Consider the following 57,671-nt stretch of genomic DNA (forward strand, 5'->3'; position numbering starts at 1 on the left):
CCCCACAAAAATCCCGTCACTCCCAGCCATCATCCACGGGGAACGCATCAGCTCGAGTATGTCCTGTTCCTGGCGTTGGGCAAAATGGCGGATGACACATCCGGCGGCCAAATCGGTGGCGATGAGCAGATCGCAGGTGAAATCGACGAGTTGCCGCAGGGTGGGAGGGGCCGTGAGGCGATAGGCTTCGCAGCAGGCATCCACCAGCAGGTACCCTTCGTAGTGTTGCCAGTCCGGGTGAGGTACGCTGCTCAGGCGGATCGTCTCGATAGGAAAACGGGGGTGAGCAAAGGCAATTTCCAATTGGCGGCGGGTTTCCGGCTGACGTAAACGCTCACACGTGGCATCGATTCCTCCCGCGAGGACTTCCGGAGGAAGCGTGAGCATCGCCACAATCGTACTGCCGTAGAGATAGCAATACAGGTCAAAGGTAATATCGATCTGGTGTTGGCGGGCGGTCTCCAACAGAGGCAGTGTCTGTCGAGCCAGACAGTTGAAATGGGAAACGTGAACGGGGCAACCCGTTCGGCGGGCAATTGTAAACACTTCTTCCAACGCTCTCGGTGCTTTTTCGGGAGTATAACCTCGCATGTGCGTAACATAGACACCGCCATAGGCGGTGAGCACCTCGCAAAGCGCCGATAATTCGTCAACATCCGCATAAAGACTGGGGACATAATCCAGGCCGCTGGACAAGCCGACGGCTCCCTGTTCCAGAGCCATGCGGAGGTGGGACCGCATCTGTTCCAGCTCTGCCGGTGTCGCCGGACGAGGATCGAGTCCCAGCACTTCCATCCGCAGGTTGCCATTCGGGACGAGGGTGCAAACATTGAGGGCGCAGCGGCGGTGGAACTGCTCCAGGAACTCAGCGACGGAATGCCACTGGTGATCAGGTGTAGGAAAATTGCCGTTGAATCCAGCGGTGTAGCGCCGCATGTACTGCAAAGTCGCCTCCGAGGCAGGGGCGAAGGCGACGCCGTCCTGACCGAGGACATAGGTGGTGACTCCCTGGCGGATTGCCGGCTCATGATCGGGATCCACCAAGAGGGCCAAGTCACCGTGGACATGCGTGTCCACAAACCCCGGCGCGACGACCAGCCCTGTGACATCCAGAACAGTCAGTGCTGCTGCATCGGGAAAGTGGCCAATCGCCGCGATGCGATCCCCTTTGATAGCGAGGTCCGCTCGAAACCAGGGCAACCCTGTGCCATCGACAATGCGCCCGCCACGCAACAGGTAGTCGAACATCGGAGGATTACCAAAAAAGGTGCAAGGGCCATTGCCATTAGGTTATGGTTCGTCAGGGTTTAGGAAAACGTCCGCAGAAACCGAGGTGTTACTACTACCCACCGGTACAAACCCTAGGGAGGATAGGCCATGAGGGTGGAGTTGTCAGTGCCGCAGAGGGGAATCGTGATGGGATTGATCGTTGGCATCCTCTTGGGGGCAGCCGCTAACGTCTGGGGAATGGAAAGCGCTGCTCCACCGCAAGCCAAACCCTGGTTGAATGCCGTGATCCGTTATGTTGCAGAACCGGTGGGGCGGATATTCCTGAACCTTTTGCTGATGACTGTGGTTCCCCTCGTGTTCACGTCGCTGGCGGCGGGGGTGTGTCGCCTGGGTGGTCTGGAACGCCTGGGGAAATTGGGTGTGCGGGCGATGGGATATTTTCTGTTCACCTCCTCCGTGGCTGCGGCCATCGGCCTGATGCTCGTGCAACTGTTCCAGCCCGGCCGGACAGTAGAAGAATCGGTGGTCATCCAGATGCAAGCGATCTACGGCCAGCAGGTCCAGAAACGCAGCGAAGTGAACGATTGGGGGATCCAATCTTTGGTGCAGATGGTGCCACGCAATCCTTTGCAGGCCGCCGTGGAGATGAACATGTTAGCCATCATTGTGTTCGCCTTGCTCTTCGGCCTCGGTTTGCAACGGATCGACTCACGTCTGAGAGAGACCTTGACTACGACGTTCGAGGCCATCAGCGAAGTGATGGTGGCCATCATTGGTTTTGCGCTACGAGCGGCGCCTTTGGGCGTTTGTGCTCTCATTTTCAGCGTTGTGGCTCAGTTCGGCTTTGGCCTGCTAGTTGCGCTAGGCATGTACGTATTGGTGGTGCTTCTCGGATTAGGGTTGCAACTGTTCGTAGTGTTTCCCTTGTTGATCTCTTTTTTAGGGCGGCGCTCCCCGGTGGAGTTTTTCCGCCGTGTGCGGGTCGTGTTTCTAACAGCCTTCAGTACCAGTTCATCCAATGCAACTTTGCCTACTTCCCTTCGTACCGCACAAACGGAATTGGGCGTCTCTTCTGCCGTCGCCGGTTTTGTGCTTCCCTTGGGAGCCACGATGAATATGAATGGTACGGCTCTGTTCGAGGGAGTCACAGTTCTATTTCTGGCGCAGGTTGCTGGTGTGGACCTGTCGCTTTCCCAACAACTCCTTGTTTTGGTACTGAGTGTGATGACAGCGGTCGGAGCTGCGGGGGTGCCTGGAGGCTCTATCCCTTTACTGGCTACAGTCTTGGCAACGGTCCAGGTACCACCGGAGTATCTCTTCCTCATCCTCGGTGTGGATCGATTATTGGATATGTGCCGTACTACAGTCAATGTGTTGGGAGACCTCGTGGCCGCGATCTACATCCAACGCCTGACGACTTCAGACTCGCCGGTGTCCCCTCGCAATACACCGTCCTTGGGCGATGATAATCGTCCGGGCCAGTCGAGTGCTTCGGAGGTGATAGGGGAATGAGGTGTAGACAGACGTGTCAACGGTGAGGAGAACGATATTCCCCAATGGTGACTTCCGTGGTGGATAGGCGCCGTTCGCGCCAGTAGGTGAGACGGACACGCTGACCCGGAGGAAGTTCGGAAATAAGGTTGATGAGGTGGTTTTGATCACGAAGGGTGACGTCTTCGAGTTTGAGAATCACGTCGCCGGGCCGCAAACCAGCCTGAGCGGCTGGGGTATTCGGATGGACGATTTCGACCAAGGCGCCATTCACACGTTGAAGTCCCAAGCGCAGAGCGTGAGCAGGTTCGATCGTGGCTGCCAATTGGACGCCCAAATAACCACGGGTGACTTTGCCATGCTCGAACAACTGGCGGGCGATGCGTTTGACCAAGTTCGCCGGGATACTGAAAGAAACACCGCTGCTGTCTCCACTTTTTGAGGCGATGGCGGTATTGATGCCAATCACTTTGCCATCCAAATCGAGCAGGGGTCCGCCGCTTGAACCGGGATTGATGGCAGCATCCGTTTGCAAAAACTCCTTAATCCGAATGGTGGAGCCGAGATGAATCTGGCCGCGATTGGTCGCAGAGATGATACCGTGAGTGACTGTCTGATTGAGACCAAACGGACTACCGATGGCTAAAACCCATTGGCCGCGTTGGACTTTGTCACTGTCTGCCAGTTCCGCCGTGGGCAAATCGGTCGCGTCGAGCAACAGGAAAGCAAGATCCGATTCCGGATCGGTCCACAGCCGCCTGGGCTGAAAGATGCGTCCGTCCGCGAGAGTGATGTAAATCCGCTGAAGAGGTGCAGTACCGATGACATGGTAGTTGGTGACAACAAGGGTTCCCGCTTGATTGGGCCAGCGGAGTAGGACACCTGATCCCGATTCTTCCACCGGTTTGGAAGGGGTACCTGTGTCCGCGGGCGGAGGCTTGACAGCATCGACGGCCACCACTGCAGGACTCACCAGCCGGACCACCTGTTGGAAACGTTCCGATAGAGCCGCGGCAGCATCGGGAGCTGGACCGGAATGGGAAGTGGCAGCATAGGATCCTGGCGGAGGAGGCAACGGGGGAGAGACCGCAGTCAGTTCCGGTAAAGCAGAGCCTGGCCCGTGCCCTGCCAGCAGCCCCACACTGGCTCCGACACCCATCAATAGCCAAATACGATAGGAGGACATGGAATATACCCTCGATTCTAATGCTTGATGACTTACCTCTCAATTCACTCTAAGGCGAAAGGCCACACAGCAGGGAGGGAGAAAGAGAGGTTCAATCCTGCTCAGCGAGTAAAGCGAGTCGTTATAAAACGCACAAGGCCCGCAGTCTGTCAAGACATGCGGGCCTTGTTTTTGGCTGGGTTGAGGAGGGGAGTCCTCTTTCGGGGTGCATTCCTATCATCGGGAAACGCCCTGTGATTTTACACCCCAAATTGAGACTCTATCCTTATGTTTCAGAGCGTATGTTTCACGAATCCAATTCCGAGAGGTTGACGTGTATATCCTCTGTGGTATTGGAATCACGGACGCGGGACCAATCGTAACGTTGTGGCCCGGCATCCTCTCCTTCTTCTTCCAATTGCCGTTGGCACTTGATGCAATGGGTGCAATAAGGCAGAGCATTGAGGCGGGCGATGGGGATTTTGCAGCCACAGCCTTCGCAGCGCCCATAGGTGCCGTTTTTGAGCTTCGCTAAGGCTCGTTCCACTTGGAGCAATTCGCGGGCCTCTAATTCCGCGAGGGAGGAGGCGAGCGCTTCGCTGGCCGCGTCAAACGCAGCATCGGCTGTATCGCCTCCGGTCGAGTGATGTTGAGCCAAGTCGTCCAAGGCCATGCCTAGACGACGGCACAATTCCGCTCGCCGATCGAGCAGTTTTTTATGGATCCGAAGCAAAGCATCGTTGCGCGCCATGTTGGAGGGTCCTCGGAACGGTCAAAATGAGTTTGGGTGACAATGGACCCGGTCGCAGGGCATTGGGAACGGAACCCGATGTCTGCTAATACCTTGGAATCCGCTCTCCTCTGGGACGATTTTGGTTCTGTTTCAAGTATAGGCTGTCTAATTGTCCGAAAGTCAAGGGGTGGGCTAAGGGGACGGCGCACCCTCCAAATCGCTGCTGATTTCGTCGTCCAGATGTCTTACTGTGACAACAATCTAATACGGATGTTCGTTGGATTCCGGACAGTCTCATGTGTCGGTTCGGTTCGTACTCCGCAGTAATTGCCAGCAATTCCAATGCCAATCGAAAGCCCAGAGAAGTTGATTCCGCTTTCCGTACTCATCACGGGTTAAGGTGTCAGGTGATAATGGGGTTTTGGAGAGAATTGCCTCCTATATTATAAGAAAAGTGATATTAGTCTGTGATCTGTTTAGAATCTGGCCAAGCCGGTCAATCTGTGAACACAAGCACCGGCATCATTGCCCCCAAGGGTAACCTAAGGGGGGCCGTTGCCCAAATCGCTTGTCGAAGGTATCATGACGTTCACTTCCCTGAGAGAAGAGCTGGCAAATGGTAAATATGACCCTAAATAAGTCGGGATTAAGATCATCCTCACGAGGTCTGAGTCGGAGACAAAATTAGTGGGTGTGGGCATACCTTACGTTCTGATCATTTGCGTGGCAGCGGTTATCTGTCTGGTGCCGTTGTCGGTTTATTTGCGTTTTGTGGCGGCTTTAGGGCAGCGACAACGGGCGACAGTGATTAGTGGAGTGTGGGATTTTGCAGGATTGGCGGCGGGCTTATCCGGATTTTTACTTTTTGGTGGAGTGTTACTGCTGGCTCTGCTGCAATCCCATTTTCGAGCGGGGATGCAAGGTGGATTTGCGGCTTTGCGAGCGGGGTGGGAGCAACAGGCAACTACCTGGTCTGTCTTGGCGGGATTGTACATTTTGGCGGTGGTAGTCTGGTTCAGTTTGGTATCCCTGGCACGGCGGCAGTCATGGGTTATTTACAACGTCGTGCCGGGAGCCGTCGAGGAGTGCATTTCTCAAGCGTTGTCCCAATTGGGTATTGCCGCTCAGCGCCGGGGAAATGTCTGGTATCGCGACCGGGAAGCTCTCTGTGAGATCGAAGGGTTTGATAGCGGTTGCACCGTGACCCTCCGCTGGCTGCATCCGGACCGGACGCTCTACGAAGAAATGGATCGGATTTTACGAAATCGTGCTTCCAAATTGGACATACCCGCCGAGAATGGTGCCTCGCTTTGGCTACGGATGGCATCTAGCGGCTTGGGGGTATTCGCCATGACGTGTCTGGGGTTGCTAACCTACGCTTTGTTCTGGACCTAACTGGTTGCCACGGGAGTCGTTGGCTGCGACGGGAGGCAGCGCGCGGTGGATGGTCTAGCAAATCTCACAGAGCTGTCGCAATCACTTTTTTGGGGGATGCTCCCACTGTTCCAGCCAGTGGAGAATGGCCGCGGCGTAATAGGTGCCGCTCATGGAAGGAGGCTCGGCGGGGGCGACGGCATAAGCGCCATCGGGGGAACGTTGGGCAGCGAGGAAACGCTGTAAAGCTGGCAGATCGCGGGGTTTGTTCCGCAGGTGGACAAAGGCTCGCATGACCCGGTAGGTCGTTTCGAGGTCGGAGTGTTTGGAGCCGGCCTTTCCCCATCCGCCATCGGCCCGTTGCCCTCGGCGCAGGGCTTGGAGGTATCGTTGGCTTTGCTCCGCTGTCAACTCGCCCCCCAGTCGCAGGATCAGTGCGACAGCGGAGCCGAGATCACGAGCGCCTCCGTCAGCGGCGTCGCGTTTCAGGGCTTCTTCCGCCACTTCACGGGCCTGAGCGATCCAAGGCTGGACATCAAACGGGCAGTTCTTAAGGCCAGCGGCTTCCACGGCAGCAGCAGCAATCCGAACCTCCTCGAAACTTTTCGCTTGGCGGTGCAAATACTCCCACGCTTTGGCATATTCTTTGGGAGGAATCTGCAAGGCTGTGGCGGCCAATATCCCCACACTGGTCAAAGGAACATCCGGCTGTCCTCCCGGTTCGGCAAAACCGCCTGTGCGAGGATCGTAGCAGCGAAGGACGAACTGCCGATGACGGTCGATGTGGGGGATGGGTGCTCCCAAGTAGAGCAAGGCACGCACGGCGCCGCTAGTCGCCCGCAAGGACGGCTGCGGGAGCACATCCAGGTTTGCAGGGGGCGGCCGGAGGAGAAAGCCTCCCTGTTCCACCTCCTGTTGCAAAATCCAGCGGATGGTAGTTTCGCGATCTTGCCGGGCGTCTGGCGCCGGTTGCACCGAAAGAGACAGCCCCAGCCACCCGCCTACCACCACGGATAAGGCCAGCACCAGACGCATGGTCGGACTCCTCGCAGGTTTTCTGTTGTGAGATCAGCTTCCCGGCCGGAAAGCACGCACCACCTCTTCCCGGGTCGTCATGTAAGGCCCGCCGATCAGATCGAGACAGTAAGGAACCGCAGGCATCACTGCCAGGAGGCACTCGCGAATGGCGGCGGGTTTGCCGGGCAGGTTGATGATCAAGCTCCGCCCGCGGATGCCAGCTACTTGTCGGGACAGAATCGCGGTGGGCACCGAGCGGAGAGAAACCTGACGCATCAACTCGCCGAAGCCGGGAAGCAGCTTATCGCAAACCTTCTCTGTAGCTTCGGGAGTGACATCACGAGGAGCAGGTCCTGTACCTCCGGTCGTCACCACCAAGGCGCAGCCTTCCTCATCGCAAAGCTGCTTGAGCGTCTGTTCGATCAGTTCCTGCTCATCGGGAATCAGGCGGAAGACCGGTTCCCAGGTACAGCTCAACGCCTCTCGGAAGAATTGCTCGATGGCGGGACCGCTTTTGTCCTCGTAGATTCCTTGACTGGCTCGGTCCGAGATTGTGACGATGCCGATACGCATGGATGCTGGACTCTCCCTCCATTGGATGATGCTCGACTCTTCTCTTCTGGCTGAATGCGTGATCCCTCTCTTTCGTGGGATGAAGAAGGGCCTCTTCGGATAATCTCCGGCCCTCTCGCTGGCTTGCTTCTCTTTTTTTTCTTCCTGGGATATTAATCTCTGCGCTTCCGAAAGTCTAATTGCGAGCGGCGTCGCTACCCGGCGAGCAACACAAGGCCGCTTTTTTATCTCTCCACCAAAGAGTCGCGGAAGCCGATGGTTGCACAGTTTGCAAAGTTATCCTACTCGGAGATCAGACAGGTTGCCAACAGCAGGGCTGTCTCGGAAGATCATCGATGGGTCGGGGATGTTGGTTCTTCCGAGTCGGTCGGTTTGAGGTTTTGGCTGTCGTGAGGCTGGCTCAGACGGAGGGGCGCCGATGCGGTCGTGGACATTTGCGTCAGCCGGGACGGTTTTTTTCGGACGGGGTGTGGTTGGGGAACGGTTTGCAGAAGCCTTTGGGCGGTTGGGGGCGCGTCGAGCTTTGCTGGTGACGGATGCCGGGGTGATCCGGGCGGGTCTGGCGGAGACAGTGCAACAAGCGGCCAAAGCGGCAGGGATTTCCTTGGCTGTGTTTGATCAGGTCACACCCGAACCACCCTTGGAAATCATCCGCTCGTGCGCGTCGATGGGGCGAGAATGGCAACCTGAAGTCGTGGTAGGCTTGGGTGGTGGCAGCGCCTTGGACACGGCCAAGCTAACCGCATTGCTTTTAGCCCACGGCGGGGACCCGTTGGATTACACCGGCGATAGCCGGGTGCCGGGTCCGATTCGCCCCGTGATTGCCATCCCTACGACGGCGGGTACAGGTTCCGAGGTATCCGCCGCCGCCGTTTTTACGGACACAAGCCGCCAGATCAAGGTTTCTTGCCTCAGTCCCTACTTGCGGCCCGCCGTGGCTTTAGTGGATCCGCTGCTGACAGTCTCTTGCCCTGCGAAGGTGACGGCGGATTCCGGGATCGATGCTCTCACGCATGCCATTGAAGCCTACTGTGCCGTAGATAACGACAACTTCCCCCTACCACCGGGAGAAGTTTCTGTGTACCAAGGGAAAAACCCCATGGCGGACTTGTTTGCGGCGGAAGCGATTCGTCTGATTGGCCGTTATCTGATGGCGGCTGTTGCTCATGGGGAGGATTTACAAGCCCGTGAAGGGATGGCCCTGGCAGCGACCTTGGCGGGACTGGCCTTTTCCAATGCGGGTGTGGCCTTGGTCCATGCTATGGAATATCCTGTGGGCGGAGCGGTCCATATCTCCCACGGGGCCGGTAACGGCTTACTGCTTCCGTATGTCTTGCGCTACAATCTGCCGGTTCGCCTGCGGGAAATCGCTCAGATCGGAGCGTGGTTATCCGGTATTCCCCTGTCCGAATCTCTGCCTTTAGGGGAAGCCGCAGAGCAGGCTATTGAGTCGATAGCACAACTCCGTGCCCGGATTGGTATCCCTCTGCGCTTGAGGGACGTGGGCGTCCAGGCGGATATGCTGCCAGCCTTTGCAGAAAAAGCCTTTGCCATTACCCGCTTGTTGCGTGTCAACCCTCGCCGCCCCGCTAGTGCCGAGGAGATCCTTGCGATCTACCAGGCGGCCTACTAAACCCGGAAGTGATCCCAACCATCCAGGGCAGGCAAGTATTCAATAAATCGTCGGGTGCGGCTGAGATTTTCGGGCTAAAAGGGGTGGGAGTTTTACCGTCCCAATGCCTTTCGCAAATCATCTTCAGGATTTCTGGGGGATAATAGTCAGGAGAAGTTATTGAAACAGCAGGGGGCGGTGCAGTGCCTGAGGTTGCGTTTCAGGAAAGCCGAATGAATTCAGAAGCCGCCGTGATTCGGAATCCGATTCCGAAGCGGGTACTCTGGTGGTTGTTCTTCCTCTTGCTGCTGGTAACGGGAATCGCTGCGATTCGCGTGTATCGAGGCGTCATGTCTCCAGAATTGCCCAAGGATTTTGTGCAGTATTGGGCCGTGGGGCGCCTGGTGCTGGAAGGAGAGAACCCTTACGCCCCCGCATTGCAACTGCGCGAACAACAGCATGTTTACCCAGAGCGGGACATCGCTCTGATGATGTGGAATCCGCCGCCTGCCTTACCCCTGTATGCCCCGTGGGGGCTGTTACCGGCCCGACTCGCAGCTTGGTTATGGAACGGACTGCAACTTGGGGCAGTACTGGCGGCATCCTTCCTTTTGGTTCGTGTCTATGCTTCTGACTCGGCGTGGTGGTGGTTTCTGCCTCTGTCCCTTGGCTTTGCTGGGACAGTTTGGCTATTGCTCTATGGGCAGAATACAGGGTGGATCCTGTTCGGATTGGCGGGGTTTGCCTGGGGACAGCATCGAGGGCAGCCCTGGCTGGCGGGATGCTGCGGCGCTTTGACTGTGCTCAAACCGCATTTGCTCGTCGGTTTCGGTCTGGTCTGGATTTGGGACGTGTGGCATCGCGGGCAGCGCCGCATTGCCCTGTTGGCCGGCGTGGCTGCGGTTTTGCTGGCCACCGCGTTGGCTCATCTGAGCGACCCCCAAGTCTTGCCGCATTACTTGACAGCCCTGCGGGAGCCTTCACCCTATGCTGTCTCTCCCAAGGACTGGATGTTGCCGACGGCCAGCTACTGGTTGCGGCATTATCTGGCACCCGAATCGATGGCCTGGCAATTTCTACCCTCCATCCTGGCGGCACTCGCCTTATTGCTATGGCGGTTGAGATGGGGGGAGAAGTGGTCTTGGCCGCAGGCGTTACCTATCGTGGTCGCTGTCTCAGTGTTGACTACTGGCTATGGGGGTTGGATTTTTGACCTTCCCGTGTTACTGGTATCGCTGATCGCCTTAGCAGCCCGGATGTACCAAGTCAGGCCCATGCTTCTGGTGTACCTGACCGTCTGGCAGTTTCTTGTTACCTGGGCCACATTCGTTTATGGATACACGTTGCATGGTTTTTGGTGGGTAGCTCCAGCCGTTCTTGGCCCGTGCCTATTCCTACCTTTTCTCAAGACCGATTGAGAGATTGTTGGGGCGGGGTCTTCTGTGTAAGTCAGAGAATCCTTCGTTCTTCCATCATTTGCTACGACTGCGCCGCTGGAAGTCCTGGCCAAAGAGGGTCATGCCTCCAACTTCACCGTTGGAACGTAGCCAGAACTGCACCTCGAAGATGCTCCGGTCAAATGTGATGATTTCCTCAGCCGGCTGGATAGGAACGGCGGTGAAGGTGTCGTAGTGATAATGATCCAGGCGGAAGAGGTAGCGCCCCCAGCGAAGATGGAGTAGTCCTTCGCGGAGTATCACTTCTGCGGTCCCGTAAGCGGATTGCTCGTAATGTCCGCAATAGTCAGCCAGGGGGAGTGTGGGTCGTGTGTTCGGTTTGCGAGCTTTGGCCCGCTTCTGGAAGGCGATGGCATTCTGGAAGTCGAAATAATCCATTTGCTCTTTGCAGATTTTGATCCAGTCCAACGTAGGCAGGCCCAGCATTCGATCGAGGATGGAGCGGGCAATGGCTTCCGTCAGCAGCGAGGGGCGGAGGTTAGCCAGGACACAGATGCCGATTTTCGCGTCGGGTACCAGCATGCATTGAGCGCGGGTGCCGGAGAGGGTGCCCCCGTGGGAGACGCACACGACGCCGCGGTAGTCATGGACGAACCATCCCAAGCCGTAAGTGGTGAATCGCGTCGTCGCGGCGGGAAAGTAGTAAGTCCAGACACCTTCTGGTCGGAAGAGCATCTGCGGAGTGTGGGTTTCACGGAGGTGGCGCTCGGCTAGCAGCCGCCGGCCATTATGGACACCGCCGTTGAGTTGAAAGCGAAGCCACTGGCCCATGTCTTCTGCTGTGGAGTAGATGCCTCCGGCGCCGCCCACATGTTCCACCTCATCATCTTTGACCGGCAGGATTTTCTTGTCGAAGGTAAAGTAGTGGGGCGTGGCTCGGTTCTCGCAGGCCAGTGCCAATTCCCGTCGGCCTGTACTGTGGCGCATACCTAAAGGCTCGAAGATGCGCCGCTGAACGGTCCCAGCCCAGTCGCTTTGGTGATAGCGCGCGGCAATCAGACCGGCCACCGTGAAAGGGACGTTGGTGTATTCCCATGTACTTCGGAACGACGTGGACGGCTTGGCGCGGCCCCAGCGGCGAATCAAATCCTCACTGTTGTGCGTCAAGCCGGCCCAGAGTAAGTCATGGCGCGGCATGCCCGTCCGGTGGCAGAGCAAGTCCCGGATGGTCACTTCGCGATCTGCCAACTCGTCGTTGAGCCGAAAGATTTCCAAATGGTCCCGAACTTTGTCATCCCATTTCACCTGCCCTTGATCCACCAACATCGCCACGAGGGTCGAAGTGAATGCCTTGGAACATGAAGCGATCGGGAAAAGTGTCTGTGGGGTGACCGGTTGATTCTGGCCCTGGGTTCGCACGCCAAAGCCTTTCAGGTACACGACTTGATCACCGCGAACGACCACCACCGCAACGCCCGGAACTTTCATCTCCCGCAATGCCTGTTCGATCAATGTGTCCAGCATGGCGGGATCGAAGTCGGCCGCCGTCACCGATCCACCACCGCAGAGGATCCAGACGCACGCCCAAAGTGTTCTCCACAGCCATCGATTCCGCTGGCGGCTGCCCATCGTCGTGTCTCTCCCGGTTGTTTCCATCTTGTCAAATCCTATCGCTTACTGCCGGATTAGCCATTCCTATGATACCGCCATCATCGCCGTGCTTCTCGGCTTTGGGCTTGGCTCTCCCTGCTTGCGGGCTAGCAAATCCACCGCCATCCACCGCTTGGGGCGATTGTCTAAACTTATCGTCACTCGTGGTGGGGACCGACCGTGTCCTCTGGCGATCGCCGGCCTCCTGCACCCAACTGTTTTGTATCTCCTGGGGTGGAAGCTGCCATGGTCCTGTAAGCCCCACAGAATGCCACGCGGACCACTCTATCCAAGAAAGTTCGTCCCCTGGTTGCCTCCATCTCGATGCGTAGCCGGGGAGGCGCATAAATCCGATCGCTTCTCCTTCCATCGTGTCGGGGAACACAGAGGTGCCTCAAATGACGCAGGCCGTGGTTGGTGGTAACCACGGCCTGCTGCTTGCTCTGAGGGTGCACGTCCCAGGTGCTATTCCACGTTGGCTGATAGCGTACTTGTCATGGGCGGTGCAGCATTAGCCGACCAGTTCCTTGATCCAGCGGGGGTTCTCGCCCGCGATGTAGTAGGGCCGGCCAATGTTGTCGCGGATGCTGGCGTTGGTTTCCGGAGTGGGATCGATGCCCAAACCGCGATAGAGGGTGGCGTAGAGTTCCAAGACGCCGACTTCATCCTTGGTGGCTGAGGTGCCATCCTTGTCCGTTTCGCCATACACGACTCCGCCTTTGATGAGGCCGCCGCCAAGGACCACGGACCAAGCACGGGAGTAATGGTCGCGCCCGGCATTGGCATTGATCCGCGGGGTACGCCCGAAATCCCCCATCCAGACGATGACCGTGTCTTGCAGTTTGCCCCGCTGATACAAGTCCTTCACCAGCGTAGCAAAAGCGGAGTCCAGCGTCGGAAGCATGCGCGTGAGCGCGGCATGGGTGTTGTTGTGGAGGTCCCAGCCACCCATAGTGATCTGAACGCAAGCCACACCTGCCTCCACCAGCTTGCGAGCGAGCAAGGCAGAGCGGCCAAAGGGCGTGTTACCGTATTCCTCTTTCAGCTTCGGGTCGATCGGCTTGCCATCAATTTCCTTGTCGAGACTGAAAACATCCTTGCGGGTGGAGACCACCATGTTGAGGGCTTTCTCGTATACCTCGCGGTGAGCGGTCGCAGCATCGCCGGGGACGTTGGTGGTGAAACCATTTTCGATACGCGCAAACAAGGCAGCCCGGCGAGCTGTGCGCCCATCATCCACCGGGGAGTTCACATTCTCCGGCGGCTGACCCGGATTCTGTATGTTGAACGGAGCGTAGCGCATGCCCAAAAAGCCAGCGCCGCCTCGCGGTCCGCCAACGGAAATGAAAGCGGGCAGATCGGCGTTCCGCATCGCCTCAATATCCATCGCCTGATAGTAAGCGAGCACGGAGCCGATAGAAGGATAGTCCAGAAGCGGATTGCGCTGCCGACCGGTGTTCATTATGTAGGTGCCGCGATCATGATCCCCTTCGCGGGAGTTGAGCGAGCGGATGATCGACAAGTGATTGAAGACTTTCGCCAATTTGGGCAGATATTCCGAAATCTGGATGCCGCTGACCACGGTGTTGATCGGCTTATGAGGGCCGCCATTGGGGCTGCCCGGCTTCATGTCGAACATGTCAATCGTCGGCGGTCCACCGGCCATCCAGAGGATGATGAGGCTTTTCTGCTTTTTCCGCATTTCTGGAGCCGCGGCCCGAACTTTAGCCAGAAACTCCAGCCCCGGCAGTGTCAAGCCCGCAGAGGCAATACTGTGTTGCAGAAAATGGCGGCGATCTGTGATTCCGAACATGGCAAAGGCTCCGTGTCACACAACAATCGGGGTGCTACCGCGTTATCCACATCCTCACTCAAACAGCGGATACATTAACCTAGCACAGCTTTGGGAAACGTCACCGTGCTCGTCGAGGGGAACCTCTTCCCCCTCATTTGCCGCTGCTATAGACTATGACGCCAATCCCCCGCCCAAGTTCCGAAAAAACTCCTCCGTAGCCGACAAGTCTGATCAAGAAATGGACCTCAAGCTCTTGTTTGTCTTGCTCAGGGAATTGGCCAGAGGGCATGCCAAACCACCGCAGGCTGAATTCCTCTGCCTGGTTTTGCCACCCGATCTTCGATTCTTATGTATGTCAGCAGATATCCAGGTTGCTTTGGCTTGGAAGAGGGAAAAGTTTTTACTATGATGTGCGACTGTCCCGCTTGTGAGACCTAATCAGATGGTTGGCCAGGCTGGTCCGACTTGGGCCGCAGTGAGCTGAACACAGTTTCTGGAGGTTGTTATGCGCCCAACACGTTACCTGATGGGAGTGCTCGCGGGGGTAGGTCTCTGCCTTTTGCTGAAGGCAGGCGCGCCAGCGGAGGTGTTGGCTCAGGCTGCATCCGCGGGTCAGAAAGACAAGCAGAAGGTGGAGAAAAAAGAGAATGGAAGCAAAGCACCTGCCACCATAAGGGAACCCGGCCAGACCAAGGAGGTGGGGAAGGCAGGAGCGAGTGGTGGAGTCGTTGAGGTCTACCAGGCCAAAGATGGCTGGCGGTTCCGCATCAAAAATGCTCAAGGGAAATCCCTGGCCATCGGTGTGGTGGGGTATTCCACCAAAGAGGAAGCGTTGCAGGTGGTCCAACAGGTACAAGGGATACTCAACAGTCAAAAGGTAGTCACGGTAGAAGGGAAGAAGTGACCTAGCGGAATTCGCGGGGAATCCGCTCTCCCGGAAGCCGGCGGACAAAAGGGTAGCGGTCCAAGCCGATGACAGGTATGAGCCAATCGTGAGTAATTTCCGGCTGGAGAAATGCGCCGGCGCGGACGTACATCATCGCGAGTCGGCTAGTGCCCGGTTCCCCCACACGTACCACCGGCTGAATCCGGCGGTACAGATCGGGATCCGCGTAAGTGACGGCATGGACGCAATGGGCGATCCGTGGGTTGTACCAAAGCGTATCTAATACACGATAGCGAACTTGGCCGGAATTAAGTTGGAAAAACCATTGCCGGGCTAGCTCATAGCGTAAGGCCGAGATTTCGTAAGGTCCCCACATCGAGATGCGGTCCTTCTGCTCCGCAGCCCGCTGCATCGTTTCCTCAAGCGTATAGTTTTTCCCCGGCTGAGGCCACAGGCGCAGGGGCCGGACGGGTCCTTCGGCTGGAAGCCAACTGATTGTGAACCATTCGACGGCCAGGGTACCATCTGCCTGCCGGCTGGCCTTGGCAAAAATGGCCCATGTATGTGCCGTACGCGGTCGGAAAGGGATCGCCTGACCGCCGAAGAGAATCATGTAATGCCGGTTCTGGCCAATAGCTTGAGGAGGAGCGGCATTCCCCAAGGGAAGGACCAAACCCACGTCAACAGAATTCCTGTCCAACTCCAAGGCCGCGCGTGGAAAAGCAGCAGGATGAAGTACGTTGGGGCGTATCCGCTTTTCATCCTCTGCCTTCGCCTCGCCAAACGGCAGCGCCAACCACAAAATCCCCACCCAAGGGGAGAAATAGACACGTGACCGATCCAGAATACCCGTCTTGCTATTCATCTGCAACGCTCATTCTCTCAGGGATGCGAAGGGAGGAGGGTTGGAAACGGAGAGGAGGGTCCCCACCAACTCTTCCCATGGAACTCCCATCGGTTGTCGCTCAGGGAAGTATGACTTTACTTCCCCACATCTTGAGATGAAAGGAAGGGAGGGAACGTTACTTCGGATGGAAGCGGCAAGAGGCGTACTGCGGAGTCGCTTGGCAGGGTATGCTGTCGCATCCAAAGCGGGAAAGAGAGTGCGAACCGATTTTCAGGAATGCAAGGGTTTGCCGGCCCATGCCATACGAGCGGCTTCGGCGAGGACTTCACTGAGGGACGGATGGGGATGGATGCACCGGGCCACATCTTCGGCAGAAGCGTGAAACTCCAGAAGAGTAGCGCACTCCGCAATCAACTCTGAGGCTTGAGGACCGATAATGTGCACGCCCAACAGCCGGTCTGTGTCCTCCTCAGCGAGTACTTTGACCCAGCCGGTCGTATCGCCGAGGGCTTTGGCCCGCCCATTAGCCGAGAAAGGGAATCGCCCAACGCGGTAGCGGATGCCTTTCTGTTGCAGCTCCTGTTCTGTCGCACCGACGCTAGCCACCTCTGGATGAGTGTAGATCACGCTGGGAATGGCGGAGTAGTTGACGCGGGGCTTCATTCCGGCTAGGCGTTCTGCCACGACTACGCCTTCGGCACTGGCTTTGTGGGCCAGCATCGGACCAGCAATCAAATCGCCTACCGCCAAGATGTGCGGCACCGCCGTGCGATAGTCAGCATCGACAGCCAGGCGTCCACTTGCCGGGTCCAGGCGTAAGCCCACAGTTTCCAAGCCTAATCCCTCAGTGTAAGGCTTGCGCCCGACGGCAACGAGAACGCGATCGCCCCGGAAGGTTCGGCGTGTGCCATCGGCTAAAGAAGCCACGAGAGTGATCCCGTTGCCATCTGCTTGGGCTTCGATGACGCGTGTTTGAAAATGGAATTGCATTCCCTGACGTGTCAATTGCTTGAGAAGCTCCCCGGCGATTTCGCTATCCGTGTGGGGTAATAGGCGAGGCAGCGCTTCCAGTACGGTGACCTCGGCTCCCAACCGGCGCCAGACGGAACCAAGTTCCAATCCGATATATCCCGCGCCGATAATCAGCAGATGCTGCGGAACAGTGGTGAAATGGAGGGCCTCGGTTGAGCTGACAACGACTTGGCCATCGAAGGGGAGAAAAGGCAGTTCTACGGGAACACTTCCCGTTGCCAGAAGGATATGACGTCCTTGCAAGGGGAGTGCCGTCCCTTCCGCCTGTTGCACGACCACTTGATGACCGCCGTTCAAGCGGGCCACGCCGTGATAGGAATCAACGCCATATTTCTTGAACAGGAATGCGATGCCTTGGGTCAGTTCATGGACGATGCGGTCTTTGCGAGCCAGCAGAGTTGCCAGATCAAGAGTAACGCCGGAGAGCCGCACGCCGTGGCTGGCCAAGTGCTGCTGCGCTTGGACGTACCAATAGCTAGAATCGAGGAGCGCTTTGGACGGAATACACCCGATATTCAGGCAGGTGCCGCCTAGTTGCTTACGTTTGTCCACACATGCCACTCGCAGCCCCAGTTGTGCGGCACGGATCGCGGCCACATATCCTCCTGGACCCGCGCCAATGACCAACAGATCGTAAGTTTCTGCCATAAAATGAGCATCCAGAAGAATTCAGGGGAAGGCACAATTAAGGTCAACAATGTAGATTATATCTACGTATATCTGTATTTCCAATTACGGCAAGTCTAACATCAGAACTGCAGGATTTTCGATACATTCCTTCACACGGACGAGGAACTGAACGGCTTCGCGACCGTCGATCAACCGGTGATCGTAACTCAAAGCCAGATACATCATGGGGCGGATTGCGATCTGGTCTTGGACAACGACTGCTCGCTTCTGGATAGCATGCATTCCCAAAATGGCTGACTGGGGGGGATTGAGAATCGGTGTGCTGAGCAAAGAGCCAAATACCCCGCCGTTGGTAATCGTAAATGTGCCCCCCTCCAAATCCTGGAGTGTGATTCGGCCCTCACGAGCTTTGCGTGCCAATTCGGCGATGGCGGATTCAATCTGCGCAAAACTGAGGCGATCCGCATCTCGGATCACCGGCACTATCAATCCACGATCTGTACTCACGGCTACACCAATGTCATAATAATGATGATATACAATATGTTGTCCATCAATTCTAGCATTGATGATGGGAAATGCTTTCAATGCTTCCACAACAGCTTTCACAAAAAATGACATAAATCCCAGCTTGACTCCATGCCTTTTTTCAAATCGTTCATTATAACGTTGCCGCAGTTCGATGATGGTGGACATGTCGGCTTCGTTGAAGGTGGTCAGCGTCGCGGTCGTTTGCTGGCTTTCCAGAAGCCGCTCGGCAATGCGGCGGCGGATGTGACTCATCGGTTCGCGCGTGACAGACCGCCCAGTAGGAGTAGCTCCAGCCGAGGGAGCGGAAACAGAAGGGGGAGAAAGAGACGGGGCTAACGAGGCGGAGGCTGAAGGCGGAGCTAGAGGACCTGGAGTGGAGCCGTCGCCGCCAGGAGAGGGAGGGAGAGTGGAAGCTCCAGCGCTCGTAGCCGCGGGGGTGCGCTGGGCCATAGCCGCGAGCACATCCCCCTTGGTGATTCGCCCTCCCGGTCCGGTTCCCGTGACTTCAGCAGCGCTAAGTTGGGCTTCCGCGAGCAGTCGCGCGGCCGCCGGCGAAGAACGAGGAGTCACCGGAGAAGGTGAAAGCGGTGGCGGAGGCACCGGGCCGCTTGACGGACCAATTCCAGGGGCTGTTACTGGGGGAACGGTGCTCTTTTCAGCTTGTGCCGATCGGTCCGGAGGGAGTGTTTCAGCCAGGGGTGGGATATCTGCGGGGCGGGACTCAGCCGATGCTGTCGCTTCCGTGTCAATTACAGCGAGGACTGTACCAATGCGTACTGTTTCCCCTTCACGCACGCGCCAGCTTAGCTTACCAGCCGCGGGAGCGGGAAGTTCCTGAGTGGCTTTATCGGTTCCCAATTCGGCCACAGGTTCATCCGCACGGACCCAAGCGCCATCCGGTTTCAACCAGCGGTTCAGTGTCACCTCGCTGATCGATTCACCCAGGGCAGGAACGACTAGCTCGATCTGAGGCATGAAAGTTGGCTCCTCTGGTGCAATAGCTGGCTTGTGATGGTGTGGTTGGTCAGGAAGTCGATCCTTCGTTAGCGATTATTATGGGTTGGGGTGATGGTGCCTGCGATATCTCGGAAACCAGGGCGAGAGGAGACTCCGCGCCTGGGGGGCCGTTGGCCGATTGAGGAGTAGGAGTGATCCACCCGACCGAGCCAGGGCCGATTGGACTGGGGGGAGTGGTTGCGAAGGCTCCTTCCACCAGAAGCTGTTGCTCTCGCTGATGGACGTGGAACGAACCCGTGGCTGGGCTGGCTCCGGCATCCCGCCCGACGTATTCCACGGGGAAACCCATCGCTCGCAAGCGTGGTTCCACGAACGACCACGCGCCCATGTTCTGGGGTTCCTCTTGGACCCAGAGCCACTCCCGGCAGCGTCGATAACGGCCCAGAACGGTCCCCAATTGTTCTCCGGGCCAGGGATACAATTGCTCCAGCCGTACCAAGGCCACACTGACGGTTTGCAGGTGTTCCCGGTGGCGGAGGAGTTCGTAGTAAATCTTCCCGGAACACAGGAGCACACGCGTTACCACCTCCGGATTGGCTGACGCATCATCGAGCACTTCGTGAAAATGTCCGGCTTCCAGCTCCGTGACGGGGGATTGCGCTTGGGGCAGGCGGAGCAGACTCTTGGGTGTCATCACCACGAGCGGCTTGCGAAATGGCCGCTTCACCTGCCGGCGCAGAAGGTGGAAGTACTGGGCAGGAGTGGTGGGATAACACACCTGGATGTTGTCTTCCGCACACATTTGCAGGAAGCGTTCCAGTCGGGCGGAGGAGTGCTCCGGCCCTTGCCCTTCATACCCGTGAGGCAGCAGCAGAACCAAGCCGCTGGAACGGTTCCACTTCGATTCCCCGGAGACGAGGAATTGATCGATGATGACTTGGGCACCATTAGCGAAGTCGCCGAATTGGGCTTCCCATAACACCAGAGTGTACGGATCATCGAGGGAGTAACCATATTCGAATCCCAGGATGGCCGCTTCGGACAAGCTGCTATCGTAGACCTCGAACACGGCTTGTTTCGGGGATAAATGGGCCAAAGGGTAGTACTCGGCACCGGTGTGATAATCTACGAGCACAGCGTGACGCTGGGAGAAAGTGCCGCGGCGGCTGTCTTGACCGCTGAGGCGAACAGGAATCCCCTCTAGCAGCAATGTGCCGAAGGCTAGGGCCTCGGCTGTCGCCCAGTCTACGGACTTGCGCTGCCGAACCGCTTCGTGTCGGCTGTGCAGCAATTTGATCAGTTGCGGGTGGACAGTGAACCCTTCCGGAAGATGCACAAAAGCATCAGCCACGGTATCCAGATGTCGACCTGCGGCGCCGGTTTCTACCACCGTGTGCGTGTACTGGCGTTGCAAGCCGCGCCAGCGCCCCCCAAACCCTTCCATGCCCCGGCGGCGGGATTGTCCCAACGCCACCTGGCCGCGGACCTCTTTCAACGTGCTTTCCAGCTTCTGCCGGTACTCCGCAACGGCGACATCGGCATGCCGTAAGGCTTCGACCAGCCTGTCCTGAAACTCGGCATCCAAGGCGGCGGACACTTCCGCAGTGAGCGATTCCTGAGAAGGCTCAGCCGACAGTTCGGCTAACTTCTGGGCATAGATCTGGGAGATGGGCCGCTTCTGCTCGATGATGCGGCATTGCAGCGGTTGGGTGAAACTGGGATTATCTCCCTCGTTGTGGCCCCATTTGCGGTAGCAAACCAGGTCGATGACCACATCGCGTTGGAATTGTTGCCGGAACTCCAAAGCCAAATGAGCAACCGCGACGCAGGCTTCTGGGTCCTCCGCATTGACGTGAAAGATCGGCACCTGGACGAATTTGGCGATGTCCGTGCAGTACTGTGTCGAACGGGCATCGCGGGGATTGGTCGTGAAGCCGATTTGGTTGTTCACCACAATGTGGAGAGTGCCGCCTGTGCGATAACCTGCCAGGTTCATCAGATTGAACGTTTCCATGACGATGCCCTGACCCGCAAAGGCGGCATCGCCGTGGATGAGAATCGGTATGCCTCGCTTCCGCTCGCGATCCTGGTGCAGCCGTTGCTTACAACGCACTCGCCCTTGAACCACCGGATCGATAATTTCCAAATGGCTCGGATTGGGGGTCAGCGAGATATGCACCTTCTGACCGGCTGAGGTTTCCACATCGGCAGAGAATCCCAAATGATACTTGACATCGCCGTCTCCGTCGATGGTAGACTGCGGCAGATAATTGTCCTCGAACTCAAAGAAGATTTCCGCCAAGGGTTTGTTGAGGATATTGGCCAGAACGTTCAAGCGACCGCGGTGGGCCATACCGAGCACGTATTCGCGCACGCCTAGTTCCGGACCTTTCTCGATGAGGGCATCAAGGATTGGAATAAGCGTTTCTCCGCCTTCCAGGGAGAAACGTTTCTGTCCCACGTATTTGGTGTGCAGGAACCGTTCAAAGGTCTCGGCCTGAAGCAGAGTGATGAGGATGCGATAGCGTTGCCGCAGACCCAGCCGCCATTGCCCTCGCTGGGTTTCTAGACGCTGAGCGATCCAGTTGCGGATGTCCAGCGAGTCGATGTGCATGAATTCCACGCCCACACTGCCGCAGTAGCTGGCCTGAAGATGTTCCAGCAATTGACGCAAGCGGACCGGCCCGCCCAAGCCCCACACTGATGAAGCATCGACGGTTTGGTCCAAATCCGCCGCCGTTAGGCCAAAATTGGCTAGGTCGAGAAGGGGTGAGGGAGGCGGCGGACCGGCAGACAAGGGATCGATATGAGCTTGCAAGTGACCCGCTTGGCGGTACCAGTGGATCAGCCTTTCAACACCCGTTTGCCGGCGCAGTTCGTCGCTTCCAGAAACGACCCGGCGTTCATCTTCCCCTCGGCTGGCAAACTCCATCCCTGAGAAAAAGGCGGCCCAACTCGAATCGACTGACGATGGATTGTCACGCCAGCGGCGGTACAACTCTTCGAGAAGCGGTCCATTTTCGCTGTACATTGGCAATCTCCAGCCCCTGTCAGCGTAATTATAAGTAGAAACAAAGCTATCCGAGAAAGTCGGACTCATGTTGACCCCTGCTACAAGCCAGCTTTTCCGGGTTGCTTTCCTTCTCATGGCCGAGGGCGAGCTGAGACTACGTCTGCCTGGAGAGAATGACCTGGAGAAACAGGTATCAAATACCAAGCAGAGACGATATGATAGCGAAAACGTGGCGGAGGAAGTGACGGACGATATCACGTAACCTTTGCAAGGGGGATTCCCATGTTGCGCTCAGGACACAAAGTGTTAGGAGGAATCGTGGGGGTGATCGCTGCATTCATGCTGGCGCCGACTCCCCAAGCCGCCGGTCAACCTGGTGTTCCCAAAGCAGGAGCGACCCTAAAAGCTGGCGATCCAGCCCCTGATCTCAAAGCCGATAAGTGGTGGAATGGCGATCCCGTTACCCAATTGAAGAAGGGGAATGTGTATGTGGTCGAATTCTGGGCTACCTGGTGCGGTCCCTGCATCGTGATGATGCCCCATTTGAGCGAATTGCAGGAGAAGTATAAGGACCAGGGAGTGATTTTCATCGGTTACACGGCCCGTGATCCCAATAACACCCTGGCTAAGGTGACTAGCTTTGTCGAGAAGCGGGGACGAAAGTTGAAATACCGCTTGGCCTACAGCGAGGACCGCGGCACTTATGATGCGTGGATGAAGGCGGCGGGTCGCGGTGGTATTCCTTGTTGCTTCGTGGTGGATCGCCAAGGCAAGATCGCTTACATCGGCCATCCCATGTATCTGGATGTCGTTCTGCCTAAAGTGGTGGCGGACAAGTGGAAGCTGGACGACTTAGCAGAAGTCGAAAGGGTCGAGCAGGAGGTTGATAGCATCTTTGCCGCCTCCCGGAACCCCGAAGAGTTTCTCAAAAAGCTAGAAGCGTTCGAGAAAAATCATCCGGAGATGGGAGGGATTCCTTACTTCAATGCCCCCCGGATTCTCAGTTTGCTGCAACTCAAGAGGGTCGAACAGGCTCAGAAGACGGCGGAACAGATCCTCGAACAAGCGCTCCGCCGCGAGGACCCCGCCGCCTTGCAGAGCCTGACCGCCCTACTCACCAACTCGTCCCAAGCGAACCAACATAAAGAACTGGTGGCTCTCGCATTGCGCAGTGCCCAAGGATTGCTGAAACTCAACGGCGATAAGGACCCCATTGCCCTCTACTTTGTGGCGGAAGCCCACTTCGCCTCCGGTGATGTTGCCAAGGCCAAAGAATGGGGGGCTAAGGCCTTGGAAGCGGCCGAGCAGGAACCTCAGCTTAAACGGCAAATCCAGCAACGGATCAGCCGTTACGACAAATGAATTCTTCTGCCTTCCCAAGCTCTCATTGAAATCCACCACCTTCCCCAGGAGGGGGTGGAAGGGATTATTATGGATTGGCGCCGCTGAGACGATCCAGCGGTCTCGTTGTCACTACCCATTGCCTTGGGTCGGAGCAAGGCTGAGGAATGATCCGGTAATTCGCAGCAGGGAGCGTCGGTAATGAGCCTCTTGTGGCAAGTCAGGAAGACGTGCCAGAGGGGGGAGAGGGAATGGCGGACTCGGCTTGACGCAGGAGGTGCGCGAGTTCACCACGGAAGACGAATTGAGGGTCGTCGAGTTCGGGAGGGAGTTGCTCCCGGCCCACGTGCGCGAACATGATGTCAGCCTCGGCAATCAATTCCTGTCCGCTGTGGGCTGTGCCCCGGACCCGTGCGCCGGCTTCGCTGAGGTCGAGCAGTTCGGCTTGGTAGGTCAATTGTTCGCCGGGGTGGGCTTCCCGCTGGAAATGCGCTGTGATTTTGGCCAGAACGACATTCTTCTGGAAGTTGTGGGCGTGGCCGACCAAGATGCCGCCCGTTTGTGCCAGTCCTTCGAGAATCAGCGAGGCCGGCATGACGGGATAGCCGGGGAAGTGATCGGCGAAGTAGTCCTCAGCCCAACTGAGGTTTTTGACAGCGATGGCCCGGCGTCCGGGTTCCAGACGGAGAAAGCGATCGATCCAGGTCCAGCGCATGGCAAGAGTCTCGGCGCCGTCGTGGGAGAAGCAAGGCGGAACACACCGGCCTCGATCTCGAGCGTTACTGGGCGGGGGTGGCCAGGCGAGATTGCAAGTAACGCACAATCAGGTCCACGGTGAAGAGGTCTTCGATCCGGTCGAGGCGCGGATTCTCCCGGAAGGAAGTGAGATCGGCGTAGGGCATGCGGCGCTGCAACTCGGCCAGACCCTCGGCGGTGACCTGTCCGTTGGCCACGAAGCGAGGATCACCCTGGAAGATCGATTCGGGGAAGAGGTCTTCGCGGGGGATGCGCAGGCCGAACTGCTTTTCCAGCCGGAAGACAATGTCGAGGAAGTCGATGGACTCTGCGTTGAGATCGGCTTTGAGACGTGAGGTGGGGGTCACCTCATCTTCCTCAACATTGAGGGCCTCGACCAGAATGGAACGAACTTTGGTAAAGATGTCATCGTAGGTCATAAGTCAGGTTCTCCGCGAATCGATCAGGCATGGGCGGCCCCCAGGCTCAACCCGCCATCCACTGTGATGACCTGTCCGGTGATGTAAGCCGCTCCGGGACCAGCCAAGAAGAGGACCACGGCGGCCACATCTTCGGGCTGTCCCAAGCGACGTACCGGAATCCACTTCTTCAGATTGTCCTCCCCCGCGAGGGAACGCACAGCTTGGCTCATGTCCGTCTCGATGAAACCGGGAGCCACGGCGTTGACCAACACATTACGCCGAGCCAATTCCACGGCCAATGCCCGGGTGAAGCTGTTGAGCGCTCCTTTGCTGGCCGCATAATTGGTCTGGCCGGGATTCACGTGTTCGGCAGCGACGCTGGAGATATTGATAATTCGTCCTGAGCGCTGCTTGAAGGCCATCTGCCGGGCCACGGCTTTGCAGAAGGCGAATGCTCCGCCCAAGTTGGTTTGCAACACCGTGTTCCAATCCTCAGCCTCCATCTGGAGGAAGAGCTTGTCCCGGATGATTCCTGCGTTGTTGACCAGAATATCGACTCGGCCCCATTCTGCCACTACGGCTTCCACAATCCTTTCGGCTGTGGCGGGATCGCTGACATCTCCTTGATACGCTTTGGCTATCCCGCCCTGTTGGGCAATTTCGGTTTCCAAAGTTTGGGCGGCTTCCACATTGCCTCGGTAGACAAAGGCCACCTTAGCTCCTTCACGGGCCAACGCAGAGACGATGGCTCGGCCGATTCCCCGGCTGCCGCCGGTTACAAGAGCGACCTGGTTCTGGAGCTGCCCCATGGTAATTAATCCCAGTTTATCAGTTCGCTGCACTCCGGGCATGTGTAGGGGAAGGTATCGGACCCCACCATTGTCCCGTCAATGCCAGCCAGCGTTTCTGCCAATAATCCCGCAGGAGTGCATCCTGTTCGGCTCCCGTGGGTGTATGTTGTGCTAGACTATAACCGAAGAGGGTCAACTGCGCAAAGACCGTTTGTTCGCCGGCATCGTTTCGGCCCCTGGCTCTGAAAGTGGCCAGCGAGTCCTGAAGTTGCGTCAGTTCCACGCTGACCTGCAACTGCCGTCCGGGGGTCATGAACGCGCCGAACTTAACTTGCTTCGCCTCCCGCAGGACTATCACGGGATAACGGAATTCGGTGCTGATGTGCCAAAGCCACCCCGCGGCTTCCACACAGGCTTGCAGCATCAAAACACCCGGCATGATCGGAAAGCGTGGGAAATGGTCCGCCAGATATTCCTCGCCCAAAGCCAAGAGTTTGATCGCAGTGAGCGATTGGCCAGGGGTCCACGAAACAATCCGATCGATCAAATGAAACCGCATAAGGCTCGATGGCTCCGCCGTCAGGTCTACGAAACGCCGGGCGATTCTTCCCTTCTGCCGGCTTTTTCGAGGAAGTACAGCCGGCTGCTGCCTCCAGAAGAGGCAGAGGGGGGAAAACTCCGCCACCCCCTGATCTTCACTCCCCACTTGCGGGAGGCGGGACTATTTGCTGCAAAAGCGGGATAGGCTCCGGCCAGTGTCCCGCCTGTAAGAATAGGCAGTATAGTCATCCTACCCGCCTCTGGACAGGGGAGGAAATGGCGGATTCTCCCTCGTGGGCGGAGGACGTTCCGAAGAAGACGGAGGGCCGGAGATCAGGCTGGAGCCAGCCCCAGACTGATCTTGCGAGCCTGTTCGGCCATTTTGTGGACATCCTGCGTGATACGCATGGAGCAGAATTTCGGCCCACACATCGAGCAGAATTTGGCACTTTTGAAGACATCCTGGGGGAGAGTTTCGTCGTGCATGCGGCGGGCGGTTTCCGGATCGAGAGACAACTCGAATTGGCGGTTCCAATCGAACTCAAAGCGGGCTTTGCTCAGGGCATCATCGCGCAAGCGTGCCCCTTTGCGGCCGCGGGCAATATCCCCCGCATGAGCAGCGATTTTGTAGGCAATAACCCCTTGGCGGACATCCTCCTTGTTCGGCAGGCCGAGATGCTCTTTGGGAGTCACGTAGCAGAGCATTGCGGCGCCCGCCTCGGCGGCCAAAGCCGCCCCAATGGCACTGGTGATATGATCGTAGCCGGGGGCAATGTCGGTCACGAGCGGACCGAGCACATAAAAGGGGGCATCATGGCACAACTCCCGTTCCTTCTCCACATTCATCTTGACCAGATGCAACGGGATATGGCCAGGGCCTTCAATCATGACTTGGCAGCCGTGTTTCCAAGCTTTCAGGGTTAACTCGCCGAGTGTTTTCAGCTCCGCGAATTGAGCCTCATCGTTGGCATCGGCCAGACACCCCGGCCGCAGTCCGTCCCCCAGAGAGAAGGTGACATCGTAAGTCCGCATGATCTCGCAAAGTTCGTCGAAATGCGTGTACCAGGGATTCTGCTGGTGATGGGCAATCATCCAGGCTGCGATCAGGGAACCACCCCGGCTGACAATACCCGTGATGCGGTTCTCCGTCAGGGGGATGTATTCCAGCAGAACACCGGCGTGGATGGTCATGTAATCGACCCCTTGCTGCGCCTGATGTTCTACCATGTCGAGCAACATTTGCGGGGTCAGGTCACGGACATCCTTCACCTGCTGCACAGCCTGATAGATGGGCACCGTGCCAATCGGGACAGGTGAGGCATCGATGATGGCTTGCCGGATGGCGTCGATATTACCGCCGGTGGACAGGTCCATGACCGTATCCGCGCCGAGATGAACGGCGGTATGGAGCTTTTCCAGTTCATCTTCGATGGTGCCAGTCACGGCGGAATTACCGATGTTGGCGTTGATTTTGCACCGAGCGGCAACGCCGATACACATCGGTTCCAGGCGTTTTTGCAGATGCACCTTATTGGCCGGGATGACCATCCGGCCGCGGGCGACTTCAGCACGGATTAATTCCGGTTCAAGGTCTTCCCGGCGCGCCACATATTCCATCTCCGGTGTGATGACACCTTGGCGTGCAGCTTCGAGTTGCGTCATGGCAGGTTCTCTCTTGGACCAGGGTAGTTAGCCACGCGCTGAGGGCCAAGGGAACATCTCCATGCCGCCGGAATGCTTCCAGATCTCTGGACCAGTGCATGGAAGGTGTAAAGCGGCCCGAAGAAGGGATCGCCTCCCTCAACGGCATGACCCGTTCAGGTTCCAAGGGTATAATCTCAGCCCGTGCCCCGTGCACAGGCACCCCCGGCGAGTTACTATCGTTGTAGATAATCCGCTAGGTCATCGGCCAGCCAGGGTGGCGATCACCATCGCGGCGGCACTTGACCGGCTCCAGTCTGGCGGTTCAGCCTCTTAGTCATTAATTAGATTGGCGTTTGCTTACGGTTTGTGTCTTGCCCAGACTCATTTCTCGCCCGCCGCGCGAGCCAGGTCTTCGTCTCGGCCGGCGACCAGAAGTGTTTCCGAACCTTTCAGGACAGTGTCGGGATCGGGAGTGGAGATGATTTTGTCATGCAGGACGTCATGCATGGCAATCACGGTGATCCCGTAGCGGCGGGGCAATTCCAGTTCCCGGAGTGACTTGCCCACCCATTCATCGCGCACCGCCATTTCCTGCATGCTGAAGCCAGACGCTAAGCGCACGTAGTTGAGGATGGCCGCTCCGGACAGGCGGGAAGCCAGCTCCAAGGCGGTGTCCCGTTCCGGAAACACGGTTTCTGTAGCTCCGACACGCTCCATGACTCGAGCATGGTCCCGTGACACCACTTTGACGTACACATCCTTGACGCCCAAGTCCCGCAGAGCCAGAGTCGCCAGGATGCTGGCCGTGATATCGTCTCCCGTGCTGACAATCCCCACATCAGCATTGCGAGCGCCCACCCGCTCTAGGGCTTCAACGCTGCGGCCATCCGCGACAACAGCGCGGGTCACAAACGGAGCAATGCGGTCCACTGCCTCTTCCCGAGGATCGATTGCAATGACTTCATGCCCTTTCGCATGTAACGCCTCCGCGGCACTGGAACCGAAATTGCCCAAACCAATGACCACAAATCGCTTCATGCGGCTACCCTCACGATGGCGCTTTGCGAGAATGCATCGATGTCCCCGGAGAATCGCCCTCTGGCGCCTTTGTACCATCCAGGCGCAGGCATTCCCAGAGCCGCATGCCTCCCATTCCCCCAGGACATCGCCAGGTCATACCTGAAGGCGTTCCAAGGCAGAGAGCCAGACCAGCCACTCGGCGGTGATCCAAGCAGGGTGTGCTTTCAACCGACGGCAACTTCCTCATACGCGTAGCGGAACTTGCCAGGCAGGCGCGCTTGGACCGCCAAGGCTGCAGCGAGGGCGAGCGGACCAACTCGTCCCAGGTACATTAGTCCGATGACAATGCACCGCCCGGCGGATGACAACTGAGGCGTCAAACCCATGGACAATCCGACCAGATTGAAGGCACTGACGGCCTCGAACATGCGCGGCAAAAAACCGCCGTTGCTGCCACGAGCTTCTGTAATGGACAGTAACAAAATGCCACACGTGACCGCAATAAAACCGATCACAAACAAGCCAATGGCCCGGTCCGTGGTCTGTTTGCGCAAGGAGCGGCCCCAGACGCTGGCTACTTCCCAACCACGAAAGCGGGACCAGGCCAGAACCATCAACAGGGCCAGCGTCGTGGTTTTCATCCCTCCCGCCATGCTGCCAGGAGAACCCCCGACGGACATCAGCAGGATGAGCAGGAAGTTGGCGGCATCGCTCCCTTGGCCATGATCGACTGTGTTGAATCCACACGTCCGGGTGTTGACACAGATAAAAAAGGCGTTGATACACTTGTCGAGCCAGGACATGTCTTTCAGAGTGGTGTCCCATTCCAGCCAGATCAGAACGGGTGTGGGGAGGAGCAGTAACATGGCTGTGGTGGTCAATACGAGGCGGGAGTGCAGAGACAGGGTGAAGCGATGGGTCGCTCGCCGCCGCCAGTATAAGTAGAGTTCCTCCCAGGTCAGGAAGCCTAATCCGCCGGAGATGACCAAAGCGCAGACCACCAGCAAGGTCGGAACATCCTGGCGAAAAGGAACGAGATTGTCACTGAAGGTGGAAAAACCGGCATTGCAGAAGGCACTGATGGCGTGGAAGAGGGCAGGCCAGGCTGCCCCTTCCCACCCGAACCGAGGAACCCAAAGCAGGTATAACAGAATCGCTCCAATCCCCTCAAAGGTCAAAGTGAAGAGGACGATGTGGCGAGTCAATTGCCGGGCATCAATCCGGTGGTAGCCGATTTCCAGAGGGTTGCCGACAGCAGAGGCTTCCTGGCGCAGTGAGGGACGCCCCCCCAACGCGGTGATCACCAGAGTCGTGAAGGTCAAGATGCCAATGCCACCACTCTGAATGAGCAGCAAGAGCCAGGCTTGACCCAGCGGAGTGAATGCGGTTGCAGTATCGACCACCACCAGGCCCGTCGTGCAGACGGCGCTAGTCGCTGTGAAGCAGGCCTCCAGCCAGGAAAGGCGTACACCTTCATGACAAATGCCCGGCAGCCACTTCAAGCCAACGGTGCCCAAAGCGATCAGCAGGATAAACGAGCCGGCGAGCATCTGGGGAGGAGTGCGGCGCTGCCACCACGACGGACGCTGGCCGATTGGTACATCCCAGAGTGGACGCATGGATACTTTCACAAACTCAGACTCAAATCTCCTCGACCAGTCCCTACTTTCTCCAGTACTTTGGGCCATGCTGTTATTGGGCAATACCGTTAAATTGCTGGTGAGGAGTGTTCAGCAGCCCTAGCGTAAAGTTTCTGGGTCCAGCCGCACGTGCTTGATGTGTGTGCGCCGCCAAGTGTAGGTGATTTCCAATAGCCCCGACGAGGCGGCAATCATGGCGGGATAGGAGTACTCCCCGGCTTCCGTTTCGAGATCATAGACCTTTTTCCAGGTTTTGCCGTCATCGCGAGAACGGGCTAGGCTCAGGGGCGTGCGGGTCAGCACCGTCGGGTTGTAAATTAGGATCAAGTCTCCGTTTTTGCACCGCACCACATCGATGCCAGAGTTAGGGTTGGGCAAATCTGTTTCCGCGGCTGGAGAAAATGTCAATCCGCCGTCACGGGATTCGGCCCGGCAGATTTTTCGCGGCTCACGGGAACGCAGCAAAGCAACGATCTGTCCCTCGGCCGTCTCGAACAACGTCGGTTGAATCTGGTGATGCTTCCCGGGCAAGGGGAAGGCATTCGAGCGCCGCCAGGTTTTACCGTCATCCCGCGAACTATCCACATAGGGCGTCCAGTTGCGATAACTTTCGATCGAGGTTCCAGCCAAAATGGTTCCATCGGCCCGCTGGATCGGCTTGGCTCGAACGGGGCCAAATTGTCCGGCGGGTAACATTTCGGGCGGGGACCAGCTTTTCCCGTTATCCGAAGAGGTCCGGACATAGCCGCTCCACTGCTGGGGATTCGGACCGGCCTTATACCAGAGGTACAGAGTTCCTTTAGCCGTGCGAAACAGGACCGGATTCCAGCAGGGTTGGCCCGGCTCACTGCCCCAAACCCGCGGCTCGCTCCAGCGCTGCCCGTCAAAAATACTGCCCCAGATCTGCACGTCCTTAGCTCCTTCATCTTTGCCGCCAAACCATGCGGCCAAGAGCCGCCCCCCTTCCACTTCCACGATCGTGGAAGCATGACAGGAGGCGAAGGGGGCCTTCTCGAAGATCAACCGACTTTCCACCGACACAGTGCGTATCATGATCCATCCTCCCCGCCTTCCAATGCACAGTCTGTACCATCTCCTTCACACTTCACAGGTCTGGACTCCGGGATCACCCACTTAGCACTCGTTCTTTCCGCCAACGCGCTCCAGCTTTTCATCTGACACTTCAGGAGAAACAACTCTATAGGATAGGAGTCTGGAAAATTCCCGCAAGCAGATCATGGCGAAACTCCGTCAGGTCGGGTGTAACCAAATTCTCTTGGGGACTATTTGTACAGTTGATAGCTCAGTCGCCGAGTGTAAGTCGTCGGATTGAATGCAAAGCAAGGGGTTGAATTGTCTGTCACCGCAAAGTCTTGCCCTCCCAGTGTCTGCGGGAAACTAGATGGACCCCAGAAAATCTGGTTACACCCAGTCAGGTCGGGGAACCCTCCCCCAATTTGCTGGCAAACTGTTGGTTGGTCAACATGTCCTGGAATTGACCTGAAGTTGTTGAGAGAATACCATACCAGTGTGGTGGAAGATGAGGCAGGGCACAGGAGCACATCTACGATTAGTTGAAGACGAACCGGTGATCAATCGAATGGGTATTTCGGGATCACGGAACGCTGGACGAGGGCACGTATTGGGTGTTCCTTTGGAAAGTTCTAGGTGACATGATGGATGGCTCTACGCCTTTTGGTCCACAGGGAGAAAAGGTTCTTGAATCTGAGGGGGAAGAATTCTATTCCAGTTTCTGGGAGAAGTGGCCCCAGCCGGGAAAGGAATGACGGCAGCAGGTGCTGGCGTTGAGGCCGCTGCCGGTAAGGTAGGCCCGAACTTGGTGGAGGACGAATTGCCCGTCTCTGACGCGGCGGTTTGTGTATAAATGGCAGAACGATTCTTTTGCCCCGATCCATTGGAAGTTGGCGACTACGTTCTGACTGGTCCGGAAGCGCACCACCTGGCCCACGTCCGGCGCATCGAGTTGGGGGAACGTGTGGTGCTCTTCAACGGGGACGGACGAGAATACCCCGCGGAAGTGATATCCGTGGGGCGGCGATGTGTTGTTCTGAGTATTCTCTCTGTTGAGGAGGCCGAACGGGAGTTGCCTGTTCCGATCTGGGTGGCCTCGGCACTCCCCAAGGCGGATCGGACGGACTTTCTCGTGGAGAAATTGACAGAGTTGGGCGTTACCCGCTTCATTCCCCTCCTGACAGCACGGAGCGTCGTGATCCCGCGGGAAGGTGCGGTCGAGCGCTTCGAGCGCGCCGTCATCGAAGCCAGTAAACAGTGTGGTCGCAATCGTTTGATGCATATTGATCCGCCGCAGCGATGGGAACAGTTTGTTGGGCGTACCGATCTGCCTCCATGCAAGGTGCTGTTGCATCCGAACACGAGCTTGCCGCCGTTATCAGGAGTGTCCGCGGCAGGTGGCGTGTTGGCGGTTGGTCCGGAAGGAGGGTTTACCGCCGAGGAAATCACCGCCGCTCGAGAGAACGGCTGGGAACTCATGAATCTCGGCCCGCGCACTCTACGGATTGAGACCGCTGCCCTGACGGCTGTTGCCCGTTGGAGCGACCCCCTCCGCCTGAGTCCTTCACCCCCGTCGGCTGCTGCCGCTGAGAGCCAAGCAGCTTCAGATGGTACCCCTTTGGAGACAGGATTAGACCGCGCTGGGTTACGCAGTCCGTGACGGAAGATCAGGACGAATCACGGCTCAGGACGAAAGCACGGGCAAACCCAAGGCGCGCCGCTTCTCTGCCACGAAGGCCAAGTGATGCGGGATGTGATTGATGATCGTACGGATTACCTTTTCCAGTGTTTGCAGGCCGCGGAGATTGTGGCACCCTGTCTTTTGCAACTGCTCCGGACTCAAATGGCGGATGATCCGGGCCACATCCCGCCGGGTCGCTTCAATTAACTGGAGTTGTTCTTCCAGATCGCGTTCGTGGTAGGCGAGGGCTTGAACGTAGAGATTTTCATCGGCTGCCAGATAGAGCGGAGGTTCTGGCAGAGCGATGATTCGCTTGATCCGATCGGCGAATACCTGTTCAAAGTCGGCTAGATGGCAGACCACTTCCATGGTGCTCCAGCGACCAGGGATTGGCCGCGCCAGTAATTGCTCCCGGCTCATATCCGCCACAGCGGCCCGGACCGCGAAGGCACCAGCGAGGTATTCGTCCGCTAAAGCGTGGGCTGGAGAAGTCATGGCGATTCCCCCAGAATCGAGGAGCTATTCTCATTGAACGTTCTCATTTTGAGCCGAGATGTTCGATCCCGAAAGTCAAGTCGGTTTAGTTCCGACTCCTGTCCTTGAGTTCTTCCAGATCGTCATTGTCATTATCCTGCCGAGGGTACCTTTCCTCTTCTTCTTCCTCCTCAAAATGAGGAGTCGGCAAGTCGAAGGAGATGATGGCGCGCGGATCGGCCTTGGGATCATTCTCCACGATCAGGGGCTGCGAATAATCCTTGCCATCCACTGTTAGGACCACGCGGTAGGTTCCAGCGGGGATGGCGACGCCAAGTCCGGCACCGCGGCCGGTGCGACCCGTGCCCCTGCTGGCACTGAGATTCCACGTGACCCGATGGAAACCAGGCTCGGCGGACAAATTGCGGAAATCTCGCAAGGTATTGCCGCTGATATCGGTGACTTTGAGGCTGATCGTTTTCGCAGGACGGGTAAGCAGGTAGTCGATGATGGCTCCGCGGACCGGATTTTCGCCAGCGAATTTGCGCACTTCACGCGAGTAAGGCGAAAGCCGGCCCGTTTCGAGCTTCCAGCGAACAACAGGGGCGGGAGCAAATAGGGTCGCCGGCTCCTGGAACGGTTGAGAGACTGTGCGGGTCGTACTCGTGGTCGCGCTTGCAGCCGAAGCAGCCGAGGTGGAGTCGGGCGGTGCCAATTGACGCAATGTCGTTACGTCCAGGATCCAAATGCTCCGGCCATGGGTTGCCACCACGATTTCACCGGCTGTTGTCGGTTGGGCCACCTCGTGAATGGCGACGGTGGGCAGATTGTTGTTAAGTTTCGTCCAATGTCCACCGCGATCGAGGGAGACAAAAATGGCGAATTCCGTGCCGCAGTAAAGGATGTTGGGGTTGGTGATATCCTCCCGCAACACACGGGTGGAACCGAATGGGGGCAGGTTGGCCGTGATCGCTTTCCAGCTCTGGCCGTAATCCTCGGTGACAAACAGGTAAGGTTTATCATCATCAGAGCGATGGGCATCGATGGCAACGTAACACCGTCCTTCCACGAAGCGGCTGGGTTCGATACTACTGATCCAGCGGGGACCCGGCAGGCCCGCAGAACGAAGTTTGTCCGCTACGTTGGTCCATTTCTGGCCGCCATCACGAGTGATCCAGAGATTACCGTCGTCGGTACCGGCCCAGAGCAGATCAGGAGAACGCGGGCTTTCAGCGATGGCGGAAATGGTGCCCTTTTTGCTGGCGGTCAAATCAGGACTGATCGCCTTGAGGTCGGCGCCGCGGTTGATCGAGCGGAAGACGTACTGAGCGCCGCAGTAGAAGATGGCCGGGTTGTGATGCGAGAGGATGAAGGGAGTGTTCCAATTCCAGCGCAACGGCTCGTTGGGAGTCACAGGCCGGGCACCGATGCGAGCCACTTCTCCGGTGCGGAGGTTGCGTCGGATCATACCGCCATTCTGGCTGGTGGCATACACAATGTCCGGGTCGGACAGATCGACTCGGCAGGTGAATCCGTCGCCTCCGTTGAGGAAAAGCCAATCTTCATTACTCGGCCCAGTAGGCCGCATCGTCTGGCTAGGACCGCCCCAGGAGCCGTTATCTTGCAGGCCGCCATAGACGTTGTAGGGTGTCCGGTTATCCACACAGACGTGATAGAACTGGCCCAGAGCTAGGACGTTGAGGTGGTCCCAGTTGTCACCCCGGTCATACGTGACGTAGAAACCGCCATCCGTGCCAATGAGCATGTGCCGGCTGTCCTTGGGATTGATCCAGAGGGCGTGGTGATCGGGATGCAGACCCCGCGCTGGGGCAGCCGCGAAGCGTTCCCCACCGTTTGTAGAACGCCACAGAGTCGTATCACCGAGCACATAGAGTGTCTTGTCGTCGTTGGGATCGACCCGGATGACCGAAAAGTAGAAGGGGCGGGGATTGAGGCTATTGACGCGCCGCCAGGTCTCTCCCCCATCCCGCGAGACGAAAACTCCACCGGTCTGGTAGCCATCCTTGCCTTGGTCCCGCTGGACGTTGGGCTGCTGGCCGCCCACGGCAGGACTGAGCAAAAAGGGGCGTGCAGAAGCGACCGGTGGGGCTAAAACCACCTCCACTTGCTTGCTCTCTTTTCCGCGAAGGTAAACAAGGGGGACTTTGTCGCCAGGGGAAAACTCTTGGAGGACCGCTCGCAACGACTTTTGATCCGTGACACTCTTGCCCGCGATCTTGCTGATGACGTCTCCTGCTTGCATACCAGCCTTGGCGGCAGGTCCATCGGGGCTGACGCTTTCAATGGCAATTCCACCAATGGCGGGACCGCGGGCCAAGGTGACTCCTAAAGCAGGCGGCGGTGCATCCGGACGTCGGCCCAACGTCACCACAAAGCGCACCTCTTTTTTGTCCCGCACCACTGTGAATTCCACTTTGTCGCCTGGTTTCTTCGTGCCGATGTAGTCCAGCATCGCTTCATAGTCTGCGATCTTTTTGCCGTCTAAAGCTACAATGATATCTCCGTTTTTTCCTCCTCCTTTTGCTACAGGTCCATCTCCCACTTCTTCAATTTTGACTCCGCCTCCGGAAGCTGTATCACTGGAAATACCCATATAAGCAGTAATCGGAGTGCGGCCTTTACCCACATTTTCTGTGTCGATGATAGCGTAGATCAGCCCTTTGGTTTTCCGAGAGGCATCGAGGCCGATCCGTCCGAGTTTGACGGTGGGCAGTCCGTTAGGTTTGCTGGGATCATTCAATTTTTTCCAGGTTTTTCCTCCGTCCGTTGTCTTGTAAAGCCCGCTACCGCTTCCGTGGGTGATCACTGGGCCGTACTGGTCGGTCGTGGGCCACGTGGTATTGGGGCCGTAAAAGCCATCGAATTCATCCCGCCGCCGTTCCCATGTGGCAACGATCAGTGTCTCGGGATCAAAGGGATCCATAATCATATCGATGACGCCAGTTCTGTCATCGACATAAAGGATTTTATTCCAGGTCTTACCGCCATCCGTTGTTTTGAAAAGTCCTCTCTCAGGATTCGGACCATACAAACGTCCCAACGCTCCTACATAGACGATATCGGGGTTTCTGGGATGAATGAGGATTTTGCCAATTTGGAACGAGTGTTTCAATCCCATATGGCGCCAAGTCTTACCACCATCAGTGCTTTTGTAAACTCCATCTCCATATGAGACCGAGTTACGCGGATTGGCCTCACCTGTGCCGACCCACACGATGTTCGGATTGCTCGGAGCCACAGCCACATCCCCAATGGACACTGTGTTCTCTCGATCGAAAAGGTGGGTAAAGGTGGTGCCGTTGTTGGTGGTTTTGATCAATCCTCCGGAGGCGGTGGCAACGTAATAAGTCGTGGGGTCGCTTTCGACGACAGCGATGGCGGTGATGCGCCCTCCCATGTTAGCGGGTCCGATGCAGCGCCAGGTCAGCTTCTGGATGACCGTCTCCAGAGTGACGGAGGGACGGGCCGCCGAGGCCTTGCGGAGCGCATCCAGTTTTTTTTGCAGCTCGGCGATCTGCCGTTCCAGATCGGCAATCTGCTTTTGAGTGTCCTCAGCAGGCAGTGGTTGCTGGGAACGGGCAAGTTCGGGCAGAGTGATGAGTCCGATGAACAGCCAAAAGAAGGCCCACGCACGCAGAAACCGGTTACTCATGGCGGCATCTCACAAAAAGGGAGGGGTATACCTCGGATGAGTCGCACAATTTACCTAGGTACCCGATTTTAGCAGGTTGCCTAGTGGGTCAGCAAGGGTTCGGGTTGCCTTGCCAGCTCGATTCATGTCAAGGAACGGGACTGTAGCGGATGGGACGGGAATGCGGGTTTTCCGCTATGACAGCGGAGTGGTATAACAGGGAAGCGCAGTGTGAAGCCAGAGGGAGTCAGCAACAGCGGATCATGTGCTCGGAACAGAGGGTGTGAGGCGGCAAAACCGATTTCCGACGGTGGCCGGCAGTCGCGAGTTTCCAGAATCAGTGATAGAGGTGACGGATTGAAAAATCAGGAAGGGGAATAGGGATGGCTGTGGGAAGATGGGTGCTGGGAGTCGATGGCGGTGCGACGACGACAACTGCCTTGCTGGCGGAATTGGAGACAGGCCAAGTGGTTGGTCGTGGGACAGGAGGTTCCTCAAACATTCAAGCGGTGGGTGAAACAGCAGCCTTGCGAGAGCTGAACACGGCAGTGGCAGCCGCATTTGCAGCGGCGGGCCTGCGTCGGCAACCTGTAACGGCAGCCGCCTTGGGGTTAGCGGGGATCGATCTAGACGGCGAGGATGTGATCCGAGGGTGGGCGGACCTGGTCGATCTTGCGGAGCGGCTTCTGGTGGTCAACGATGCACGCCTGTTATTCGCCGCCGGAACGCCACAAGATTGGGGGTTAGCTATCATTGCGGGCACTGGCTCGATTGCTTACACGCGTACTCCGGAAGGAAACAACAACCGGACCGGCGGGTGGGGTTGGCTGCTGGGAGATGAAGGAAGCGCTTTCCAAATCGGTTTGCGTGCCCTGCGAGCGGTATGCCGGACCGCGGATGGCGTGGGACCGCCTAGCCGGCTGAGCCAAATTGTTCTGGAGAAACTCGGATCGAGTCAAATTCGGGACTTGATCCCCGCGGTGTACCGGGGAAGTTGGGACAAAGCGTTCATCGCTCGGTTGGCCCCCGTGGTGCTGGATTGTGCCCAACACGACGAGGTGGCAGAGCAGATTGTGGCTTCGCAGGCTCAGGCCTTGGCACGGACGGCAGCAGCGGCCGTGCGGCAGATGCACTGGTCAGAACACCTTATTCCCACAGCCCTAAGTGGCGGGTTGTTCCTTCATAGCGAAATGTATCGAGCACGGTTCCTGGAATATCTCCGCCGAGAAGGTGTTCATCCGGAACCAGTGACGCTGGTGGAGGAACCCGCACGGGGAGCCGTCCTGCTGGCTCGACAACTTTGTACCGATCTCGCTTAAGCCCCCTTCGTCGTCGGACACCGATCTTGAACTTTGGTTTCCCTTCGGAAGAATAAACATATGTGCGTCGTCCTCATCTGCTTTGGGATGGAAGGTGCCTTGCCTGTGGGAATAGTCCCAGAGGAAACACACGGGTGTTGTGGGGGGCCAACACGCTGTCCCCATTCTGGTCGAAAAAGGGGTTTTCATAGTCCTGGGATCACAAAATGCTCTGGACTCAGAGTCATACGAATGTAGAAAGAGTAATAAAGCACCACTGCCTCTGGGCTGATTGAGCCGTAATGAGGACCTTGTTTGTAGAGGTGCAAGTTCGGCGGTTCCCACTGAGTAAGAAAGTAGCGGTCGAGGGTCGAAGATTCCACGTGTCCAGTATGTTGGCTGGGGTATGTGCTGAACAGGGATTGAAGGAGCAAGAACATGGCCAAGAAAGGGAAAGAAGCCCGGCATATTGTCAAACTCAAAAGTGAAGTCAGCGAGCATTGTTATTACACCGAGAAGAACAAGAACAACACCAAAGAGCGCTTGCAGTTGCGTAAGTATGATCCGACGGTGCGCAAGCATGTGATTTACAAGGAAGCTAGCAAGCTATAAGGGTGGCAAGAGAGAGGGAACAATCCGTCGGGGTCGTGGACCACCCGGCGGATTTTCTGTTTGTGAACGCACCTCCGGTGAGGGGGCGAAAATGGCTCAGCATACCGACGGGGTGGAGGCCTCGTTGTTGACATGCTGGGAGGTACGGTGCAAGGTTGCAGGATTACTAGGTGCAGCAGTAGGAGTGGCCTTGCTGCGCGATTGGCGTCCTTCCCTGGCGGCATGGGGAGTGGCCCTGATCCTGAGTGTCGTCGGTCAACTTCGTTGGCGCCGGCTTTGCGCTCACTTGTTCTTGTTGGGTGGAGCCGCATTGCCTTTTGCTCTGGTGTTGCCGTGGACCTTGGCCGATGAACGTTCCCCTTGGTGGGAGTGGGGGCCGTTGGCGTTGCATCCCTACGGTGTGGAGGTGGGTGCAGCGATTACTTTGCGGCTCTGGGCGATCGGTTTGCTCGCGGCCCTCCTGATCCACACGACCCGATGGTCCGAATTGCTCGCAGCGCTGCGACGCCTGGGTTTGCCGGCTTCGTTAGTGTGGATCATCGCTTTGGCACGGCAGTATGCGCACGTGCTGGCTCAAGAGTATCGCCGTCTGCGTTCCGCCCTGCGATCGCGTGGATTTCGCATGCGGCGAACAGGGCACAGCTATCGCACCTTGGGCTATGCCTGCGGCGCTCTGGTCGTCCAAAGTGTCGAACGGGCGGAACGGGTCTGGGCTGCCATGCGCTGCCGGGGATTCCAGGGAGATTTTACTCCCCTGATGTCGCGTGCTTCCTGCCGTTTCCGGGACATTGCCGTCTGCGCCTCGCTTTGGAGCATTATGTTGCTCTTGTGGCTCTGGGATACCCAATGGTGAATGCGAGTGGGTGAGGAGCGAAAAAGCATCAGAAGTAGTTCTTCCGAGGGAGTCCTTGCATTGTCTGAGCCAGCACCGCCGGCAAGCGAGATTGTGGTGCGGGTGGAGCACCTGTCCCATGCTTACCGCCCTTCCGGATGGGTCTTGAAAGACATAAGTTTCCAGGTCCAAGCGGGAGAATGCGTGGCCGTGGTGGGGCCGAATGGTGCGGGCAAAACAACTCTGTTTTTGCGCTTGGCTGGCCTGCTCCCTGGCGAGGGAGGACAGGTCAACGTTTGCGGTTGGGACCCTGCAGACCCGCACCAGCGTGCCCAACTTCCGAGCGTGTTGGGAATGGTCTTCCAAAATCCGGAAGACCAGTTGTTTGCTCCCAGCGTTCTGGAGGACGTGGCTTTTGGACCGCTGAACCTGGGATTATCACCGGATGAGGCCCAAGAACGGGCTTTGACAGCACTGGCTTCCGTGGGGTTCCCTGCCGATAAAGTTCACGCACCGCCCTTCCAACTTTCTGGTGGAGACAAACGCCGAGCGGCTCTGGCTGGTGTTCTGGCGATGCAACCGAAGGTCTGGCTTCTGGACGAACCGACCGCATTTCTGGACCCTCGTGGGCGGCGGGAATTGCTCGCCTTATTGCGAACGTTGCCGGGAGCCAAACTCATCGCTACCCATGATCTGGATTTCGTCCTGGAGTTGTGCTCGCGGGTTCTGCTCCTCGATGGCGGCCAATTGATGGCTGATGGACCGATCGAGGAGATCTTCGCCGACGATGAGTTGTTAGAGCGCCACGGTTTGGAAATACCCTGCCGGCGGCGCTGGTTCCAGAGCACGAGCATGACTGCGGATGGGACAAAAACAGGCGCTTCGCTTCGACGCAGTCAAACGACTGCATCTCGGAGTGAGGAGCATTGACGGTTGGGTATTAACCGGTCTAGCTGGGATGGAAAAAGGAAGTGTTACTATGCCGTCCGTATTGTTGACCGAGCCGCCGTTGCAGCCGCATCATGAGCCGTTTTCGGTGGAGCGCATTTTGCGCCCGTGGCGTGAGATGCCCCGGCGGAGGCACAAAATCATCGCTGTGCTGCCAGCTTACAACGCCGAACAGACCCTGGCCGCCACTCTAGCCGACTTCCCGCCCGGTTGCGTGGACGACATCCTGTTGGTCGATGACGGCAGCACGGACGGAACAGTGGCCCTGGCACGCCGCATGGGACTGAACGTGCTCGTCCATGAACGCAATCGCGGCTACGGTGCGAACCAGAAGACCTGTTATCGTTATTGCTTGGAGCAGGGGGCGGACATCATTGTGATGATTCACCCCGACTATCAGTACGACGCGCGGATCATACCTCATGCTGTGGCCTTTATCGAGCTGGGGATTTGCGACATCGTCCTGGGAAACCGAGTCCGCGGGCGGCGGGAGACGCTCCGCTGCGGTATGCCCTGGTGGAAGTACATTAGCAACCGGGCTTTGACCATCTTCGAGAACCTCTGCTTAGGTCAGAATCTTGGCGAATTCCACAGCGGCTTCCGCGTGTATCGCCGCCAAGTCTTGGAAATGATACCGTTTGAACGAAACAGCGATGACTTCGTCTTCGACACCCAACTCCTAGTACAAGCGGTGCATTTTGGCTTCCGCCTTGGAGATGTGCCGGTACCTGTGCGATATTTTCCTCAAGCCAGCCAGATCAATTTCCGCCGCAGCCTGCGTTACGGCCTACAGACAGTTATGACGGTGGTGCAATATGGCCTGCATCGCCTGCGTTTATGGCGGAGTCCCTTGTTTGAACTAGCTCGTCGGACAGCAAGCCCAGACAGGGAAGTCAGACCCCCGGACCCCGAACCTGGACAGTGCCGCTCTCTCCTCTAAGGGGCCGCCATCGGAATGACTACACGGAAGCTGGTATAAGGACTGCGGCTGCCAGCGTATTGTCGTTGGGGCAAGGTTTGTTCGGAGCGGAGGTGGTCGAAAGTCAGCGGATTAGGGAGAGTGAAGTTGCGGCCCCGCAGGATGATCGCGTCCTGATCGGCAGGAGGATGCTCCAGGTCCCACGGTTGCAGTGCAGCTTGCGAATCGCCGGACAGGAGCATGCAGGTCCATTCACGGCCATTACCGGCCATGTCCCGTAATCCCAATTCGTTGACATCGCTGTTTCCAGTATCCGCAAGGGTGGGCCGCGGACGGGATTGGGCGACCCAGACTTGGCTGCCGGGACGGCTGACCGAGGCTCGCTCCAGAGCCAGGTATAACCCCGCTGCGTAGTCCCACTCTGGGGGTGTCGGCAGCCGGCCGCCGAAGACATTTTGGGCGAAACGCGCCGCTTCCAGGGCAGTCACCCCCGTGACGGGCGCATGCTCTCCGTGCGCCTGTGAATCCGGAGGAACTGTGCCGCCACCGGCGGCATAAAGCTTATTCCAGACCTTAGTTTCCAGCATGTAAAACGGTGCTGGCATGTTTGGCCCGCTGGCAGGGGCAATGAGCCGGAAATAAGCCCGTTCTTCACCTACGGGGATGACAATTCTCTCCGCCAGTCGCCGCCCATCGGCCAGTGTGATGACGGCAGATTCCGCGACTGCCTTCGCTCTGGCATGCGGCAGTGTTAGAGCCAAGGATGATGTGTCCGCGCCTTGGGGGCTGGAAATATCCCGTGAAATGCCATCGCGGCTGTTCTTGGATGGCCCATCGCTGTTTGAAGTCACTGCTTCGGTCTGGAAGAAGGACAGCCAAGAAGGGAATGTCCACCGGCTGGCAATGGCGGCGGCACCACCGAGAAAAAGCACCACCATACCCAATAGGGTAAGCCGCAGTTTCTTCCTCCAGCTCTTCGGCGGCAGGCTGGGTGCTCCGAGTTGAGGAAGCGGCGTCAGCGCTTCTGGGGAGGAGAGTGTGGCGTCGGGTGTTGCCGCGCTTTGGAAGGTGGAGGCAGAAGCGGGTGATGATCCTGGACGCAGTGTCGAAGAGCGTGGGAACGCAGCCGATTTCTCGCTAGTGTGGGGCGGCGTCTGGCTAGTCGCGGGGGCTGAGGAGGCCGTGTCAAGGGCAGCGTGGGACGGAGCAGCAATACTAGCGCTCGATACAGCGGCGGCCAAGGCGCTGACAAAGGCCGTGCAAGTGGGGAATCGTTGGTGAGGATCACGGGCCAACGCCCGTCGCAACACCGCTTGCTCGGTAGGGGAAATCAACGGCTCGAATTGATAGTTACCTTCGAGGTGGGCTGCCATCAACTCTTGGAGAGGCAGGAGAGGGAGAGGGGGATGGCCTTGACGCATCTCGATATAAGTGATGGCCAAGGCGTATTGATCACTCGGTGGGCCGCCCTCTTGCGACCACACTTCCGGGGCCATGTACACTGGGGTGCCGGCGAAGGTATGCATGCTGGCGACGGTTCTGTCTTGGTGCCAGGCCAGACCGAAATCGCCGACCTTGGCATGCCCATGCAAGAGCAGAATGTTGTCGGGTTTGATATCCCGGTGCACAATGGCGTGTTTGTGGAGAAAATCCAGCCCTTCCGCGGCCTCCCGGAAGTAACGCAGCAATTCATCGACAGGTATGCCGGGCCGCTGTTCCTCCCGGCAGGCTTGCAGCCGCTTGCGCAACGTCCCCTCGGCCAGCTCCATCACTATGTACAGCCGCTGTTCGCTGATCCAAAAGTCCTCCGTGGCCAACAGGTAGGGGTGGCGGAGATTTTTGATCAACTCCAGGGCGCGGCGTTCGCGGCGGCTCCCGGAATGTTCCGTCGTGTAGGGCAGGATTTTGATCGCCTTTTCGATGCCGCTAGTCTTTTTTCGTGCAAGCCAGACTTCTCCAAAAGCTCCTCGACCCAATAAGCGGAGCATCTCATATTGGGCGGCAATCACTGTCTCCGATTCCGCGGAAATATCAGACCCCTTCTCGTGAGGCGCCGACAAAGGAGGGGGCGAAGGGGGACGCGTTGGCGATAGCAAGCGTTCCAAGGCTGGGCGGACTCGCGGAAATTGCAACGGGAAGCGCCGTTCGATCTCCTGCAATGGGATTGTCTGACCGGCTTGCCGCCGGCAACGATATTCTTCGATGATCAATTGATCAGGGATGTTTTCCAGTGGGCCCAAGAGCGGAAAACGGTGAATGTAGTCCTCGATGCAGGGGTTTTCCCCTTCCCGCCAGCGATACTCCAAGTCAATGATGACGAGTTCCACCAGGGCTTCCCGCCGAAGATGCTCCGGAACAGCGGCCAGGTAGATCGTCCAATCGGCTACACTGCCTTTCTGTCGAGCCGCATGGAAGGCATCGGCCGCCATCGAGATTCGGGCGTTAGGGTCCCAAGACTCAGGAGTGGAGGTCATAGCCAATTCAGAGCCTGCGCGTTGGACATCGCCCCCGGTGATTAGAGATTTTCGCTAGTTTCCCTTTCATCTTATCACAGATTATGCCAGAGATGCCGAGCCGGGGCGTCAACCGACTTAAGATGATCGGAGGCTCCCCCTGCTGACAGAACAAGGGAACAAGGGGAGCCGGAGGGGGAAATGTGTATATTGTCCCCGCTCAGCCGAGAGGTGGCGCAGTGGCCTGCGGATTGTAACGGAGCCGGCGGTTGGGGTCCACCTCGACATAACCGAAGACTTGCTCGTGGCGTTGGACCACGACCCGGAGCACTTCGGCTAGCTTCTTCGCCGTTACATAGTTCATGATCAAGCGATGCTTCAGATGGACCGGTTCGGGTCCATTCGGGCCGATCACCTGAGAATAAACACCGAAGTCCATGAGTACCTCATCCGGATTGCCGGTAACCCGGAAAAAGTTGACGTAGATACTTTGCATGTCGGTGTCGATGATCGGCACTTGGATCTGTTGTTGTCCCGCCCCTGGATTGGTCTGCGGCGTAGCACCTGGGTTGTTGGCCAGCGATTCTTCGGTCATGTGCGAACTCCTTTCCGGTATGAGGATAAGCCGTCTTTGCTACTATACCACTTTTCCGCCGCATTGCCGAGAAAAGGCAGCGGTTGCCAGGGAACAGTCCCGCCTGCAATCGTTATTCTCCGACCACTTTGACGCGGAGGAAAGATTGGCCCATTGCCTTCTGCCATTGCAAGGTCCAGCGCCAGTGGTCTTGATCGGAGGCTTGCGCCAAATGCAGGACGATCGGCCGAGGCGCCAGCAGCGCCAAAGCTTGCGGCACATCGAGGACGCGCAGCACGTTTAGGAAAATGGGTTCCTCGCGATGGGAGGGAGGCAGGTACCACAAATCTAAGCTGGATACGGCGGGTTCAAAGAGAGCGGCGTACAGGGCCAGACCTGCTGCGGTGCGTTCCCCTTGCAAAGTCAGGCGTGCCTTCCGGCAATCCTCCAAGCTTTGCAGGGCCGCCAATGCGCGGCGGACATCCCAGACCCGCTGCCCGTCCACGGTTTGTCCCAACAGGGCAAAGCGCCGGCGGATTTGCGTGTCCGTAACGCTGCCGGCTTCGGCCCAGCGTGTGACACCGATGCCGCGGGGGGCGATAGCGGCAAAGGCCACCTTCTGTTGCAGCACCACGGCCCGGTTTTGCTGATAAAGCTTATCATCGCGGCGAAACTTGGGCCGGACTTGCAGCACGGCAGCGTATTCCGGTCCCAAGCTAGCACACCAGCGATGCCAACCAGCCTCATCGAGGACACTTAGAATCACCTCCTGCGGCGGCGGTCCCTCAGCGGCAGTGAGCACAAACAACCTCAAGCGAATGGCGGGTTCGGGGGTGAAGTCCATGGCGCGGAGGCGCAAGCCATCGTGGCGCACATCCGCCACAAGCTCTGCATCCAGCGGACCTGGCTGGGTTGGCCAGCCCGCGAAGACCTGCTCCTGCAATTGTTTCAGCCATTGCGGCCGTTTCTGTTGCCACCATGCGGCAGTGGCTTCCGGCTTATCCGGTAGGGTGTTTTCGGCCACAGGGACGAATGACTCGTGAATCTTCTCATTGCGGCGCTGTTGGGGCAGTTGGTCGAAAACTTTTAGTTTCTGGGGTGGCAGCGGCGGGGGCAGATCATCTTGCACCATGGTTGTGGTGTCATTGCGGAGCCAGCGCTGCATCCATCGGTTGATACCGATACGAAGTTCGGGGGTGTCTTTGTGGGGGCCGCGGGTTTCCAGCAACTGGAACTTTTCCTCGGCGTTGTAGAGGGCATAAACCTTGCGGACTTTCTCCGCGAGACGCCGATAGCCGGCGACGGGGAAGATGTCATCATTGTCCGAGTTGCCGAGCAGCAGAGGTCGGGGTGCCACCAGGGCTGCTACTTGGGCAAAATCCCAGCGATAAGTGTTGATGAAGAACATGCAATCGCAATGGCCGGCGATTACGCCAGTGGCCAGACGAGGTACCGCCCCTTCGCAAACCTGGGCTTGTAAATCGGCAATACCCGCGACGGGAACGGCACAGGCTACACGCTCATCGGCAGCAGCTAGCCACCAACTGTAGGCTCCTCCGCCACTGCGGCCAGTGATCCCGATGCGCCGCCGATCCACTTCCGGTCGGCTTTCCAGATAGTCCAAGGCGCGCATTCCGTTCCACAATTCCACTCCCGCGGGCGTGTACCCACGAGCTTGCCACCACCACATCTTTTCCCGGTACGTGCCGTGATGCAGACCCTGAATCTCCCCTAATTGCAACGTGTCAATGACTAGACAAACATACCCATGGGCTGCAAACCACGCCGGATGGTACTGATAATAGACCTTGCTTCCATAGGAGATACCATCTTGAACCACATTCCCATGACCGCACAAATACAGGATCGCAGGATACTTCTCCAAGGGATTCCCCGACGCCGGCCGTTTCGGTAGATACAGGTTGGCTGTCACATATAGGCCAGGTAACGACTGGAAATGGAGCTTCTCGACGATGTACAGATCGGCCTCGATCCGGCCTGTGATCACCGGCAGGAGGGGTGTTTTCTCAGGCAAAGGCCATAGTCCCATCATGTCGAGGAATTGCTGGCGCAATTGGAGCCGGCGTTTTTCCCACTCCTGCCGTGTGGTCAGATCGGACAAGCATTTCTGCTGGATTTGGCGCACCTGATTGCGGAAGTATTCCGCAATCATGGCAGCGCCCCGGCCATAGGGGTCAGGGGTACCTGCGCTTTCCCCGCTCTCTGGCCCCGGAGGTTGAGCACGAAGTGTAGATAATAGCCAGCACGAGCCAAATGCCAACAGCAACGGGATCCAGCGCACGGGCCAGACTTTCGTGAGGAAGCAGCGATTCATGGCGGGAACTCCGTGACCAGGTTTATCAGGGGGGATGTTCCCGATGGTACAACCTATGCGGACGAAATGAAAGAGGGGAAGTGGAAAAAAGCGTTGCTGCTCAGGCAATGACACGATGGCAGCTAGAATTCTTCCTCGCCTGTGGTCCCTGTTACTCATTTCTTGCTGGCAGCCGAGATGTACTTTTCCGGATTGGCGTAGAACTCGTCACGGCACCCTGTGCAACAGACAAAGTACTGCTTGCCTTGGTAGGTGACGGGAATAGTTGCCGCTCCTCCGGAAACAATGCATTCCGGGGCCTTTTTGCCCGCGGCGAACGACTCTCCCACTCGATTCCCCTGGAATCCCAAGACATTCAGGAATATCCCTCGCCCTCCTTCTTGCCGGTCATAGCGAACCTGGAAGCGTACTCCCTCGGCCAGTGTAGTCATCGTGATGCGATGGACATCTCCGGCAGCATCTTTACTCTCGACTTTGAGGGTGCCACGAATGACTTTGCCTCGAAGGTCAAGCTTTTTTTTCTCCACGGTCTGGAGCAAAAGGCGGTATTGCTTCGCTGCCACATCGTAGGTCACTTGCCCCGAAGTGAAATACTTGCCTTTGCCCTGAGCAAATTCCACTTTCAGGCATGGCCCCGCAGGTGGAAAGTGCCAGTTCCAGCGGACAGTTTCCTTCCAGGCTTCCAGTTTCCCTCCCGTCTTCCGGGTCGCTTCCAAATTCCATTCCCCGATGAAGCCTTGTAATTCTTGCAAGGCGAGCTTGATGGCTTCGACTTCCTGAGGCGTGGCTGGACGGCTTGTTTGGGCTACGCCGTTGCTTCCAGCACACAGGAAGACCCAAAAGCCAGAAGCAACTCCCAAGGACAGGTGGGCAAACCAGCGAGCCAGCATGGTTATTCTCCGCTCAAGCCCGAAGACTAACTCTTTCCTCACTAGTTATAGGACGGCCAATCAGCAATTTTTGTTCCTGCGTTCTCCTCAGTCCTGGGGAAATGGGGTGCATCTGTAAGTCAAGGAGATCCCTGAACCGACTTAGTTAGCATCACAGAACAAATGCCCTGCGAAGGTGGGTTGGTCGCTGAAGATGTATCCTGGAGCTGAACCCCGTGGTTGCATCCGTGCATAGCAAGGGAAACCGAGGCAGAAAGAGAACGTGTTGGGGAGGGGGAGGTCACTCCTCAGGTTCTGTCAGAGCACGGCTGTAACGAGCCAGAAGCATTTGGACCGCTTGGATAGTTTGCCATTCGCCAAAGCCCAGGCGGACTTCAGTACCGTCTTCATTGGCGTCGATGTTTTCCACGGCCAAGGTGAGGCCGCGATGGAGGTAGTCGAAAATCTCCACGAGGCGCGCCACCTGAGCAGGAGTCAGCTTGAGCGGCAAAGGTGGGATTTCGTCATCTAAAGGGCACCACGGAAGGTGGGCTGTGTGGCCCACGGTAGGGTCGTCATTGTCGATGCGGGGAGCGACGGGAAACGAGTCATCTACCTTGATCGTGGGTTCTCTAGGACGTGTTGATGCAGGAATCACCGCGGATTTCTGGGCAGCAATTTCCTCCTTAGAAGCAGTCCGCCGAGAACTCGGCCCTGAGCGGTCCATTTTCTCGGCTCTACGGGCAGCAATTTCTTCCATCGATCCGAACAATATTATGGTACGACCAACGCAGATTTGGTCTCCCGCTCGCAGTCGGCGGATCTGAATTGGCATGCCGTTGACCCGTGTTCCGTTCGTGCTGTCCAAGTCCGTGATGATGATGTCGTCATCTTCCATTTGGACTTTGGCATGGAAGCGACTGACACGTTCATCGTTGAGACGCAGGGAGTTGCCTTCCTCCCGACCGATGGTCACCGGTATAGGCAAGTCCCGGAAGACGCGTCCCTTGTCTACGCCTTCGAGTACCAAAAAGGTGACCTTGCGCATCGGTAGACCCTCGGAAATGCTTAGCCTGTGCCTGCAATTTTTTCTGAGTCAGCGGAACTTCCGGCTTTGGGATACCGCTGGAATCGATGCCGTATCTCGGCGAGGACACCAAACTTTCCAGGCATCTCGGTGGTTCCGTGCTTCTTACCTATAGCATAAACCCTAGCGGCTGTCAGGAGAATACCGAGTCTTTGCAGAGCTGAAAGGGAGAATAATGTGTCCAATTCAGCTTATAGCAGAAAAATTATGCTAAAACAGGAAAATTTTCCCATCGCTGGAGGATTTGTGAGATAACGTCTGACTCTTCACCGGAGACCGGAATCAACTGGGGAATGTGGCGAAACCAGGTAAGCTGGTGTTTGGCGAATTGGCGAGTCCGGGTGCGGATGCATTCGACGGTTTGGGACCAATCGGAGAGCCGTCCCTCCAGATAGTCCAGGATTTGCCGGTAGCCGAGAGCTTGCCGGGCCTCTCGGCTAAGGGGATAGGGCAGGTCACGCAGGCGCCGGACCTCGTCGAGCCAGCCGGCTTGGAGCATGCGGTCGATCCGTTGCTCGATCCGGCGGTAAAGAGTGTCTCGGGGCAGTGTCAGAACGACCGCGGGAATGCGACGGCTCACAGGTGCTCGTTCGGGTGAAGCAAAGGCTGGGGTGTCCCAGGTCGTTTGCCAAGCGGAAATGGGGCGGCCGGTCAGGTGGAACACCTCCAGAGCGCGGATGACGCGGCGCAGATCGTTCGGATGTAAACGGGCCGCTGTTTTCGGGTCGACTTGAGCTAAGCGGGCATGCAGAGCAGCGTGCCCGTATTGTTCCGCCTCGCTTTGGAGTTGCCGGCGTAACTGTTCATCCGCTGGAGGACCAGGAAACAAGCCATACAGCAATACTTTCAGATACAAGGGGGTGCCGCCAACGAAGATGGGCCGTCGGCCGCGCGCGAGAATCTCCCGGCAGGCGACTTCGGCTTGTTCTAGCCACCAGGCCACGCTCAACCCTTGCCAGGGATCCAGAACATCAATGAGGTGATGCGGGACGCGCCTCCGTTCTTCAAGACTCGGTTTTGCAGTACCTATGTCCAGACCACGATAGACGGTCATTGAGTCCAAGGCGATGATTTCGCCGCCGATTCGTTCGGCCAGTTCCAGGGCCAAGGCGGATTTCCCACTAGCGGTCGGGCCGGTCAGAATGTAGGCTTGCTCGAAGGGGTCCATAGCTACAGGCGAGTCGTGGATCCGATATTTGGGAGTGCGCGCCGGTATTGTACGGCGGAGGGTCAAAGGGAGAGCGAGTCGACTGGCACAACTTGAGGCTGAGGGTACGACGAAGCCCGCATGTGGAGTGACATATGAATCGCATAACGGCCGCAGCGGATTATCTGATGGGTTTGCGGCGTGGCCGACGGCAGGTTCCCCATTTGCCGGAGGAGATCGCACCCCGAAACCTTCAGGAAGGGTATCAGGTGCAGAATGCCTTTGTGGGCCGATTGCTCGCCTGGCATGGTGGTAAGACCTGCGGTTACAAAATCGCCTGTACCAGCCGCGTGGCTCAGGAAGCACTTGGGGTGTCCACACCGCTGTTCGGCCGGCTCCTGACTGCGACATCCTACGCATCAGGGATCACTTTGCCTGCGGATGATTTTCTGGTGCGTTGTGCCGAGGTCGAATTCGGTTTTTTACTTGGCGAGGATTTGCCGCCCGATCGCGATTACACTGTCGAATCGATACGGCCTTGGGTAGCCGCCGTCGTACCAGCCCTGGAGATTGTGGATCATCGCTTCGTGGATTGGCAAAAGGTCGGGGCGGCGACTCTGGCGGCTGATAATGCTATTCATGGGGCCTGGATTTCCGGTCCCCCTGTAACTGACTGGCACCGCTTCGATCTGGCTCAGCAAGCGACTGCCTTGATTGTCAATAGCCAGAGGTGCTTTCCCGGTTCTGGAGCGGCGGTGCTTGGGCATCCGCTGGCTGCCTTGGCCTGGCTGGCCAACGAACTTCCTCGTTACGGCTTGTCACTGCGCGCCGGTGATTATGTATCCACCGGTTTGACCACGGCCATCTATCTGGCCCAACCGGGGGACCATCTCCGGGGCGACTTTGGTCCTTTGGGCCAAGTGGAAGTAAGATTCACCTCATAGCGGTTTCCTGAGATCGATGAGCCGAGAGAGCGAATGGACTGAACTCTGGCGTAGTGTGGTATTTGGAACGTGGCCGAAGAAGTTCGGACCTTTTGGGCCGTCGGTATTGGCAGGCTATGATTCCGGCAGGGATGGCGCTGGGGGTGGCGGCTGGTGGACATCGATGAGCAGGGGCAGCAGTGCCAACTGGTCAGGCTGCTGGTTCGAGAAAGGGGACGGGGCGGTAAGGGGGAGCGCTCTACACCATGGTGACATGGCGAGGTCAGTTTCATAGCGGACTTTTAGGAGAAACAGCCCTTGCGGCGGTGCAGTTGGGCCGGCCGATCGGCGGTCGCGACGGAACAGAACTTCCTGCAGGCGGCTGATAGGCCATTTTCCTCGCCCGACTTCGATCAGGCTGCCGACGATGGTGCGAACCATGTTGTAGAGGAAGCCGTCGGCTTCCACCTCGATAAAAAGGCAATGTGCTACGGTGTAGAGATCAACGGCCAGTACGGTTCGCCGGGTGCTGAGCCGTTCGGAACCGGAGGTGGCGAACGCGGAGAAATCATGGCGGCCCAGAAGGGCGCGGGCGGCTTCCTGCATGGCGGCCACATCTAGTTTGCCGCGCACATACCAGGCATAGCGGCGGAGAAACGGGTCCGGTTGGTCTCCTGTCTGCACTACATAGCGATAACGCTTGGAGCGGGCATCCTTGTTAGCATCGAAGCTTTGGGGCACTTCCACCAGGCATGTCACTGCCACATCAGGAGGTAATTGGGAATTGACGCCCCGCAGGAGCGTAGAACAGTTCAAACGTGTCTGGCTGAAGAAATTGGCTACTTGGCTGAGCGCATGAACTCCAGCATCTGTACGACCGCTGCCATTGAGACGCAGGGCAGGCTCCTGAGTGATGGCCGCTATCGCCCGCTCGACCGTTTCCTGGACACTCCGTTGTCCTGGCTGTCTTTGCCAGCCACAGAAATCGGTACCGTCATAACGGAGAGTGATGGCAAAGTTGCGCACAGCTCGTGCCGGCCCTGGGAGCAGGGAGTTCAGTTGCGGGGTGTGACAATCCCGCGGCGCAGCAACTCTTCTGCACATTGAACAGCATTGGTGGCGGCCCCTTTACGCAGATTGTCTGCGACCAGCCACAAACACAAAGCCTGGGGATGGCTGGGGTCTTGCCGGACCCGGCCCACATAGGTCAGGTCTGTCCCGGCGGCATGGATTGGTTGGGGCACTTCTCCCTGCCGTTCATCCAGCAAGCGGACACCTGGTGCCTGGCGGAGGGCTTCCCGTGCTTCCTCCACTGAAGGTGTGCGGTGAAACTCCACGGTCACCGCCTCACTATGGGCCACCTTCACGGGGACGCGGACACAGGTGGCACACACTCCGATTCCCGTATCGCCCAGGATCTTCTTCGTTTCCTGAATGACCTTGTTTTCCTCTTCCGTGAATCCGTTGGTATCGAGAGTCCAATCCAGGGTCAGGACATTGCCAGCAAGTTGGCCGCGGTGGGCTGCAGGAGGGGGGATAGGTTCCCCACGCACCCAGGCTTGCAATTGCGCCTCGAAATCCACCAACCCTTTGGCGCCTTTCCCGGACGAGGATTGATACGTGGCGACGACCACCCGTTTGACCCGCCAGCGATCATGGAGGGGCTTGAGAGCCACACACAAAGGAATCGCCGCACAATTCGGGTTAGCGACAATACCCTTTTTGATTTGGTGCAACTGCTCAGCGTTGACCTCCGGCACGACGAGTGGGCAATCGGGGTCCATTCGCCAAGCTGAGGAATTGTCGATGACGATCGCTCCAGCGCGAGCGGCCAGAGGGGCATATTCCCGGCTCACTGCGCTTGGAGTGCTTCCCAGGACAATCTGAACCCCCTCGAAAGCCTCGGCGCGAATGGCTTCCACAGGGTAGATTTGCCCTCCGAATTCAACGGTTTTGCCAGTACTGCGAGCCGACGCTAGGAACTTGATCGAGCGTACGGGAAACTTTCGTTCCAGCAGCACGCGCCGCATCAGGTCTCCCACGGCTCCTGTTGCCCCGACGATCGCGACATCCACACCCGCCACGCTGGTCGCCCCCGATAATTCTGCCTTTATGCTTGTTTCAGTCCCATACCATCTGTTTGGAAGCAGACCCACTTAATACATCACATTAGTGAATCGAAACCTTTTCGGGAATGTGGGTCCCAGGAATTGGCGGGCATTGGGAGAGCAGGGATCGGCATCATGCCCCGACTGCCGGGGGGAGGTCGATGAAATGCGTGTGGCTGTGGCGGGTTGCCTGCACGAGTCCAACACTTTTGTGGGAAGCTGGACCGATCGCCGCTGCTTTGTCGAAGGCTATCTGGGTTGGGGGGAGGCGTTGATACCCGTCTGGGGTCCTGCCCATCATGAAGTGGGTGGCTTTTTGGCTGCCTTGGCGCAGGAAGGTGTGGATACAATCCCGATCGGAATGGCTTGGGCCACGCCGGGAGGCCCGGTGACCGATGCGTTCTTTGATGAGGTTTGCGATCGGTTCTGCACGGAATTGCGTCGTTGTCGTCCCGATGGCATCCTCCTGGCGCTCCACGGCGCAATGGTCACGCCCCGTTTCCATAGCGCTGACACCGAACTCTTGTCCCGCGTCCGGTCTGCTGTCGGCGATGACATTCCTGTAGCTGTTACTTTGGATTTCCATGCCAATGTCACCGCGGAAATGGCTGACTTGGCCGACATCATCGTTGCCTATCAGACTTATCCTCACGTGGATCAATGGCAGTGCGGATACAAGGCAGCCCAACTTCTCATAAGTGCCCTTCGGCAGAAACGCCGTCCCGTGACAGTTGTGGCCAAACCTCCGTTATTCATTCCCATTTTGGCTCAGGAGACGCAACAGCCACCGATGAGCGAACTCCTGGAGCAGGCCCGGCAACTCGAACAACGTCCGGGAGTGCTGGCGGTCAGCCTTGTGGCGGGGTTCCCCTATGCAGATGTGCCGGCGATGGGAGCCTCGGTGGTGGTGGTGGCCCAAGGAGACCAGCGTCCCGCAGCCGCCGAAGCGGCGGAAGAATTGGCTGCCTCTTTGTGGTCCCGACGTCACCAACTCCAGGTTCCGGCATATACGATCCCGGAGGCGGTCCAGCGGGGGTGCACGGCTCCGAGCACGCCTGTTCTCCTCATCGACCTGGGAGATAACATCGGAGGCGGTACAGCGGGGGATGGCACCCGATTACTGGAAGAGTTGCTCCGCCAGAAAGTGCAGGGGTTCCTGGCTGTACTCTGGGCACCTGAGGCTGTGGCCATGGCCCGTCAGCGAGGTGTGGGTGCTTCGTTAACCGTCACGGTGGGCGGTACAGACCCCCGCCAGGGTTCTCCCCTGACCCTGCATGGGATTGTGCGCGCGCTGCATGATGGTCGCTGGATCGAACCGGACCCTCGTCATGGCGGTCGGCGCTTTCATGACCAAGGCCCCACGGCCGTTCTGGAACTCGACGATGACAATCTGCTGGTTCTCAATTCGCTCCGCACGCCGCCCTTCAGTTTGGGCCAATTGACGAGCCTGGGTCTGGAGCCGGCTCGGCGGCGGATGATCATCGTCAAGGCAGCCATCGCATATAAGGCGGCCTATACATCAATCGCTGGGACGATCCTGCCAGTCGACACTCCCGGACCGACCGCTGCGCAACCCCATCTCTGGCCTGAACATTTTCCCTATGCTCGGATCTCCCGCCCTTTATTCCCCTTGGATGCGGAAGCGCTCTGGTAATCGAAAGCAGAACCGTCTAGAGGATGCCAAAACGCTGGAAAGCCTGGGTGGCGCTCATTCCTGCCGCCAAGGCCTTACGGACTTGATTTTCCCCGCTGACCTTCTCCTCGGCACGACGAAGAACTTCCTCGGCGATACTCTGAGGAATAGCCACGATACCATCGTGGTCCGCCAGGATCAGATCTCCCGGATAGACCAGCACTTCCCCGCAAGAAATGGGGACATTATGGGCAATTACCTCCAGCCGTCCCCGACTGTCAGCGGGGTGACAACCTACGTGGAACACCGGAAATTGCATTTGCTGGATGGCTCGGCTGTCCCGTGTCGGACCATCGAGAATCACTCCCCGGCAACCGCGGTAGCGGGCAGCGGTCGAAAGCAATTCCCCCCAGAAACTCCACTGGCAAGGGGATACTACCAGAACATCATCCGGTTGCAAAGTATCGACGGCGGCTAGTTCGCCAGCATAGGGGTGGGCGGGGTCTCGCTCGCGTGCGGGAGCCGTTTGCACCGTTAATGCGAAACCGGCACAACGGGCCTCCGGCCAGAGAGGACGGATCCGAGGGTGGAATGCCTGTTGGCGGTATCCCAGACTATCGAGAATGTCGCACACCACCGCCGTGTACAACCGGCCTAACCGCTCCACCCAGTCCTGCCGCTGAGAATGATTCCCTGGGGTTGTCATGGTGGTCTTACCTATTGGTGGGGGGATGCGTCAGGTTGGATTCTTTTCCGCCGTTCTTCGTGGTTTCTCATAGCAGTTTGCCGGCAGTTTGCCGGTCGTTCATCAACTGGAGGCGAGGATGTGGATGATGTCCCCGTCCTGAACGATATACGTTTTTCCTTCAGTGCGCATAAGGCCGCGGGTTTTGGCTTCTTTTTCCGAATATCCGCAGGCGAGGAAATCCGCATAGCTGATGACATTGGCCCGGACGAACTTCTCCGCCAGGTCTGTGTGGATGCAGGCGGCTGCTTCCAGAACTGTGGCCCCGACCGGGATGGCCCAAGAGCGGCATTCATCTTCCCCAACCGTGAAGAAGACTTGCCGGCCGGCCCCGTAGAAAATGCCGCGGATCACCTCCTCGCGCTGCAACTGTTGCAAACCCAGTTCCTGCATGAACACTCGGCGATCGTCCTCCGGGAGGGCTTGCAGCTCTAGCTCAAGTTTCGCGGGGGCGTGCAAGACGGTGGGTGACAACCGCTTCAACTCCGCTAGCTCTGGCTCTGGGATGGGTGTTTCCCCGCGGTTGATCAGTACGATTTCCGGCTTGAGCGTCAGCAACTGGAAGCTCCGCACCATCTTTTCCTCGTCTGGGTTCAGACCCAAGGCGGAGGCGGGTTGACCTTGTTCCAGCGCCTGTCCGATGCGTTGCAGCAGGCGTAGTTCGGCTTCATCGGCTTCGATTTCCTTGGGGGGGCGAGCGCGTTTTTTCAGTTGCAACTCTAGCCGACTCATGCGATTGCTGACCACTTCCAGGTCTGCCAAAAGGCATTCCTCCCGGAATCGCCGCCATTGTTCCACCCAGTCACGACGGCTGAAACCGTCCAGCACCACGACTATGGCGCCTGCCTCGCGGATGATGGCCAACCGGCGAGGGTTGTCCTTACGCTCTTCGGTGAGAAGGCCTGGCGTATCCAGCAGCGCTAGCTTGGCGAACACCGGTTCCGGTTTCTTGGGTCGATACCGAGCCGTGATGGCGCGCAGTCGGTCGTCTGGTACGTCCACCATCGCCGTTTGGCCCTGTTGTACCTTGGCAGGGTCCGGCCTTTCCCCACTGAGCCACTCGAAAACCGTGCTCTTTCCCGAACCGGCAAATCCGACTAGCCCGACTTTCATGCCTTGCTATCCGTGGGTTCCTGCGATAACCCGGCTACATACTTCCCGGCGAGGGTTTACTTTCCGATGGAAAAAACACAATGCCGCCTGTCGTTCTACGAGCTGGGCGGGGAAGTGGCTGGCGATCCGCTGAAAGGAACGACAGATTTGGCTCAGAGCAAGCCGTAGTTGATCAGGGTTTGCCGGATCCGTTGTTCACCGGCAGCGTCCAACGGACACATGGGCAAGCGCAATTCTCCAGTCCCGCGTCCGAGGAGCTTCATGGCGGTTTTGATGGGGATCGGGTTGGTGGCTACACTGAGCATATCCCGGCAGAGGGGGAAGAGTTTGTGATGCCAGCGTTGCGCTTCAGCGATCTGGCCCCGATTGAAAGCATGGACCAAGGCCATCATGTCTTGTGGGACGATATTGCCCACCACACTGACCACGCCGCGTCCTCCGATGCTCATGAGGGGGAGTGTCAGGCTGTCGTCTCCGCTCAGCAGCGTTAGATCGCACAAAGCGGCAATCTGGCTAGCTTGGTCGAGGGAACCCGAGGCTTCTTTGACCGCCACGACGTGGGGAAAAGCCTGAGCGAGACGGGCGATAGTTTCTGGGAGGATATTGGAGCCAGTGCGGCCTGGGATGTTATACAGCACCATGGGCAGGTCCACCGCTTCCGCGATGGCCGCAAAGTGACGGTAGTATCCTTCCTGCGTCGGCTTGTTGTAATAGGGACCGACTTGGAGGGTGCCATCTGCCCCGGCCTTCTTGGCCGCTTTGGTCATGCGGATAGCCTCAGCCGTACAATTGGAGCCGGTACCCGCCATCACCTTGAGCCGCCCGCGTGCCCGCTCGCAAACATAGGCCACGACCCGTTCATGCTCCTCGTGACTGAGGGTCGGGGATTCTCCCGTGGTCCCGCAGGGTGCCAAGGCCGGCGTGCCTTGCTCGCAGTGCCAGTCCACTAGCCGTCCCAATTCCGACCAATCGATTTCGCCGTTGCGGAATGGCGTCACGAGCGCTACCGTGACTCCTGCGAACATTTCCCCGCGTGTCGTGGCCATGACCTCGTCCTCGTCGATTGCCTGCTACCCTCTCTTGTGTTCCCGCTCGGAGAATCAGCTCGAACAGATGTCGCGCCCCGATCCTTTCGGTTCTTGCTGCTCTTTCTGCCTAGTACATCTTTAT

The 57,671-nt window shown here is 57.8% G+C and carries 45 protein-coding genes, 1 pseudogene and 1 riboswitch (1 of these 47 only partly in view); of the genes and pseudogenes, 14 read left to right on the forward strand and 32 right to left on the reverse strand.

What is annotated here, in order from left to right; genetic code table 11:
- A protein-coding gene (locus H0921_RS04070; RefSeq protein WP_194536767.1) for an N-acyl-D-amino-acid deacylase family protein crosses the window boundary here: on the reverse strand, positions 1 to 1,248 show its 5' portion. 336 nt of this gene lie to the left of the window's left edge; only the first 1,248 of its 1,584 coding nucleotides appear in the window; its start codon is at positions 1,246 to 1,248; the stop codon falls past the left edge of the window.
- A gap of 129 nt (positions 1,249 to 1,377) precedes the next feature.
- On the opposite strand from H0921_RS04070, the gene H0921_RS04075 reads away from it, so the two are divergent.
- The gene (locus H0921_RS04075) at positions 1,378 to 2,742 is read left to right on the forward strand and encodes a dicarboxylate/amino acid:cation symporter (RefSeq protein ID WP_194536768.1); all 1,365 of its coding nucleotides are present in this window, start codon (positions 1,378 to 1,380) and stop codon (positions 2,740 to 2,742) included.
- A gap of 16 nt (positions 2,743 to 2,758) precedes the next feature.
- On the opposite strand, the gene H0921_RS04080 is transcribed toward H0921_RS04075, so the two are convergent.
- Positions 2,759 to 3,907, reverse strand: coding sequence for a S1C family serine protease (locus tag H0921_RS04080; RefSeq protein ID WP_228498987.1), 1,149 nt, complete (start codon positions 3,905 to 3,907; stop codon positions 2,759 to 2,761).
- 286 nt (positions 3,908 to 4,193) lie between these two features.
- On the reverse strand, positions 4,194 to 4,637 hold the full coding sequence (locus H0921_RS04085) for a TraR/DksA family transcriptional regulator (RefSeq protein WP_194536769.1): 444 nt from the start codon (positions 4,635 to 4,637) through the stop codon (positions 4,194 to 4,196).
- Between the two features lie 669 nt (positions 4,638 to 5,306).
- Here H0921_RS04085 and H0921_RS04090 point away from each other — a divergent pair.
- Positions 5,307 to 6,014 (forward strand): hypothetical protein, encoded by a 708-nt coding sequence (locus H0921_RS04090; RefSeq protein ID WP_194536770.1) that lies wholly within the window; start codon positions 5,307 to 5,309, stop codon positions 6,012 to 6,014.
- A gap of 81 nt (positions 6,015 to 6,095) precedes the next feature.
- On the opposite strand, the gene H0921_RS04095 is transcribed toward H0921_RS04090, so the two are convergent.
- Positions 6,096 to 7,028, reverse strand: coding sequence for a prenyltransferase/squalene oxidase repeat-containing protein (locus tag H0921_RS04095; protein ID WP_194536771.1), 933 nt, complete (start codon positions 7,026 to 7,028; stop codon positions 6,096 to 6,098).
- 33 nt (positions 7,029 to 7,061) lie between these two features.
- Positions 7,062 to 7,583, reverse strand: a complete 522-nt coding sequence (gene mog / locus H0921_RS04100) for a molybdopterin adenylyltransferase (RefSeq protein WP_194536772.1) — start codon at positions 7,581 to 7,583, stop codon at positions 7,062 to 7,064.
- Positions 7,584 to 8,001: 418 nt separating this feature from the next.
- On the opposite strand from mog, the gene H0921_RS04105 reads away from it, so the two are divergent.
- Together H0921_RS04105 and H0921_RS04110 are read left to right on the forward strand one after the other, a co-directional pair.
- Positions 8,002 to 9,216 carry an iron-containing alcohol dehydrogenase gene (locus tag H0921_RS04105; protein WP_194536773.1) on the forward strand — a complete coding sequence of 405 codons (1,215 nt, stop codon included), beginning with the start codon at positions 8,002 to 8,004 and terminating at the stop codon, positions 9,214 to 9,216.
- A 212-nt stretch (positions 9,217 to 9,428) separates the two neighbouring features.
- The gene (locus tag H0921_RS04110; RefSeq protein WP_194536774.1) at positions 9,429 to 10,613 is read left to right on the forward strand and encodes a glycosyltransferase family 87 protein; all 1,185 of its coding nucleotides are present in this window, start codon (positions 9,429 to 9,431) and stop codon (positions 10,611 to 10,613) included.
- A 54-nt stretch (positions 10,614 to 10,667) separates the two neighbouring features.
- Here H0921_RS04110 and H0921_RS04115 read toward each other — a convergent pair whose 3' ends face one another.
- Together H0921_RS04115 and H0921_RS04120 are read right to left on the reverse strand one after the other, a co-directional pair.
- Positions 10,668 to 12,248: a serine hydrolase gene (locus H0921_RS04115; RefSeq protein ID WP_194536775.1), complete on the reverse strand. Its 1,581-nt coding sequence runs from the start codon at positions 12,246 to 12,248 to the stop codon at positions 10,668 to 10,670.
- A 505-nt stretch (positions 12,249 to 12,753) separates the two neighbouring features.
- Positions 12,754 to 14,055 carry a DUF1501 domain-containing protein gene (locus H0921_RS04120; RefSeq protein ID WP_194536776.1) on the reverse strand — a complete coding sequence of 434 codons (1,302 nt, stop codon included), beginning with the start codon at positions 14,053 to 14,055 and terminating at the stop codon, positions 12,754 to 12,756.
- Between the two features lie 487 nt (positions 14,056 to 14,542).
- Here H0921_RS04120 and H0921_RS04125 point away from each other — a divergent pair, with 487 nt between their 5' ends.
- Positions 14,543 to 14,941, forward strand: a complete 399-nt coding sequence (locus H0921_RS04125) for a hypothetical protein (RefSeq protein ID WP_194536777.1) — start codon at positions 14,543 to 14,545, stop codon at positions 14,939 to 14,941.
- 1 nt (position 14,942) lies between these two features.
- Here the strand turns inward: H0921_RS04125 and H0921_RS04130 are convergent, their stop codons facing one another.
- The 4 genes from H0921_RS04130 to H0921_RS04145 all read right to left on the reverse strand — a co-directional run bounded on the left by H0921_RS04130 (position 14,943) and on the right by H0921_RS04145 (position 21,951).
- Complete coding sequence (locus H0921_RS04130) at positions 14,943 to 15,788, reverse strand: hypothetical protein (protein WP_194536778.1); 846 nt, start codon at positions 15,786 to 15,788, stop codon at positions 14,943 to 14,945.
- A 252-nt stretch (positions 15,789 to 16,040) separates the two neighbouring features.
- Positions 16,041 to 17,450, reverse strand: coding sequence for a dihydrolipoyl dehydrogenase (gene lpdA, locus H0921_RS04135; protein ID WP_194536779.1), 1,410 nt, complete (start codon positions 17,448 to 17,450; stop codon positions 16,041 to 16,043).
- An 84-nt stretch (positions 17,451 to 17,534) separates the two neighbouring features.
- Positions 17,535 to 18,938, reverse strand: a complete 1,404-nt coding sequence (gene odhB, locus H0921_RS04140; RefSeq protein WP_194536780.1) for a 2-oxoglutarate dehydrogenase complex dihydrolipoyllysine-residue succinyltransferase — start codon at positions 18,936 to 18,938, stop codon at positions 17,535 to 17,537.
- A gap of 49 nt (positions 18,939 to 18,987) precedes the next feature.
- Complete coding sequence (locus H0921_RS04145; protein ID WP_194536781.1) at positions 18,988 to 21,951, reverse strand: 2-oxoglutarate dehydrogenase E1 component; 2,964 nt, start codon at positions 21,949 to 21,951, stop codon at positions 18,988 to 18,990.
- A gap of 264 nt (positions 21,952 to 22,215) precedes the next feature.
- On the opposite strand from H0921_RS04145, the gene H0921_RS04150 reads away from it, so the two are divergent.
- Entirely contained in the window at positions 22,216 to 23,295 is a 1,080-nt protein-coding gene (locus H0921_RS04150; protein WP_194536782.1) for a TlpA disulfide reductase family protein, read from the forward strand.
- A 199-nt stretch (positions 23,296 to 23,494) separates the two neighbouring features.
- Here the strand turns inward: H0921_RS04150 and H0921_RS04155 are convergent, their stop codons facing one another.
- The 8 genes and pseudogenes from H0921_RS04155 to H0921_RS04190 all read right to left on the reverse strand — a co-directional run bounded on the left by H0921_RS04155 (position 23,495) and on the right by H0921_RS04190 (position 31,119).
- Positions 23,495 to 23,989 carry a 3-hydroxyacyl-ACP dehydratase FabZ family protein gene (locus H0921_RS04155; RefSeq protein ID WP_194536783.1) on the reverse strand — a complete coding sequence of 165 codons (495 nt, stop codon included), beginning with the start codon at positions 23,987 to 23,989 and terminating at the stop codon, positions 23,495 to 23,497.
- 64 nt (positions 23,990 to 24,053) lie between these two features.
- Positions 24,054 to 24,449, reverse strand: a complete 396-nt coding sequence (locus tag H0921_RS04160) for an acyl carrier protein (protein WP_194536784.1) — start codon at positions 24,447 to 24,449, stop codon at positions 24,054 to 24,056.
- 23 nt (positions 24,450 to 24,472) lie between these two features.
- A complete protein-coding gene (locus tag H0921_RS04165; protein WP_194536785.1) occupies positions 24,473 to 25,240 on the reverse strand; it encodes a 3-oxoacyl-ACP reductase family protein in 768 nt (255 codons plus the stop codon).
- A gap of 19 nt (positions 25,241 to 25,259) precedes the next feature.
- A complete protein-coding gene (locus H0921_RS04170; protein ID WP_194536786.1) occupies positions 25,260 to 25,781 on the reverse strand; it encodes a hotdog family protein in 522 nt (173 codons plus the stop codon).
- A 314-nt stretch (positions 25,782 to 26,095) separates the two neighbouring features.
- Positions 26,096 to 27,442, reverse strand: a pseudogene (gene thiC, locus H0921_RS04175) (phosphomethylpyrimidine synthase ThiC); the annotation flags it as partial.
- 99 nt (positions 27,443 to 27,541) lie between these two features.
- Positions 27,542 to 27,640: riboswitch (TPP riboswitch) on the reverse strand.
- 147 nt (positions 27,641 to 27,787) lie between these two features.
- A complete protein-coding gene (locus tag H0921_RS04180; RefSeq protein ID WP_194536788.1) occupies positions 27,788 to 28,444 on the reverse strand; it encodes a potassium channel family protein in 657 nt (218 codons plus the stop codon).
- A gap of 206 nt (positions 28,445 to 28,650) precedes the next feature.
- On the reverse strand, positions 28,651 to 30,045 hold the full coding sequence (locus tag H0921_RS04185) for a TrkH family potassium uptake protein (RefSeq protein WP_194536789.1): 1,395 nt from the start codon (positions 30,043 to 30,045) through the stop codon (positions 28,651 to 28,653).
- Positions 30,046 to 30,165: 120 nt separating this feature from the next.
- Positions 30,166 to 31,119, reverse strand: coding sequence for a sialidase family protein (locus tag H0921_RS04190; RefSeq protein WP_194536790.1), 954 nt, complete (start codon positions 31,117 to 31,119; stop codon positions 30,166 to 30,168).
- A gap of 832 nt (positions 31,120 to 31,951) precedes the next feature.
- Between H0921_RS04190 and H0921_RS04195 the strand changes: the two genes are divergently transcribed.
- Positions 31,952 to 32,758, forward strand: a complete 807-nt coding sequence (locus tag H0921_RS04195; RefSeq protein ID WP_194536791.1) for an RsmE family RNA methyltransferase — start codon at positions 31,952 to 31,954, stop codon at positions 32,756 to 32,758.
- 24 nt (positions 32,759 to 32,782) lie between these two features.
- Here H0921_RS04195 and H0921_RS04200 read toward each other — a convergent pair whose 3' ends face one another.
- Entirely contained in the window at positions 32,783 to 33,274 is a 492-nt protein-coding gene (locus H0921_RS04200; protein ID WP_194536792.1) for a DinB family protein, read from the reverse strand.
- 85 nt (positions 33,275 to 33,359) lie between these two features.
- Entirely contained in the window at positions 33,360 to 36,926 is a 3,567-nt protein-coding gene (locus H0921_RS04205) for a VPS10 domain-containing protein (protein ID WP_194536793.1), read from the reverse strand.
- A gap of 362 nt (positions 36,927 to 37,288) precedes the next feature.
- Here H0921_RS04205 and H0921_RS04210 point away from each other — a divergent pair, with 362 nt between their 5' ends.
- From H0921_RS04210 to H0921_RS04230, 5 genes are all read left to right on the forward strand, one after another.
- Positions 37,289 to 38,224 (forward strand): N-acetylglucosamine kinase, encoded by a 936-nt coding sequence (locus tag H0921_RS04210; protein WP_194536794.1) that lies wholly within the window; start codon positions 37,289 to 37,291, stop codon positions 38,222 to 38,224.
- Between the two features lie 417 nt (positions 38,225 to 38,641).
- Complete coding sequence (gene rpmG, locus H0921_RS04215) at positions 38,642 to 38,815, forward strand: 50S ribosomal protein L33 (RefSeq protein ID WP_194536795.1); 174 nt, start codon at positions 38,642 to 38,644, stop codon at positions 38,813 to 38,815.
- Positions 38,816 to 38,906: 91 nt separating this feature from the next.
- A complete protein-coding gene (gene cbiQ, locus H0921_RS04220; RefSeq protein WP_194536796.1) occupies positions 38,907 to 39,668 on the forward strand; it encodes a cobalt ECF transporter T component CbiQ in 762 nt (253 codons plus the stop codon).
- A 60-nt stretch (positions 39,669 to 39,728) separates the two neighbouring features.
- A complete protein-coding gene (locus H0921_RS04225) occupies positions 39,729 to 40,577 on the forward strand; it encodes an energy-coupling factor ABC transporter ATP-binding protein (RefSeq protein ID WP_228498988.1) in 849 nt (282 codons plus the stop codon).
- Positions 40,578 to 40,626: 49 nt separating this feature from the next.
- On the forward strand, positions 40,627 to 41,535 hold the full coding sequence (locus H0921_RS04230) for a glycosyltransferase family 2 protein (protein WP_194536798.1): 909 nt from the start codon (positions 40,627 to 40,629) through the stop codon (positions 41,533 to 41,535).
- On the opposite strand, the gene H0921_RS04235 is transcribed toward H0921_RS04230, so the two are convergent.
- The 6 genes from H0921_RS04235 to miaA all read right to left on the reverse strand — a co-directional run bounded on the left by H0921_RS04235 (position 41,532) and on the right by miaA (position 50,000).
- Positions 41,532 to 43,943, reverse strand: coding sequence for a protein kinase domain-containing protein (locus H0921_RS04235; protein WP_194536799.1), 2,412 nt, complete (start codon positions 43,941 to 43,943; stop codon positions 41,532 to 41,534). The two genes, H0921_RS04230 and H0921_RS04235, sit on opposite strands and share 4 nt — an antisense overlap.
- Before the next feature lie 244 nt (positions 43,944 to 44,187).
- Positions 44,188 to 44,562 carry a DUF3467 domain-containing protein gene (locus tag H0921_RS04240; protein ID WP_194536800.1) on the reverse strand — a complete coding sequence of 125 codons (375 nt, stop codon included), beginning with the start codon at positions 44,560 to 44,562 and terminating at the stop codon, positions 44,188 to 44,190.
- Between the two features lie 112 nt (positions 44,563 to 44,674).
- Positions 44,675 to 46,876, reverse strand: a complete 2,202-nt coding sequence (locus H0921_RS04245; protein ID WP_194536801.1) for an alpha/beta hydrolase family protein — start codon at positions 46,874 to 46,876, stop codon at positions 44,675 to 44,677.
- A gap of 155 nt (positions 46,877 to 47,031) precedes the next feature.
- Positions 47,032 to 47,766, reverse strand: coding sequence for a YHS domain-containing protein (locus tag H0921_RS04250; RefSeq protein ID WP_194536802.1), 735 nt, complete (start codon positions 47,764 to 47,766; stop codon positions 47,032 to 47,034).
- Between the two features lie 280 nt (positions 47,767 to 48,046).
- Positions 48,047 to 48,793, reverse strand: coding sequence for an FHA domain-containing protein (locus H0921_RS04255; protein WP_194536803.1), 747 nt, complete (start codon positions 48,791 to 48,793; stop codon positions 48,047 to 48,049).
- Positions 48,794 to 49,037: 244 nt separating this feature from the next.
- Positions 49,038 to 50,000 (reverse strand): tRNA (adenosine(37)-N6)-dimethylallyltransferase MiaA, encoded by a 963-nt coding sequence (gene miaA, locus H0921_RS04260; protein ID WP_194536804.1) that lies wholly within the window; start codon positions 49,998 to 50,000, stop codon positions 49,038 to 49,040.
- Positions 50,001 to 50,134: 134 nt separating this feature from the next.
- Between miaA and H0921_RS04265 the strand changes: the two genes are divergently transcribed.
- Positions 50,135 to 50,923, forward strand: a complete 789-nt coding sequence (locus H0921_RS04265) for a 2-keto-4-pentenoate hydratase (RefSeq protein ID WP_194536805.1) — start codon at positions 50,135 to 50,137, stop codon at positions 50,921 to 50,923.
- A gap of 114 nt (positions 50,924 to 51,037) precedes the next feature.
- Here the strand turns inward: H0921_RS04265 and truA are convergent, their stop codons facing one another.
- Together truA and H0921_RS04275 are read right to left on the reverse strand one after the other, a co-directional pair.
- On the reverse strand, positions 51,038 to 51,928 hold the full coding sequence (truA, locus tag H0921_RS04270) for a tRNA pseudouridine(38-40) synthase TruA (protein WP_194536806.1): 891 nt from the start codon (positions 51,926 to 51,928) through the stop codon (positions 51,038 to 51,040).
- Positions 51,929 to 51,957: 29 nt separating this feature from the next.
- Positions 51,958 to 52,986: an aspartate-semialdehyde dehydrogenase gene (locus tag H0921_RS04275; protein ID WP_315851843.1), complete on the reverse strand. Its 1,029-nt coding sequence runs from the start codon at positions 52,984 to 52,986 to the stop codon at positions 51,958 to 51,960.
- A 190-nt stretch (positions 52,987 to 53,176) separates the two neighbouring features.
- On the opposite strand from H0921_RS04275, the gene H0921_RS04280 reads away from it, so the two are divergent.
- Positions 53,177 to 54,664, forward strand: a complete 1,488-nt coding sequence (locus tag H0921_RS04280; protein WP_194536807.1) for a M81 family metallopeptidase — start codon at positions 53,177 to 53,179, stop codon at positions 54,662 to 54,664.
- A 16-nt stretch (positions 54,665 to 54,680) separates the two neighbouring features.
- Here H0921_RS04280 and H0921_RS04285 read toward each other — a convergent pair whose 3' ends face one another.
- The 3 genes from H0921_RS04285 to dapA all read right to left on the reverse strand — a co-directional run bounded on the left by H0921_RS04285 (position 54,681) and on the right by dapA (position 57,547).
- On the reverse strand, positions 54,681 to 55,349 hold the full coding sequence (locus tag H0921_RS04285; protein ID WP_194536808.1) for an RraA family protein: 669 nt from the start codon (positions 55,347 to 55,349) through the stop codon (positions 54,681 to 54,683).
- Between the two features lie 102 nt (positions 55,350 to 55,451).
- A complete protein-coding gene (locus H0921_RS04290; protein WP_194536809.1) occupies positions 55,452 to 56,501 on the reverse strand; it encodes a DUF933 domain-containing protein in 1,050 nt (349 codons plus the stop codon).
- A gap of 152 nt (positions 56,502 to 56,653) precedes the next feature.
- The gene (gene dapA, locus H0921_RS04295) at positions 56,654 to 57,547 is read right to left on the reverse strand and encodes a 4-hydroxy-tetrahydrodipicolinate synthase (RefSeq protein WP_194536810.1); all 894 of its coding nucleotides are present in this window, start codon (positions 57,545 to 57,547) and stop codon (positions 56,654 to 56,656) included.
- Between the last annotated feature and the right edge of the window lie 124 nt (positions 57,548 to 57,671).

Source organism: Thermogemmata fonticola (assembly GCF_013694095.1).
GTDB classification, from domain to species: Bacteria; Planctomycetota; Planctomycetia; order Gemmatales; family Gemmataceae; genus Thermogemmata; species Thermogemmata fonticola.

What these genes read in the sequence shown, in the direction of transcription:
- H0921_RS04190 (WP_194536790.1), bottom strand. Translation starts at nt 31,119, where the DNA reads ATGATACGCACTGTGTCGGTGGAAAGTCGGTTGATCTTCGAGAAGGCC.
- H0921_RS04250 (WP_194536802.1), bottom strand. Translation starts at nt 47,766, where the DNA reads ATGCTGGCTCGCTGGTTTGCCCACCTGTCCTTGGGAGTTGCTTCTGGC.
- mog (WP_194536772.1), bottom strand. Translation starts at nt 7,583, where the DNA reads ATGCGTATCGGCATCGTCACAATCTCGGACCGAGCCAGTCAAGGAATC.
- H0921_RS04075 (WP_194536768.1), top strand. Translation starts at nt 1,378, where the DNA reads ATGAGGGTGGAGTTGTCAGTGCCGCAGAGGGGAATCGTGATGGGATTG.
- rpmG (WP_194536795.1), top strand. Translation starts at nt 38,642, where the DNA reads ATGGCCAAGAAAGGGAAAGAAGCCCGGCATATTGTCAAACTCAAAAGT.
- H0921_RS04165 (WP_194536785.1), bottom strand. Translation starts at nt 25,240, where the DNA reads ATGGGGCAGCTCCAGAACCAGGTCGCTCTTGTAACCGGCGGCAGCCGG.
- H0921_RS04150 (WP_194536782.1), top strand. Translation starts at nt 22,216, where the DNA reads ATGTTGCGCTCAGGACACAAAGTGTTAGGAGGAATCGTGGGGGTGATC.
- H0921_RS04130 (WP_194536778.1), bottom strand. Translation starts at nt 15,788, where the DNA reads ATGAATAGCAAGACGGGTATTCTGGATCGGTCACGTGTCTATTTCTCC.
- H0921_RS04170 (WP_194536786.1), bottom strand. Translation starts at nt 25,781, where the DNA reads ATGCGGTTTCATTTGATCGATCGGATTGTTTCGTGGACCCCTGGCCAA.
- H0921_RS04195 (WP_194536791.1), top strand. Translation starts at nt 31,952, where the DNA reads ATGGCAGAACGATTCTTTTGCCCCGATCCATTGGAAGTTGGCGACTAC.
- odhB (WP_194536780.1), bottom strand. Translation starts at nt 18,938, where the DNA reads ATGCCTCAGATCGAGCTAGTCGTTCCTGCCCTGGGTGAATCGATCAGC.
- H0921_RS04255 (WP_194536803.1), bottom strand. Translation starts at nt 48,793, where the DNA reads ATGCGCAAGGTCACCTTTTTGGTACTCGAAGGCGTAGACAAGGGACGC.
- H0921_RS04095 (WP_194536771.1), bottom strand. Translation starts at nt 7,028, where the DNA reads ATGCGTCTGGTGCTGGCCTTATCCGTGGTGGTAGGCGGGTGGCTGGGG.
- H0921_RS04205 (WP_194536793.1), bottom strand. Translation starts at nt 36,926, where the DNA reads ATGAGTAACCGGTTTCTGCGTGCGTGGGCCTTCTTTTGGCTGTTCATC.
- H0921_RS04200 (WP_194536792.1), bottom strand. Translation starts at nt 33,274, where the DNA reads ATGACTTCTCCAGCCCACGCTTTAGCGGACGAATACCTCGCTGGTGCC.
- H0921_RS04245 (WP_194536801.1), bottom strand. Translation starts at nt 46,876, where the DNA reads ATGAATCGCTGCTTCCTCACGAAAGTCTGGCCCGTGCGCTGGATCCCG.
- cbiQ (WP_194536796.1), top strand. Translation starts at nt 38,907, where the DNA reads ATGGCTCAGCATACCGACGGGGTGGAGGCCTCGTTGTTGACATGCTGG.
- H0921_RS04230 (WP_194536798.1), top strand. Translation starts at nt 40,627, where the DNA reads ATGCCGTCCGTATTGTTGACCGAGCCGCCGTTGCAGCCGCATCATGAG.
- H0921_RS04210 (WP_194536794.1), top strand. Translation starts at nt 37,289, where the DNA reads ATGGCTGTGGGAAGATGGGTGCTGGGAGTCGATGGCGGTGCGACGACG.
- H0921_RS04235 (WP_194536799.1), bottom strand. Translation starts at nt 43,943, where the DNA reads ATGGCGGCCGATGCCTTCCATGCGGCTCGACAGAAAGGCAGTGTAGCC.
- H0921_RS04185 (WP_194536789.1), bottom strand. Translation starts at nt 30,045, where the DNA reads ATGCGTCCACTCTGGGATGTACCAATCGGCCAGCGTCCGTCGTGGTGG.
- H0921_RS04290 (WP_194536809.1), bottom strand. Translation starts at nt 56,501, where the DNA reads ATGAAAGTCGGGCTAGTCGGATTTGCCGGTTCGGGAAAGAGCACGGTT.
- lpdA (WP_194536779.1), bottom strand. Translation starts at nt 17,450, where the DNA reads ATGGCAGAAACTTACGATCTGTTGGTCATTGGCGCGGGTCCAGGAGGA.
- H0921_RS04145 (WP_194536781.1), bottom strand. Translation starts at nt 21,951, where the DNA reads ATGTACAGCGAAAATGGACCGCTTCTCGAAGAGTTGTACCGCCGCTGG.
- H0921_RS04115 (WP_194536775.1), bottom strand. Translation starts at nt 12,248, where the DNA reads ATGGAAACAACCGGGAGAGACACGACGATGGGCAGCCGCCAGCGGAAT.
- H0921_RS04240 (WP_194536800.1), bottom strand. Translation starts at nt 44,562, where the DNA reads ATGACCGAAGAATCGCTGGCCAACAACCCAGGTGCTACGCCGCAGACC.
- H0921_RS04120 (WP_194536776.1), bottom strand. Translation starts at nt 14,055, where the DNA reads ATGTTCGGAATCACAGATCGCCGCCATTTTCTGCAACACAGTATTGCC.
- H0921_RS04085 (WP_194536769.1), bottom strand. Translation starts at nt 4,637, where the DNA reads ATGGCGCGCAACGATGCTTTGCTTCGGATCCATAAAAAACTGCTCGAT.
- H0921_RS04105 (WP_194536773.1), top strand. Translation starts at nt 8,002, where the DNA reads ATGCGGTCGTGGACATTTGCGTCAGCCGGGACGGTTTTTTTCGGACGG.
- miaA (WP_194536804.1), bottom strand. Translation starts at nt 50,000, where the DNA reads ATGGACCCCTTCGAGCAAGCCTACATTCTGACCGGCCCGACCGCTAGT.
- H0921_RS04080 (WP_228498987.1), bottom strand. Translation starts at nt 3,907, where the DNA reads ATGTCCTCCTATCGTATTTGGCTATTGATGGGTGTCGGAGCCAGTGTG.
- H0921_RS04280 (WP_194536807.1), top strand. Translation starts at nt 53,177, where the DNA reads ATGCGTGTGGCTGTGGCGGGTTGCCTGCACGAGTCCAACACTTTTGTG.
- H0921_RS04155 (WP_194536783.1), bottom strand. Translation starts at nt 23,989, where the DNA reads ATGCGCTGGACCTGGATCGATCGCTTTCTCCGTCTGGAACCCGGACGC.
- H0921_RS04285 (WP_194536808.1), bottom strand. Translation starts at nt 55,349, where the DNA reads ATGACAACCCCAGGGAATCATTCTCAGCGGCAGGACTGGGTGGAGCGG.
- dapA (WP_194536810.1), bottom strand. Translation starts at nt 57,547, where the DNA reads ATGGCCACGACACGCGGGGAAATGTTCGCAGGAGTCACGGTAGCGCTC.
- H0921_RS04160 (WP_194536784.1), bottom strand. Translation starts at nt 24,449, where the DNA reads ATGACCTACGATGACATCTTTACCAAAGTTCGTTCCATTCTGGTCGAG.
- H0921_RS04110 (WP_194536774.1), top strand. Translation starts at nt 9,429, where the DNA reads ATGAATTCAGAAGCCGCCGTGATTCGGAATCCGATTCCGAAGCGGGTA.
- H0921_RS04125 (WP_194536777.1), top strand. Translation starts at nt 14,543, where the DNA reads ATGCGCCCAACACGTTACCTGATGGGAGTGCTCGCGGGGGTAGGTCTC.
- H0921_RS04265 (WP_194536805.1), top strand. Translation starts at nt 50,135, where the DNA reads ATGAATCGCATAACGGCCGCAGCGGATTATCTGATGGGTTTGCGGCGT.
- H0921_RS04180 (WP_194536788.1), bottom strand. Translation starts at nt 28,444, where the DNA reads ATGAAGCGATTTGTGGTCATTGGTTTGGGCAATTTCGGTTCCAGTGCC.